Annotated in this window: 26 protein-coding genes and 1 riboswitch; of the genes, 17 read left to right on the plus strand and 9 right to left on the minus strand. The window is 45.3% G+C overall.

Going from position 1 to position 42121, the window contains the following annotated elements; all coding sequences use genetic code 11:
• Positions 1-802: 802 nt before the first annotated feature.
• A complete protein-coding gene (locus tag R7070_RS22265) occupies positions 803-2134 on the minus strand; it encodes a cation:proton antiporter (protein ID WP_031781147.1) in 1332 nt (443 codons plus the stop codon).
• A gap of 191 nt (positions 2135-2325) precedes the next feature.
• On the opposite strand from R7070_RS22265, the gene metH reads away from it, so the two are divergent.
• Entirely contained in the window at positions 2326-6006 is a 3681-nt protein-coding gene (gene metH, locus R7070_RS22270) for a methionine synthase (protein ID WP_053306798.1), read from the plus strand.
• Between the two features lie 86 nt (positions 6007-6092).
• Here the strand turns inward: metH and lysC are convergent, their stop codons facing one another.
• Entirely contained in the window at positions 6093-7445 is a 1353-nt protein-coding gene (gene lysC, locus R7070_RS22275; protein WP_065274909.1) for a lysine-sensitive aspartokinase 3, read from the minus strand.
• 101 nt (positions 7446-7546) lie between these two features.
• A riboswitch (Lysine riboswitch) is annotated at positions 7547-7725 on the minus strand.
• Between the two features lie 220 nt (positions 7726-7945).
• Between lysC and R7070_RS22280 the strand changes: the two genes are divergently transcribed.
• Entirely contained in the window at positions 7946-9067 is a 1122-nt protein-coding gene (locus R7070_RS22280) for a pyridoxal-phosphate-dependent aminotransferase family protein (RefSeq protein WP_054577146.1), read from the plus strand.
• 59 nt (positions 9068-9126) lie between these two features.
• On the opposite strand, the gene R7070_RS22285 is transcribed toward R7070_RS22280, so the two are convergent.
• The 4 genes from R7070_RS22285 to R7070_RS22300 all read right to left on the minus strand — a co-directional run bounded on the left by R7070_RS22285 (position 9127) and on the right by R7070_RS22300 (position 15624).
• A complete protein-coding gene (locus R7070_RS22285) occupies positions 9127-10908 on the minus strand; it encodes a PglL family O-oligosaccharyltransferase (protein WP_256900709.1) in 1782 nt (593 codons plus the stop codon).
• 67 nt (positions 10909-10975) lie between these two features.
• Positions 10976-13798: an excinuclease ABC subunit UvrA gene (gene uvrA / locus R7070_RS22290; RefSeq protein ID WP_005381241.1), complete on the minus strand. Its 2823-nt coding sequence runs from the start codon at positions 13796-13798 to the stop codon at positions 10976-10978.
• 149 nt (positions 13799-13947) lie between these two features.
• Complete coding sequence (gene galU, locus R7070_RS22295) at positions 13948-14820, minus strand: UTP--glucose-1-phosphate uridylyltransferase GalU (protein WP_005381239.1); 873 nt, start codon at positions 14818-14820, stop codon at positions 13948-13950.
• A gap of 159 nt (positions 14821-14979) precedes the next feature.
• Entirely contained in the window at positions 14980-15624 is a 645-nt protein-coding gene (locus tag R7070_RS22300) for a LuxR C-terminal-related transcriptional regulator (RefSeq protein ID WP_005381237.1), read from the minus strand.
• 277 nt (positions 15625-15901) lie between these two features.
• On the opposite strand from R7070_RS22300, the gene R7070_RS22305 reads away from it, so the two are divergent.
• From R7070_RS22305 to tldD, 11 genes are all read left to right on the plus strand, one after another.
• Positions 15902-16441: a single-stranded DNA-binding protein gene (locus tag R7070_RS22305; RefSeq protein ID WP_054577144.1), complete on the plus strand. Its 540-nt coding sequence runs from the start codon at positions 15902-15904 to the stop codon at positions 16439-16441.
• Positions 16442-16683: 242 nt separating this feature from the next.
• Positions 16684-18693: an RNase E specificity factor CsrD gene (gene csrD / locus R7070_RS22310; protein ID WP_005381201.1), complete on the plus strand. Its 2010-nt coding sequence runs from the start codon at positions 16684-16686 to the stop codon at positions 18691-18693.
• 11 nt (positions 18694-18704) lie between these two features.
• Positions 18705-20519: a DUF6701 domain-containing protein gene (locus R7070_RS22315; RefSeq protein WP_318141303.1), complete on the plus strand. Its 1815-nt coding sequence runs from the start codon at positions 18705-18707 to the stop codon at positions 20517-20519.
• A 151-nt stretch (positions 20520-20670) separates the two neighbouring features.
• A complete protein-coding gene (locus R7070_RS22320) occupies positions 20671-21714 on the plus strand; it encodes a rod shape-determining protein (RefSeq protein ID WP_005381144.1) in 1044 nt (347 codons plus the stop codon).
• A gap of 150 nt (positions 21715-21864) precedes the next feature.
• Entirely contained in the window at positions 21865-22761 is an 897-nt protein-coding gene (gene mreC, locus R7070_RS22325) for a rod shape-determining protein MreC (RefSeq protein WP_005381142.1), read from the plus strand.
• Complete coding sequence (gene mreD / locus R7070_RS22330) at positions 22751-23239, plus strand: rod shape-determining protein MreD (RefSeq protein WP_005381141.1); 489 nt, start codon at positions 22751-22753, stop codon at positions 23237-23239. The genes mreC and mreD overlap by 11 nt, the downstream gene beginning before the upstream one ends.
• Before the next feature lie 4 nt (positions 23240-23243).
• Positions 23244-23813 carry a Maf family protein gene (locus R7070_RS22335; protein WP_017821310.1) on the plus strand — a complete coding sequence of 190 codons (570 nt, stop codon included), beginning with the start codon at positions 23244-23246 and terminating at the stop codon, positions 23811-23813.
• Positions 23814-23831: 18 nt separating this feature from the next.
• Complete coding sequence (gene rng, locus R7070_RS22340; protein ID WP_005381138.1) at positions 23832-25301, plus strand: ribonuclease G; 1470 nt, start codon at positions 23832-23834, stop codon at positions 25299-25301.
• 12 nt (positions 25302-25313) lie between these two features.
• On the plus strand, positions 25314-29195 hold the full coding sequence (locus tag R7070_RS22345) for a YhdP family protein (protein WP_170897628.1): 3882 nt from the start codon (positions 25314-25316) through the stop codon (positions 29193-29195).
• A 33-nt stretch (positions 29196-29228) separates the two neighbouring features.
• The gene (locus R7070_RS22350) at positions 29229-30050 is read left to right on the plus strand and encodes a carbon-nitrogen hydrolase family protein (protein WP_005381136.1); all 822 of its coding nucleotides are present in this window, start codon (positions 29229-29231) and stop codon (positions 30048-30050) included.
• 11 nt (positions 30051-30061) lie between these two features.
• Entirely contained in the window at positions 30062-31507 is a 1446-nt protein-coding gene (tldD, locus tag R7070_RS22355) for a metalloprotease TldD (protein WP_005381134.1), read from the plus strand.
• Positions 31508-31573: 66 nt separating this feature from the next.
• Here the strand turns inward: tldD and R7070_RS22360 are convergent, their stop codons facing one another.
• Positions 31574-32950, minus strand: a complete 1377-nt coding sequence (locus R7070_RS22360; RefSeq protein WP_005381133.1) for a PhoH family protein — start codon at positions 32948-32950, stop codon at positions 31574-31576.
• A gap of 561 nt (positions 32951-33511) precedes the next feature.
• Between R7070_RS22360 and rapA the strand changes: the two genes are divergently transcribed.
• Positions 33512-36421: an RNA polymerase-associated protein RapA gene (gene rapA / locus R7070_RS22365; protein ID WP_005388434.1), complete on the plus strand. Its 2910-nt coding sequence runs from the start codon at positions 33512-33514 to the stop codon at positions 36419-36421.
• 109 nt (positions 36422-36530) lie between these two features.
• Here the strand turns inward: rapA and R7070_RS22370 are convergent, their stop codons facing one another.
• Entirely contained in the window at positions 36531-37796 is a 1266-nt protein-coding gene (locus R7070_RS22370; protein WP_054575321.1) for an NRAMP family divalent metal transporter, read from the minus strand.
• A gap of 342 nt (positions 37797-38138) precedes the next feature.
• Here R7070_RS22370 and rluA point away from each other — a divergent pair, with 342 nt between their 5' ends.
• Entirely contained in the window at positions 38139-38891 is a 753-nt protein-coding gene (gene rluA, locus R7070_RS22375; RefSeq protein WP_054575320.1) for a bifunctional tRNA pseudouridine(32) synthase/23S rRNA pseudouridine(746) synthase RluA, read from the plus strand.
• A gap of 103 nt (positions 38892-38994) precedes the next feature.
• On the plus strand, positions 38995-39957 hold the full coding sequence (locus tag R7070_RS22380) for a D-2-hydroxyacid dehydrogenase (protein ID WP_256900706.1): 963 nt from the start codon (positions 38995-38997) through the stop codon (positions 39955-39957).
• Positions 39958-40046: 89 nt separating this feature from the next.
• Here R7070_RS22380 and yjgA read toward each other — a convergent pair whose 3' ends face one another.
• On the minus strand, positions 40047-40574 hold the full coding sequence (gene yjgA / locus R7070_RS22385; protein WP_025767614.1) for a ribosome biogenesis factor YjgA: 528 nt from the start codon (positions 40572-40574) through the stop codon (positions 40047-40049).
• A 110-nt stretch (positions 40575-40684) separates the two neighbouring features.
• Between yjgA and pmbA the strand changes: the two genes are divergently transcribed.
• Positions 40685-42028, plus strand: coding sequence for a metalloprotease PmbA (pmbA, locus tag R7070_RS22390; protein ID WP_256900705.1), 1344 nt, complete (start codon positions 40685-40687; stop codon positions 42026-42028).
• Positions 42029-42121: the final 93 nt, after the last annotated feature.

Consider the following 42121-nt stretch of genomic DNA (forward strand, 5'->3'; position numbering starts at 1 on the left):
TTAGAATACCGGCCTGTCACGCCGGGGGTCGCGGGTTCGAGTCCCGTCCACTCCGCCACTTATATTAAGCCTCAGTCAAAAGACTGGGGCTTTTTTCGTTTTGGTTACCTGACTTACCTTAAACCCACTCTCATATTTAAATCTTGCATCTCGAGTTACACTACCCTCTTCACATGGTTTTAATACGTCGTGAACGAGCTAGCACGTAACTCTGTGCCTTAGTCTTAGTCTTATTCCGATACCAAGCTCTAACCAAAGCTCCTTTTATTCGATATTAGAAAATCTAGTTATGTGACAGAGTTTAATTGTTTGAAGTGTCGCTTGTTTCTAATTTGAAAATAGGATGACTTTGAATACAAGTTTAGTCTCACTGAGATCAAGAGGGAGGGGGCTAAATTTCTGTTAAGGCTTTGATCTACTGAATGCTAGCTCAGTTTTATCTTGGTGAGGTTGCTAACCTGTTTGGGTTCTGAACGCAATCACCCTAAATGTCTCTTTCTCATAAAAATACAAACTCGCTCATTGCTAAGTATTGTGGAAGTTTAGCTTTGATGTTTGCGAGGAGCCTATATTGCCAAGGGAAGAGAAGTGATACAGATGAAAATGGGTAAATTAAAAGGCTCGTCTATGAATACTATCTATCGGCAATAGTTAGTATCTATGAAAATGTAGCGTAGCGATTCTTAGTATATTTGAAGGTATATCAAAGAATAAGGAGCATTAGTCCTTGAAGGGGAGTCTGAAAATTAGTTATGAAAAAAGCAGCTAGGTAGCTGCTTTTTATTTATTAAGTTACGTGTCTTTAAGAGTCCAATGGCTCCGTATGTTCCGGAGTGGTTATTGCTTGGTTATTCTCTTCCATCTTCTTCTCTTCTGCTTTTGCTTTTTCAATCATTGGAGTGATTGTTGAGCCTTGAATGAGGATAGAGAAAACAACGACGGAGTAGGTCATTACAAGAATAATCTCTTTTACATCGATTAACTTATCTTGAATCACCCAAATACCAGATGGAATAGAAAGTGCCATCGCTAGTGCTAGGCCTCCGCGTAAACCGCCCCACGTCAAAATACGCACTGACCATGGATTATATTTTCTGTAACGTTTAAAGCCTATGTAAGAAAGAAATACACTTAGATAGCGAGCTGCTAGTACAAGAGGGACTGAAATAGCCATCATGATCCAGTCTTCTTTGTGGAATTCAAATAGCAGCATCGACATGCCGATCAGTAGGAATAACACGCCATTCAAGAACTCATCAACAAGCTCCCAAAAATGGTCAAGGTGATCTTCACTCTCTTTTGAAAAGCCAATAAAGCGTGTCCAGTTGCCAATCATAATACCGGATACAACCATCGCGAGTGGGCCTGATACATGGATGTATTCAGCAAATGCGTAACCTGCTGTTGGGACACCAATGGTAAGTAACAATTCCATTGAGTGATCATCGGTGGCACTGATCAAGTAGTGGAATAGCAAACCGAGGACGAAACCATATGTGATACCACCGATAGCTTCTTGGATGAAGAGTAAGGTGACACTACCTACAGTTGGTGCCTCAGTGCCAAATGCAATCGTAAATAGAGTGACGAAGATAACCAAACCGAAGCCATCATTGAAGAGCGATTCTCCTTCAATCTGAGTGGAGATACGTTTAGGAGCATCTAGTTTTTTCACAATAGCCAATACAGCGATTGGGTCAGTTGGCGATATTAGAGCACCAAATAGTAAGCAGTAGACCAAATCAAATTGGATGCCAATTAACTGACAAAACCCATACAGCGCAAATCCAATAAAGAACGTAGAAAACAGTGTAGCTCCAAGGGCTAAAACAGTGATCTCCCACTTTTGATCTTTAAGGTTCGGGAGTTTGATGCCTAGTCCACCAGCAAATAGTAAGAAGCCAAGAATGCCTTTGAGCAAGAAATCTTCGAAGTTAATCCTTGTGACCGTCTCCGTCGCAATTTCGGTGAGATGGAACCAGTTGTTTTGACCCGCAATTAAGATTAGAAGTGAAAGCACCATTGAACCTGCGGTAATCGCAATGGTGGTTTGCATCTTTCCTATCTTGCTGTTTACAAAAGCAATTAGCATCGCAGCTGCGGATAGAAAACATAAAGTATGATAGACCGACATAGAGCTCTCTATTTGTAACATTTTATGAATGGAATTCTCGGCTGATGCTGCTTAAATAGCAAACATTTTTTCGTGATTATTTTGTAAGTTAAGAAGGAGATAAAATAATCATTAATTCCACGTTTAGACGTCTAGACTCCTGAAGTTTGTGTGATAGGATGGAAAGATAACTAAAGGAATGAGGCTGTACTGTGGGAAGTAACGTAAGACAACAGATTGAAGCTCAATTGAAGCAACGTATTCTTTTGATTGATGGTGGTATGGGAACCATGATTCAAGGGTACAAACTTGAAGAGCAAGACTATCGAGGAACGCGCTTTGCGGATTGGCATTGTGATCTAAAAGGTAACAACGACCTGTTGGTTCTAAGTCAGCCTCAACTTATCAAGGAAATTCACGCTGCATATTTAGAAGCGGGTGCAGATATTCTTGAGACCAACACTTTTAACGCAACAACCATTGCGATGGCTGACTACGAGATGGAAAGCCTAAGTGAAGAAATTAACTTTGCAGCTGCCAAGCTTGCACGTGAAGTTGCAGACGAATGGACCGCAAAAACACCCGATAAACCACGTTATGTCGCAGGGGTTTTAGGGCCGACAAACCGAACTTGTTCTATTTCTCCTGATGTAAATGACCCCGGATATCGAAATGTTTCTTTCGACGAGTTAGTTGAGGCTTACTCTGAATCGACTCGAGCGCTTATTAAAGGTGGTTCAGACCTTATTCTTATCGAGACCATCTTCGATACGCTTAACGCTAAGGCTTGTTCATTTGCTGTTGAAAGTGTGTTTGAAGAGATGGGTATTGAGTTACCTGTGATGATCTCGGGGACTATTACTGATGCTTCCGGTAGAACATTATCCGGTCAAACCACAGAAGCGTTTTACAACTCATTACGTCATGTTAAACCGATTTCGTTTGGTTTGAACTGTGCACTTGGCCCGGATGAACTGCGTCCTTATGTTGAAGAGCTCTCGCGTATATCAGAATCTTTTGTTTCCGCTCACCCAAATGCTGGGCTTCCGAATGCATTCGGCGAATACGATTTGTCGCCAGAAGATATGGCTAAGCATGTTAAAGAGTGGGCTCAAAGTGGCTTTTTAAACTTGATTGGTGGGTGTTGTGGTACAACTCCTGAGCACATTCGCCAAATGGCACTCGCGGTTGAAAATATCGCCCCTCGTCAATTACCTGAACTTCCCGTTGCTTGTCGCTTGTCTGGCCTAGAGCCACTCGCTATTGATAAAGACTCTTTATTTATCAATGTCGGTGAGCGTACGAATGTAACCGGTTCTGCGCGTTTTAAGCGCTTGATTAAAGAAGAACTGTACGATGAAGCGCTCGATGTGGCTCGTCAACAAGTTGAAAATGGCGCTCAAATTATCGATATCAACATGGATGAAGGCATGTTGGATGCACAAGCTTGTATGGTTCGCTTTTTAAACCTTTGTGCGTCAGAACCTGAAATCTCAAAAGTACCAATCATGGTTGACTCTTCCAAGTGGGAGGTTATTGAAGCCGGTCTTAAGTGCATCCAAGGCAAAGGCATTGTTAACTCGATCTCTCTCAAAGAAGGCAAAGAGAAATTCGTTGAACAAGCTAAGTTGATCCGCCGTTACGGTGCGGCTGTGATTGTGATGGCGTTTGATGAGATTGGGCAAGCAGATACACGTGAGCGCAAAGTAGAAATTTGTACCAACGCTTACCGAATTCTTGTTGATGAAGTGGGCTTTCCACCAGAAGACATCATTTTTGACCCAAACATTTTTGCCATTGCTACGGGGATCGAGGAGCATAATAACTACGCGGTGGATTTCATTGAAGCCGTTGGCGATATCAAACGTGATTTACCACACGCGATGATCTCGGGTGGTGTTTCTAACGTCTCATTCTCTTTCCGTGGCAATAACTATGTACGTGAAGCGATTCACGCGGTGTTCCTCTACCACTGTTTTAAAAACGGTATGGATATGGGGATTGTGAATGCGGGTCAGTTAGAAATCTACGATAACGTGCCTGAAAAATTGCGTGAGGCTGTGGAAGATGTCGTTCTTAACCGTCATGATGACGCCACTGAGAGATTGTTAGATATCGCGGCGGAATATGCAGGCAAAGGGGTAGGTAAAGAGGAGGATGCCTCTGCACTTGAGTGGAGAACTTGGCCTGTTGAAAAGCGCTTAGAGCACGCGTTAGTGAAAGGAATAACTGAGTTCATCGTTGATGATACCGAAGAGGCTCGTGTCAACGCTTCAAAGCCATTAGAGGTGATTGAAGGCCCACTAATGGATGGGATGAACGTCGTCGGAGACTTGTTTGGTGAAGGTAAAATGTTCCTTCCTCAGGTCGTAAAATCTGCACGAGTGATGAAGCAAGCAGTCGCGCATCTGGAGCCCTACATCAATGCAGAAAAGCAGGTGGGACAAACAAACGGTAAGATTTTGCTAGCGACGGTCAAAGGTGATGTACATGATATCGGGAAAAATATCGTTGGCGTTGTATTGCAGTGCAATAACTACGAAATTATCGATCTTGGTGTCATGGTTCCTTGCGAAAAGATCTTAAAAGTAGCGCAAGAAGAGAACGTCGATATTATTGGTTTATCAGGGTTGATCACACCTTCATTAGACGAAATGGTGCATGTTGCAAAAGAGATGGAGCGTCTCGACTTTAGCTTACCTCTTCTCATCGGTGGCGCAACAACGTCAAAAGCCCATACCGCAGTTAAGATTGAGCAAAATTACAAGCATCCAGTGGTTTACGTGAACAACGCCTCACGTGCAGTGGGCGTATGTACTTCTCTTCTGTCTGATGAACGTCGCCCTGAATTTGTTGAAAAACTTGAAGCTGATTACGAACGAGTACGTGATCAACATAATCGAAAGAAACCGAGAACCAAACCAGTGACATTAGAAGCTGCTCGAGCGAATAAAGTTGCTATCGATTGGGAAGCTTATACTCCTCCAGTGCCTGTTAAGCCTGGCATTCATATCTTCGATGATTTTGATGTGGCTATATTACGTCAATACATCGATTGGACACCATTCTTTATGACTTGGTCACTTGTGGGTAAGTATCCAACAATTTTCCAACATGAAGAAGTTGGTGAAGAAGCAAAACGTTTATTCGAAGATGCCAACGAGATACTTGATCGAGTTGAGCGAGAAGGCCTGTTAAAAGCGCGTGGAATGTGTGGTTTATTCCCTGCTGCGAGCGTGGGGGACGACATTGAAGTTTATGCTGATGAAACTCGTACCGACGTTGTGAAAGTATTACGTAACTTGCGACAACAGACCGAGAAACCAAAAGGATTCAACTATTGTTTATCCGACTACATCGCACCTAAAGAGTCGGGTAAGCATGATTGGATAGGGGCATTTGCTGTCACTGGTGGTATTGGTGAACGAGAGCTTGCTGATGAATACAAAGCACAGGGAGATGATTACAACGCAATTATGATTCAAGCGGTGGCGGATCGCCTAGCCGAAGCGTTTGCTGAGTATTTGCATGAGCGTGTCCGTAAAGAAATTTGGGGTTATGCTGCGGATGAAGATTTATCTAACGATGATCTCATTCGTGAAAAATACCAAGGTATTCGCCCTGCACCAGGTTATCCAGCGTGCCCTGAGCATACTGAAAAAGGACCGCTTTGGGAGCTACTTAATGTGGAAGAGAATATTGGCATGACTCTAACCTCCAGCTATGCAATGTATCCGGGCGCGTCAGTCTCTGGTTGGTATTTCTCTCATCCTGACTCACGTTACTTTGCGATCGCACAGATTCAAGAAGATCAGCTAGAGAGTTACGCCGATCGTAAGGGGTGGGATAGGATCGAGGCTGAAAAATGGTTAGGGCCAAACATTAACGGTTAAATTGATGTTTACCTCGTCCAAATGTAACAACTATTGAAACAACAAAGGGCTGCAGATACGCAGCCCTTTGTTTTATTGAGTTGAACTTACTTCTCAAACAACTCCGTGTGGAGTTTTTGTATGGCTTGTTTCGATACCGATTCATGGAGCAAGAAGCATAAGTTGTGAGGGCTAGCGCCATAACAAATCATGCGTAGGTTAAAATCTTCTAGCGTGCCAAAAACCTGTTTCGCGTAGCCTTTACTCTCACTCATGTTGTTACCAATGAGAGCAACGAGGCATAGGTCATGTTCAACTTCTACCTTACATAACTCTTCTAACTCTTCTCGTGCAGCTTGCGGCAGCTGCGGCGCGCCACCAGATGTATCAGTTTGATCAAGTGTTAACGATACACTGATTTCAGATGTCGTGATCAAATCGACAGAGATCTTATGCTTTGCAAGGATCTCAAAGACCTTTGCTAAGAAACCGTATGCGTGGAACATATTGGCGCTGCGTAGCGTTACCATGGTTTGGTTACAACGCAAAGCTAGCGCACGGAATAACGGTGAGCTTTCGACTTGGTGGCGAATCCAAGTTCCCCCTTTTTCAGGCTCTTTCGATGACCCTACAAATACCGGAATGTCGTGGCGCAATGCAGGTACTAGCGTAGAAGGGTGAAGGATTTTAGCGCCAAAGTTAGCCATTTCTGAAGCTTCACTAAAGCTGATCTCAGGAATTGGTGAGGCTTTTGGTGCAATTCGCGGGTCTGTTGTGTAGATACCCGGAACATCAGTCCAGATTTCTAGACCTGCCGCTTTAACGCTCTCAGCAATTAAGGCGGCGCTGTAATCGCTGCCCCCTCGACCTAATGTTGTTGTATTACCGGCTTCGTCAGATCCTATGAAGCCTTGAGTAACAACAACGGATTGTTGGCAAAGTGGTACGAGTTTATCTTGCGCAAGCGTCGAAATTGCTTCAATGTTTGGCTCCGCGCGACCAAAGTTGTCATCAGTACGCAGCACATCGCGGATATCAAAGCGCACTGCTTGAATGCCTCGCTCACACATTAACTGAGTTAGAATGTGCGTCGACATGAGTTCACCACATGCGACTAAATGATCGGTTAACTTCGCACTAGCTTGGATAGATGCAGCCTCGGCCAGGCTGGTTACGGTATCTAATATGCCATACACCTCGGCAGCAGTTTTCGTGCTGTCTTCGAGCTGAGTTAAAATGGCGTCATGAATGTTGGCCAGATTTTGCAGTAGCTCAGTACGGTGCGTTTGATCCTGAACACCGTTGGCGAGTTCTACCAATAGGTTGGTGACGCCAGAGCAAGCGCTGCTCACGACTAGGCGAGTATTTGGATTGTTTTCGATAATGGTGGCGCAACGACTCATTGCCTCATAGTTGGCAACACTGGTTCCACCGAATTTAGCTACGTTAAATGCGCTCACTGCGTTCTCCCACGACTTCCTAAAAAATTGTACATCCAATGTTTAGTGAGAAAAGGAACAGAGCAAAAAGAGAGGCATTTAGAATGCTATTTGAAAAATTTACCCTCAGAAGCCCTTCATCAGACTGCGCTGATGACAGTTGATGGGATTCAGCCCAATTCAACCGACAAGTCAAATCCTGCAACTTTGACTTACCTCGGCACTACTCCCCCTCAATGATTGGTGTTGGAATTGCGGTTCCACAAATCATCTACCTGGGTAGCGCTCCTCTTCTACATAAAGCTCAAACATTGAACGGTTTTGAGGCCTTAATGTCAATCAATATTTCAACCTTTATGGTGTTTTTTATTAACGATTTTGTGACACTGGTTTGACCTCCATACTTACGGCTAATTGCTGATAGAGGAAAAATCTATTAGGGTGGAGAACCCTACACCTGAGCCATGTTATTGAATAGAACTTTTAGAATGCTCAGGATAAAAGATAATCAAGGAGCTGACATGTCGATCCAAAGCTTTATTCCACCTCACCGTATTTTAATGGGACCTGGTCCTTCTGATATTTATCCTCAAGTGTTACAAGCACTAAGTCGTCCTACGGTAGGTCACCTTGATCCTCTGTTTATCGGTATGATGGATGAGCTCAAGCAGCTATTGAAGTATGCCTTTCAAACTGACAATGAATTCACTATTGCGGTTTCAGCCCCTGGTAGTGCAGGGATGGAAACCTGCTTTGTAAACTTGATCGAGAAAGGCGATAAAGTGATCGTTTGCCGTAACGGTGTATTTGGTGAACGCATGCGCGAAAATGTCGTCCGTGCTGGTGGTGAAGTTGTTATCGTCGATGATGAATGGGGGACGCCTGTTTCCATTGATAAAGTCGAGCAAGCACTCGAACAGCACCCAGATACAAAAATTCTTGCTTTTGTGCATGCGGAAACCTCAACTGGTACAGTCAGTGATGCTCAAGCATTGGGTAAGCTGGCGAAACAGCATAATGCATTATCTATTGTTGATGCGGTGACGTCACTTGGTGGTGTGCCGTTAAAAGTGGATGAATGGCAACTGGATGCGGTTTACTCTGGTAGTCAAAAATGTTTGTCATGTGTACCTGGGCTCTCACCAGTGACGTTTTCTCCTGCCGCGATTGAAAAGATTCAAGCAAGAACAACACCAGTACAGAGTTGGTTCCTCGATCAGAGTTTAGTTTTGGGGTATTGGAGTGGAGAAGGCAAGCGTAGTTACCATCATACGGCGCCAGTTAATAGCTTGTATGCGCTTCATGAAGCTTTATTGATACTGAAAAATGAAGGATTAGAAAACGCTTGGGCTCGTCACCAACTGATGCATGAAAAACTCAAAAATGGCTTACAAAAGTTAGGCTTTGAATTTGTTGTGGACGAAGCCCATCGGTTGCCACAATTAAATGCGATTTACGTGCCTGAAGGAGTTGATGAAGCAAAAGTTCGTGCTCACTTGCTAGAAACCTATAACCTAGAAATTGGTGCAGGCCTTGGGGCATTAGCTGGTAAAGCGTGGCGTATTGGCTTAATGGGTTACGGCGCTCGATCTGAAAACGTTGCGCTGTGCTTAAAAGCGTTAGAAGAGTCACTCACTGAATAAAATCATACAGCAATGAGATAAAGAAAAGCGAAGGTCATCCCTTCGCTTTTTGGTATTTATTACTCAGCTCCTGAAGTGGGGGCTGGTGAGGCAGATATTGCTTGAGAAGGTGGCTGGTAATTGACGTCACTGAAATCAATCTTCGGGAACAAAAACTGCGCTTCAGCTCTAATTTGCTCCGCTTTACTTGAGTCATCTAAGCCATGGTAGGCCAAAATCAAATTATTATAAAATGCAGGGCGAGGCTTATCTTTGATGATTTTTAGCGACCAATCGATATAAGGCTGAATCAAGGTTGCGTCTTGTTGGTACAGCCCAAGGTTTAAAAACGTGCTATAGACATCCCAATCAAACCTGTCTTTCCAAACTACAGGGTTACTGACTTGATTCAGAATATCAGGGTTAGTTGGTCTAGTGGTCTCAAACTTCGTCAATACATAATTCGTATGTAATGCGCTTACCATGTAAAACGTAAACGCAACGGGAAGTACCAAACTAAAAACACGCAGCAAGCTTTTGGTTACATTACTAAAGCCGACTTGTCGATAACGAGAGACGCGCTGATCGACCCAGTACAGTAGGATAACGAAGATCAACCAATGCACGAGAGAGTGGTAGAAAGGGTATTCCAGTTGTGAGTGCAATACGATAGGTATAAACAAGGCCAGCAACGCAAGACGAGTTCCGCGTTTGGCTTGATAGATTCGATACAGTACCAGTGCCATCGCTAAGAAGATGCCGAGTATTGGCAGCAAGCCACCTTCTACTCCCCAGTAAAGCAGCTCGTTATGCGGATGATCCATGGCTGGCAAACCAGCTGGGTAATTCTCATTTAGGGCATGTTGACGAGCCGTATACAGCATGTACTCAGATTCAAACTTACCATATCCATAACCAGTAAAAGGCTTTTCAATCACCATGTCTAATGTTTGCGGAAAAGTATACGCTCGAGGAGACTCCATATTTACTTTTTCTGCGGCTAACCCACCTCCATCAGGAAAGGCAAGATGCATGACAACGACGGAGAATAAGAGCCCACTTACAAGTGACACAACCCAGCGGATAAAGCGCCCTTTGGTTGCAAAACGGTACATGTATGGAATGACCAACAACACGGCGATGACCGAGGCTAACCAACCAGTGCGTGAAGCCAACGCCACAATTAGTGGTAAAGTTAAAACTGGCACGGCATAGAGAAGGTAAACATCGCTTAACTTACGGTCGTATTTGTAGGGCTGACGTGCAAGTAAATAGCTGGCAATCACCAACCCTGTCGCAAGAAAGCTGGCCATTACATTGGGCTGTTGGAAAATACCATAAGGACGATTGGCCACCGTGTCGTAACCAAACGGATTACCTGGTTTGAGATACAGATATTGTGTCAGACCAAAAATGGCTTCGATAACAACCGCAAGGACAATGAACCATAATAGGCGTTGGCGATGTTTATTACTGAAATGAAATTGTTGTAAAACAATAAAGAACAGGACACCACACCACAGGCCAATGAGCTTATTGGCTGCCAAGCTGCTATTCGCATTTGGGTACTGAATGGGCACTGTCATGATAAGAGCACTAATGAACAAGCCGATGGTTAGTTTTGAGTAACGTAGCACTCGATTATTCGCTAGTTGGTAACACCCAATGCCTAATGCAAAGCTAAAAGCAATCCAAGTTGTCGCATTGAACGAAAGCGAAAGCCCCGAACCGCCGGGGTTGGGCATGAAAAAGTGCATTGCCAACACAAATAGTGTTGCCAAGGCAATGAGAAACTTGCGATTGAGGGGAACCTGTACTTTTTCGGGAGAAAGCTTTGTTCCACTTACATGTATAGTAGCCATAGTTATTGCGTTGTTTTGAATGAAAAAAGACCAGCACTTGCTGGTCTCGATACTTTACCTGTTTTTTCTACTTCAACATAGGCTTGAGGAAGTGAGCTGTGTGCGAACCCTCGATTTGCGACACATCTTCCGGAGTGCCTTGAGCGATTATCTCGCCGCCACCTTGACCCCCTTCAGGACCAAGATCGATAATCCAGTCCGCAGTCTTAATGACGTCCAGGTTATGCTCGATCACCACGACAGTGTTTCCGTGGTCGCGAAGTCTGTGCAGTACAGTGAGCAACTGCTGGATATCATGGAAGTGCAAGCCGGTTGTTGGTTCATCCAAAATGTACAAGGTTTTTCCTGTATCACGTTTGGATAGCTCTCGCGCCAGTTTCACACGCTGTGCTTCACCACCGGAGAGTGTTGTTGCCGCTTGACCCAATCGTATGTACGACAAACCCACATCCATCAGTGTTTGTAGTTTGCGAGCGATGGCAGGAACTGGATCGAAGAAGGTGCGTGCATCTTCGACCGTCATTTCTAGCACTTCATCAATAGTTTTACCTTTGTAACGTACTTCGAGCGTTTCACGGTTGTAGCGTTTACCTTTACACACATCACATGGCACATAAACATCTGGTAGGAAGTGCATTTCTACTTTGATAACACCGTCACCCTGACAGGCCTCACAACGACCACCGCGTACGTTAAAACTAAAACGGCCCGGTTTGTAACCGCGAGAACGCGACTCCTGTGTGCCTGCAAACAGTTCACGGATTGGTGTAAAGATCCCCGTATAGGTTGCAGGGTTAGAGCGAGGTGTACGGCCAATTGGGCTTTGATCGATATCGATGACTTTATCGAAGTGCTCTAGACCTTTAATCGATTTATAAGGTGAAGGCTGAGCCGTTGTCGCTCCGTTAAGTTGGGTATGCGCAATTTTAAAGAAAGTATCATTAATCAGCGTTGATTTACCTGAGCCAGATACCCCTGTAATACAGCTGAATAACCCAACAGGAATTGAAAGGTTAACGTTTTTAAGGTTATTACCTGTTGCGCCTAATAGCTCAACCGTTTTTTTCGGATCTCGCGGCGTGCGATCTTTCGGTACTGCGATTTCTTTAACACCACTTAAGTACTGACCTGTCAGAGAATTCGGATTCGCGACTATCTCTTCCATGGTGCCTTCCGCAACAACATTACCACCATGTACGCCAGCACCAGGACCAATATCTATGACATGATCTGCACAGCGAATCGCATCTTCATCGTGTTCTACCACAAGTACGGTATTACCTAAATCGCGCAAATGAGTCAGTGTTTTTAGGAGTCGTTCATTATCACGCTGGTGGAGGCCAATCGACGGTTCATCCAGAACATACATCACACCAACAAGACCTGCACCAATTTGGCTTGCTAAACGAATACGTTGAGCTTCACCGCCTGATAAGGTTTCAGCACTGCGTGATAAGTTTAGGTAGTTCAAACCGACGTTAACTAAGAATTGCAGGCGGTCGTTGATTTCCTTCATCACTTTTTCAGCGATTTGGGCTCGTTGACCTTCCAGTTTCAAGGAATGGAAGAACTCCAATGCATCAGCAATGCTGAGTTCAACAATCTCAGGTAGTGTCGTATCAGCAATAAACACGTTACGTGCTTCGAGGCGTAGACGAGTACCGCCACAGCTTGAACAAGATTTAGTGGAGATGTATTTTGCAAGCTCTTCACGGACAGAGTTGGATTCTGTATCACGATAGCGACGTTCTAGGGTATTCAGAATACCTTCGAATGGATGGCGTTTAACGCGAATATCGCCACGATCGTTGATGTATTTAAACTCAATCTCAGTACGACCTGAGCCCTTTAGAATGACATCTTGCGTTTTCTTTGGCAGAGAATTAAAAGGGGCATGGAGGTCAAAACCATAATGATCGGCCAATGAGGTGAGCATTTGGAAGTAGTAGTAGTTCTTTTGATCCCAACCGCGAATCGCACCTTGTGCCAAGCTTAATGAATCATCTTGAATGACTCGGCTTGGATCGAAGTATTGTTGAACACCCAAGCCATCACAAGTGCCACATGCACCAGCAGGATTGTTGAATGAGAAAAGTCGCGGCTCTAACTCTTGCATGCTGTAACCACATTGTGGACAAGCGAAGTTGGCGGAGAAAATAATCTCTTCACCGTCGCCATCCATTGGCGCGACAACTGCAATTCCGCCTGATAATTCGAGTGTTGTCTCGAAAGATTCGGCCAAGCGCTGTTGTAAGTCTGGACGAACTTTAAAGCGGTCTACCACAACTTCAATGGTGTGCTTTTTATGTAGTTCAAGGGTTGGAGGATCGGAAAGATCGCAAGTTTCTCCATCAATACGCGCACGAATAAAGCCTTGAGCCGCTAAGTTCTCAAGCGTTTTAACATGCTCCCCTTTACGTTCTTTGACAATAGGCGCCAATAGCATCATTTTGCTGCCTTCCGGCATCTCTAGGACTTTGTCCACCATTTGGCTGATGGTTTGCGCAGCAAGAGGGGCATGGTGCGTTGGACAGCGGGGTTCGCCCACACGAGCATACAATAGACGTAAGTAGTCGTAGACTTCGGTAATTGTACCGACGGTTGAACGCGGGTTATGAGAAGTAGATTTCTGTTCAATAGAAATCGCAGGTGATAACCCTTCAATGTGGTCGACATCGGGTTTTTCCATCAGAGACAAAAACTGACGAGCGTAGGCAGAGAGAGACTCTACGTAGCGTCGTTGGCCTTCTGCATACAATGTATCGAAAGCGAGAGAGGATTTACCGGAGCCACTTAGTCCAGTAATGACAATCAGTTTATCGCGAGGGATTGTAAGATTAATGTCTTTAAGGTTATGGGTTCGGGCACCGCGAACTTCTATTTTATCCATCGTTTTTGCTCTATGTATAACCAAGTGGGGCAAGTATTACATAGTGTGAGAAATGTGCAAAGAAAATTACTGGATAAAAAAACAGTAAAGTAAAAAGCCCAGCGTTGTGCTGGGCTTTCGATACAGTAATTTCGTACTAAGACGATGCTTTATACAGCTTTTTGTGTTGCGTGCTTACCTAGCTCAGAGGTTTTTTCATCTTTTAGATACAGGTTTTCAAAACAATAGTTAGTTGCTTCGATGTAACCTTCAACGCTACCACAGTCAAAGCGTTTGCCCTTGAATTTGTAAGCCAATACACAGCCCGCTTTTGCTTGTTTTAGCAGCGCGTCAGTGATTTGAATTTCACCACCTTTACCAGGTTCAGTGTTTTCAATCAGTTCAAAAATATCGGGAGTCAGGATGTAGCGGCCAATGATAGCAAGGTTGCTAGGCGCCGTGCCTTTCTCTGGTTTTTCTACCATGTCGTCTACGCGATAGATGTCGTCTTTGATCATTTCACCAGAGATAACGCCGTATTTGTGTGTTTCTTCGGCTGGTACTTCTTGCACTGCAACGATAGAACAGCGGAACTGCTTAAATAGTGCCACCATCTGAGCCAGTACGCCCTCTTGCTCGTTCACACAAAGGTCATCAGCAAGAACAACAGCAAATGGCTCATCACCTACCAATTCTCGTCCAGTTAGAATCGCGTGGCCCAAGCCTTTCATTTCGCGTTGACGTATATAAGTGAAGTTTGCAGATTCAATGATTTCACGGATATCTACCAACAGCTCTTCTTTGTTGGTACCGCTAATCTGATGTTCCAGTTCGTAGTTCTTATCAAAGTGGTCCATGATCGAGTGCTTGCCACGACCTGTCACAATACACATGCCGTTCATACCAGCTTGGATTGCTTCTTCGACACCGTATTCAATAAGCGGTTTGTTCACAACTGGCATCATCTCTTTTGGCATAGATTTCGTTGCCGGTAGGAAGCGTGTGCCATAGCCTGCAGCAGGGAACAGACATTTTTTTATCATTGGGGGAATATCCTATCTCGTTTTTATCAAGAATCTGCGCATAACTTTAACACGAGAGGTATCAATGAATCATGAATAAAGTAGGAAAAAATGTGAGACTCGGTGCGGAAAAAAGATGAGCGACTCGTCATTTCAGTTATCAGAGCCGCTCACATTGCATCATGACATTAAGTTTTGGTCTGCCCAGGCGATTGCCTGTACTCTGTTCTTTACGGATAGCTTTTTGAATATCTGATATAAGTGCGATTTGATGGTGAATTCACTGACGAATAACTCCTCGGCCATCTGACTGTTCGAGGCGCCAGCTTGTAGGCAACGCAGTACTTGTAGCTCACGAATGGTTAGGTCTACCGTAGCTGGTGCAGTATGAGTATTAATGACATTGCGGTAATAGTGTAAAAGTTGACTGGTTACATTACGCGGCAGCCAGTTTTGACCGTTAACAATGCCTTTTAACCCTTCTCCAATTTGCTCTAGCGTATCTTCGGAATAAAACACACCTTTTAATTGACCAAATGAAAGAAGTTCGTCCGTGGTTAGTCTTTTAGGCACGTTGAAGACAACGGTTTCAAAGTTTTTCCATACAAGAGGCAAGTTTTTGATCGATTGAACAAGTGATTTATGTTCACTGAAGTCGATCAGTAGAATTTTATTACGGTGTTGTGGCTTGGCTTCCATGAGTGCTGCGGTTGAAATCACCGGGATGCTCATATCAACGTACTTTTCGAGTGCCGCCACTTTTTTTTGCGCATTATCTTCCATACTGATCAGAAATAGCTTTCTTGCGTAAGCCGACTTTCTCACGTGTTCCAATCTCCCTGGGTTCAATAGAAGCCATAAACTGGCATTAAAGAGAGGCCATAACCATCGCTTTACTGAATAAATGCGTTCGAATTCAAAGCTTCACGAAACGATGTCTGCAACGCGAATCAAAAATGCTACACACGTAAGTTGAAATACGATTTGGGTTCTAGAGGGTGACTCAATAGATCACAATGGTATTAGACTTTAATCAAAACATTAAAGCGTGCTATTCTAATACGCTAAAATTTTATATATCCAGAGTGAAACGGAGCACATCATGGCCAGCCGTGGAATTAACAAAGTTATTTTGGTGGGGAATCTAGGTAACGACCCTGAAATTCGTTACATGCCGAATGGCGGTGCAGTAGCAAACATTACTATTGCGACTTCTGATTCATGGCGTGATAAAGCGACTGGCGAACAGCGCGAAAAAACGGAATGGCACCGTGTTGTGTTGTTCGGCAAACTTGCGGAAGTAGCAGGTGAGTACTTGCGTAAAGGCTCTCAAGTTTACATTGAAGGGCAACTGCAAACTCGCAAATGGCAAGATCAAAGTGGCCAAGATCGCTACTCAACTGAAGTCGTTGTTCAAGGCTTCAATGGTGTGATGCAAATGCTTGGCGGTCGTGCTCAAGGTAGCGGCGCACCAATGGGCGGTCAACAGCAGCAACAAGGTGGATGGGGTCAGCCTCAACAGCCAGCTCAGCAGCAGTACAATGCGCCTCAGCAACAGCAACCACAACAACAGGCTCCGCAGCAACCACAGCAGCAGTACAATGAGCCACCAATGGATTTTGACGACGATATCCCGTTCTAAATTCTGCTTATGCTTGAATCGAAAAGGCCGCGAATATCGCGGCCTTTTTTATTGTCGCAATCTAATGATTTCACAGGCTTCTCTTGGCAAGGTTAGGCGTAACAATAAAACTTATCAATGAGTGTGATTTTCTTTATGCTCCAGCCTCTCACTATCAGACTAATCCGATTGTTTGATGAACTCTTATCAAGTATAAATATTTCAATAAGGTATATGATGAATAAAAAAGGAATTTGGTATTCATGAGGTATACCCCAACTCTTAAGTTAAGCACACGGCTGGTGGCCTTTGTCACCATGATCGTTATCTGCGCCATGTTTATCTTGTTTGTCGGTGGCACCCTCTCTTTTAAACGTCTTGGGCAGGAATATCTCACCCATTATTTAGAAGGGATCGTAGAGGTGGTCGACAAGGAGATGGAAGATCCTGACGCCGCTTATTCTATGCAGCGCTGGATGCCGAAAATGCTGCAGGCTTCCAATATTGTCGAAATGACGTTGTCGACCAACAACGCCGTTGTTTATCGCTTCAAAGATACTTCTCATCAAATGGAAGCGTCAGTCTTGTTTGAGGCAGAGTATCAGCTGACTCACAATCAAGATTACACGATTCACTTTAAAGCAATTCCCCCTTACTTAGGTTACAGCTACTCAATGCAGGCGCTTTGGTCGATCACGCTTGCCGTTATATTGATCATCTTCTGCTTAATGCGCGGCGTGGCATGGCTTAAGGAGCAATTAGAAGGCTCCGAAATGCTCGAAGAGCGAGGCAGAATGATCCTGGCTGGTAGGGTGGAGCAGTATGCCAAAGGTGACAAAAAAGAATGGCCTTACACCGCCAGTGAAGCGCTCGATGTATTAATCGAAGAGTTACAAGATGCGCGTCAAGAGCGAAGCCGATTTGATACCTTTATTCGAACTCAAACCTTCCTTGATAAGCTAACCGGTACCGCTAACCGAGTGTTATTTGATAGCAAGTTGGAATCGGCGTTACTAGAAAGCGGGGCTCGCGGCGCCGTGTTGCTAGTTCGTATTCAAGACTGGAAACTGGTTGAAGAAGAGCAAGATAAGCAAATTACGGATGAGTTTATTGTTGAAGTTGGGAGTTTATTGTCCAATTTAGTTCAACGATACCCAGATGTTGTATTTTCCCGTTATTACGATGCTGATTTTGCGCTTTTTCTACCGCACCAAAGTGCGAAAGATGTGGCTAACCTTGCCTCGCAATGCATTCGCCAGTTAGAAAAGTTAATGCCGCCAGAGCCACTTGATCCAGACAACTGGTGCCATATTGGCATCACCACTTATAAAGAAGGTGAGCGACACAGCCAAATCATTGATGAAGCCGAGACTGCTTTGCGTAGTGCGCAACTACAAAATAACAATAATTGGAGTCGCTTCAAAAAATGGAACCACGATGAAGAAGCTCGCGGAAGTGTGAGGTGGAGAACGTTATTTGACACAGCACTTACACCTGAAAGTGTGATACTCTACGCACAATCTGTGCACCCAATAAGTGACGCGACGCATAAAAAATCATTATATGAAGAGTTAACATGTCGGATTCGCGATCCTGAGAATGGGATTGTTAAAGCGTCTCGGTTCATTTCTGCGATCAGACAGGTTGGTTATGAAGCGCAAATGGATAAGTCGGTTATTAATAAATTCTTAAGAGAGTTTAAGGATAATTTTGATAACTCAAGATCGTATGCGCTCAATTTGAATGTAACGCCATTTTCTAACCGAGAGTACTTTAAATGGTTTCGTGATGAACTCTTACAGTTGTCACGTGAGCAGAGAAAGTGTCTCAGTTTTGAGTTTGTTGAAGCACAATTTGTAAGACACTTAGACTTTATGCGACCAGTCGCTAAAATGCTGGCCGGTTTAGGGTGCCACTTAATGGTTGGGCAGGCTGGGCGTACCATCGTCAGCACTCACTATTTAAAAGAAGTGGACATTCGTTACCTTAAACTTCATCGCAGTTTAGTAGCAAAAATCGACCAACGACATGAAAACCAGCTATTTGTCCGCAGTATGCTAGGTGCGGCGGCAAACAGTAAAACTAAAATTATAGCAGTGGGAATTGAGAATCAGAACGAGCTCAACACATTAATTGAGCTCGGGGTTTATGGTGGGCAAGGGCGTTACTTTTCTGCGGAGCAGCAGTTTCTTCCTCGTCCCCAAGCGTTGCCGAATTCTCAATCAGAATCCCAAGTTAAATTGGGAAGACGAAATCGCTGGCGGAAAAAATAAAGATAATAATCATGGATTTCAAAGCACTATTCGACAAGCTTAAGCGATCATCTAGTGGTGATCGCTCCTGCTTTTTGGTTATTCAGCCAGACGCCGTTTATTTATCATCTTCAATCAAAAGTAGTCGTCCATACCAATTTGATATTTCTGAGTCCAATTGGGAAAAAGCCGTTGAGCAAGCATTGAGCGTTGCAGCGAGTGCGTATGATTCATTAACGGTTATTCTTTCTCATAACTATTACCAGATGTACCAAATCGACAAACCAGTCATGCCGCGTCAAGAATGGCCAGCCGCATTACCGTTTTTGTTGAAAGAACTGATCTCTGAGCGTGCTATCGACATTATTGCCGATGCGGTCGAGTTACCGAATTCAACCAAAGTGCAAGCATACGTCTTATCGCGAAAAATATTGGATAAGATTGTGTTACTGGCCAGTCGAGCCCAGTTACCATTAGAGGCCATTCTTCCTGAAGACGATATTTGGGGAGAGACTGCGGGTGAACTAGGAAACTTCCTATTATTACAACGCAGTGTGCGTGGTCATTTCCGTATAAGCGCTTTTGTCGAAAATACTATTGCGTTCCACCGTTCTATTCGCAGTGTGACGCCACCGTTAACGGGGGTTCCGTCTAGCGATTTACAGATGGACAGTCTGTCGTTAGAACTGCAACGTTCGATTGATTATCTTTCATCTCAGTTACGCCACGTGCAATTACATCAATTGAAAGTGTGCTGTGATGAAGAGGATGAGAGCGAGCTTGTTCAGGCTCTGAATTACCGTTTAAGTACTAAGGTTTCACTGTTATTACCACCAGAACATGAACTATCTGGACATGTTTTGGCTGACACTGCGGCTACTTCAAATACTCGACGCGTCAACTTATATCCCGATTACTTAAAGCCGAAAAAAGAGCTCCTGACGCTAAAAAATATCGCGTTATCTTGGGGCGTTTCGGCGGCTGCAATTCTATTTTCTTACGGCTATGTGACTTGGCAGAGTAGCGGTTTGGAAGATGAGATTGCTATTGTAAAAAGTAAAGGCGATATCATGAAGTCAGAGCTTGAACGTTATCAAGTCAAGCTACGTAAGCATCAACCTGACAATAATAAGCTGGCAGCTAAAGCCCGCTTAGAGCGTGAAGTCAAGGCGAAGCGAGACTCGCTTAAAGCTGTCGGGAAATATAGCGCGAGTGGACTGGTGTGGAATAAAGTAGTCACTAAACCTGACGGCCCATTAAATTACTTAGAGAATTCTTCAGATACGTCTATTTCTATTGATCTTTCCTCATCATCAGTAGATAAGGTTGGTGTGACTATTGGTACCAAGGAGCTATTTGTCCAGCCGGATTTACGCTTTGGCCGAGTTAATTTGGCTGATGTCGGCGGTAAGCAAGGTGATAACAACAAACCCGATTCACTTAAATTGCAGGTACCTCTAACAGTGGAATATTGGAAAGATGGTCGATTCGTGACAAACATTTCTGATAGTCAAACTACTATTTATGGTGTGAGAGAGAAATTCGAGCATAAATGGAAAGGTAATGAGCCTGACTCTAAGTATGTAGATGTGAGCTTGAACGGTGGAGGTGTCGTTACCAAAGGTACTTCAAGAAGCATTGTCGCGGTCGAAAGCGAATCAAACCGTCAGCAAACGGAATTGTGGCTAGATCTTACCGCGGGATCTAATCATCTCCCATGGCTCAAGTACAACTGGGACAATAAGAAAGCTGGTGAAGAAAACCCATCCTCCGTCGTCACCTTCGGTATTCACCGTGGTAATGACCGTGTGATTTACCGTGGTGAGCCAGGGTTAACCGGACAGTAACAACTTAGGTTTTTGCCCTTAAGTTAGGAAACTGCAAGAAATTGAGGCTTTCTGCTCATGTTTGTGTACCAATACCTTGCTGTGACAGCGAGGCATTGGTACATTTAGAGCAATTTTTGTCTTCTATATTTTTGCAGGATGAGCGAAGAGTATGTTTAAGAAACTTCGTGGCATGTTTTCTAACGATCTATCTATCGATTTAGGTACAGCCAACACTCTAATTTACGTAAAAGGGCAAGGAATTGTCCTTGATGAACCTTCTGTAGTTGCTATTCGTCAAGATCGTGTAGGTTCTGCAAAAAGCGTTGCTGCAGTCGGTCACGCAGCAAAACAGATGCTTGGTCGTACACCTGGCAACATTTCCGCTATTCGCCCAATGAAAGACGGCGTAATCGCTGACTTCTACGTAACCGAAAAAATGCTTCAGCACTTTATCAAGCAAGTGCACGATAACAGCATCCTAAAGCCAAGCCCACGTGTTCTTGTTTGTGTTCCTTGTGGTTCTACCCAAGTTGAGCGTCGCGCAATTCGTGAATCAGCACTTGGTGCTGGTGCGCGTGAAGTTTACCTAATCGACGAGCCAATGGCGGCGGCAATTGGTGCTGGCCTTCGTGTATCTGAGCCGACAGGTTCAATGGTGGTCGATATCGGTGGTGGTACAACTGAAGTTGCCGTTATCTCTCTAAACGGTGTGGTTTACTCATCGTCTGTACGTATCGGTGGTGACCGCTTTGATGAAGCTGTGATCAACTACGTACGTCGTAACTACGGCAGCTTGATTGGTGAAGCAACGGCTGAAAAGATCAAACACGAAATCGGTTCTGCTTACCCAGGTGATGAAGTTCAAGAGATTGAAGTTCGCGGTCGTAACCTTGCAGAGGGTGTGCCACGAAGCTTTAGCTTGAACTCAAACGAGATCCTAGAAGCGCTTCAAGAGCCGCTATCTGGCATCGTATCAGCAGTCATGGTTGCACTAGAACAGTGTCCACCAGAGCTTGCTTCAGACATTTCTGAAAACGGTATGGTACTAACAGGTGGTGGTGCACTACTTAAAGACCTAGACCGTCTACTGATGGAAGAAACTGGTATTCCTGTTGTTATCGCGGAAGATCCACTAACGTGTGTTGCGCGTGGTGGCGGTAAAGCTCTAGAAATGATCGACATGCACGGTGGCGATCTGTTCTCTGAAGAATAAAGGTTTAGGTGAAGCTCATGTCGGGCTTCACCTTCATTTCTGCTCTCTCTGTAATTCAAACATGCTCCATACCTAAAAGTATTTAGTTAAGTATTTTTAGGTTGCCAAGTAAGGCTCAATAATCATGGAAGCAATCAGGTCAAAAACAAGATGAAACCGATTTTCGGCAGAGGTCCGTCTCTGCAATTACGTCTGTTTTTTGCTGTCATCGTGTCGGCGAGCTTAATGCTGGCCGATAGTCGTCTAGATACGTTTTCCAACGTTCGATACCTACTAAACAGTATGGTTGCACCGATTCAGTACGCAGCGAATTTGCCTCGTAGTATGTTCGATGGCGTATTTGAACGTTTTAATTCTCATCAGGCATTGGTTGAAGGCAATCGCAGCTTAAAGCGAGAAGTGCTACGCCTGAAAAGCGAGCTTATCTTGCTCGACCAATATAAAGAAGAAAACCAACGCTTACGTAAGTTGTTAGGATCTTCATTTGTCCGTGATGAAAAGAAAGTCGTGACAGAAGTAATGGCGGTGGATACTTCACCTTATCGTCATCAAGTGGTGATCGATAAAGGCCGTATTGATGGTGTTTACGTTGGTCAGCCTGTTATCAACGAGAAAGGCATCGTCGGTCAGGTTACGTTTGTCGCAGCGCACAACGCACGTGTTCTGCTGCTAACGGACGCGAAAAATGCAATTCCTGTCCAGGTGATCCGCAATGATATCCGAGTGATCGCATCGGGCAATGGTGAAATGGATGAAATCCAACTGGAGCACATTCCAACCAGCACAGATATTCAGGTTGGTGATTTATTGGTGACATCCGGTTTAGGTGGCATTTACCCTGAGGGATATCCAGTCGCGACGGTTACCAATGTGGATCACGATACGCGTCAAGAGTTCGCCTCAATCAAGGCTGAGCCGGTTGTGGAGTTTGATCGCTTACGCTACCTACTGCTGATTTGGCCGAATGAAGACCGTCAACACAAAGTACTGCGGTCCAATGTAGATGAAGGGTTAGAGCAAGAACAAGAGGTAACCGATGGCCAATAATGTATTGAGTAGCCGAATGGTGATTGGCGTCAGTTTCTTCGTTGCGCTGGTACTGCAAACCATTCCATGGCCAGGTGTGTTAGATGTGTTACGCCCTTCATGGTTGTTCCTTGTTACGTGTTATTGGGTGTTGGCACTACCGCACCGAGTGAACGTCGGAACTGCGCTAGTGTTGGGCTTATTATGGGACATTTTGATCGGCTCAACGCTTGGAATTCGTGGCATGATGATGTCGATCGTTATCTACCTCGTGGCGCTGAATTTCCTGTTGATTCGCAACATGGCTTTGTGGCAACAGTCGATTTTAATTGCCTTTTTTACTGCGTTATTGGAAGTTCTGATATTCTGTGGGGAATATTTGAACCAAGACGTAGTATTTAATCCATTATCTCTGTGGACGGCGGCAATAAACTGTATACTTTGGCCATGGATGTTTTTATTAATGCGACGAGTTCGTCGTGCATGGCACGTAAGGTAAAGCGGTGAAGAAAAGCTTATCTCTCGTTCTCGCATCGGGTTCTCCGAGAAGAAAAGAGCTGCTTGCTCAACTGGGTTATGATTTTGAGATCGTATTGCCTGATGTTGAGGAAGCCAAACAGGCTCATGAGCAAGCACGAGATTACGTGTTGCGTCTTTCTTTGGAAAAAGCTCAGGCAGGCTTAGCGTTGGCTAAGCCTGATTCCGTTGTATTGGGCTCTGATACGGTCGTAGTATGCGATGACCGTGTGCTAGAAAAACCAAAAAGTTTTGAAGATTCAAAGCGTATGCTTACTGACTTATCGGGTCGTCGTCATCAAGTGATGACTGCGGTGAGCGTTGTATCATCGGAACAACAACATTCAGTGGTCGTTACCACTGACGTGTGGTTCAAACCACTGACTCACGAAGAAATCGAACAATATTGGCAGTCAGGAGAGCCATGCGATAAAGCTGGAAGTTATGGTATTCAGGGACTCGGAGGGCGATTTGTCACCCGAATCGAAGGCAGTTATCACGCTGTAGTAGGCTTACCTTTGTTCGAAACCGATCAGCTAATTCAAGAATTTTTATAATTGTTTTGAGGTGTGCACATGAGTGCAGAATTGCTGCTTAACGTGACCCCGAGTGAAACTCGTGTGGCCATGATTGAAGGTGGAGTACTACAAGAAATACATATCGAGCGCGAATCGCGTCGCGGTATTGTGGGCAATATATACAAAGGCAAAGTAAGCCGAGTGTTACCAGGTATGCAGGCGGCTTTCGTCGACATTGGTTTAGATAAAGCGGCATTTTTACATGCGTCAGATATTGTTCCTCATACCGAATGTGTGGCAGAAAACGAAAAACAGCAGTTTCAAGTCCGTGATATCTCTGAGCTGGTACGCCAGGGACAAGACATTGTTGTGCAAGTGGTCAAAGATCCGCTCGGCACAAAAGGTGCGCGTTTAACGACGGATATCACCTTACCTTCGCGTTATCTTGTTTTTATGCCGGGGGCCAGCCATGTCGGTGTTTCGCAGCGTATTGAAAGTGAAAAAGAGCGCGAGCGTTTGAAAAAGGTGGTGAACCATTACTGCGATGAGCACGGTGGTTTTATCATTCGTACCGCGGCAGAAGGCGCTGATGAAAAAGAGCTATCTCAAGATGCGGCATTTCTAAAGCGTTTGTGGCTAAAAGTCATGGAGCGTCGCTCAAAATACAAAACGCGTTCAACACTTTACGGTGAACTCGGCTTAGCTCAACGCATTCTGCGTGACTTTGTTGGCACAGAGCTCGATAAGATCATGGTCGACTCCCGCCTTGAATACGAGAACCTGAAAGAATTCACTTCTGAGTATGTACCGGAGTTAACAGATAAGCTTGAGCTTTACGAAGGTGACAAGCCAATCTTTGACATGTACGACACCGAAAACGAAATTCAGCGTTCTTTAGAGCGCAAGGTCGAGCTAAAATCGGGCGGCTATTTGATCATCGATCAAACCGAAGCCATGACCACCATCGACATCAACACGGGTGCATTTGTTGGTCGTCGTAATCTCGAAGAGACTATCTTCAATACCAATATAGAGGCAACGCAAGCTATTGCGCGTCAGCTACGTTTACGTAACCTCGGCGGTATCATCATTATTGATTTTATCGATATGGCATCCGAAGAGCATCGTCAGCGAGTACTTACCTCACTGGAAACGGCGCTGGCGAAAGACCGAGTAAAAACCAACATCAACGGCTTTACCCAGCTTGGCTTAGTTGAAATGACGCGCAAGCGCACACGAGAAAGTATTGAACATATCTTGTGTTCTGGCTGTCCTACTTGTGAAGGCCGTGGCAGCGTGAAAACGGTCGAAACTGTATGCTTTGAGATATTACGCGAGATTACTCGTGTGAACCGTGCTTACGACGCCGATAATTTTGTCGTGTACGCATCGCCGTTTGTTGCTGAAGCGCTATTGGGCGATGAGTCTCATGCGCTGGCTGAGCTCGAAGTATTTATTGGCAAGCAAGTGCGAGTTCAGGCTGAACCCCTGTACATTCAGGAACAGTTTGACGTCGTAATGATGTAATTTGGAACATTTGTGAATTCTGGTGTTAACCGTTTTGGGCGTTTTTGTGCGTGGAGTTTAGTTACTGTATTGGTGTTATTAGCCATATTAGTAACCACGCTTCGCGTCACACTGCCGCAACTTAACCATTTCCAAGATGAGATCAAAACCTGGGTCAAACAAGGCACAGGTTTTGACGTTTCTATTGCCAATGTCGCAGGGACGTGGCGCAATAATCATCCCTCAATTGCGTTACTGGGTTTAGAGGCAAATCTACCAAACGTGCAAGATGCACGCTTCGCTGTTGAAGAAGTCCAAATTGAGTTCGACCTTATTCAATCTCTTTTTCAACTTAAACCTGTAGTTGCAGACCTTACCATTCATAACCTCGCTTTAGACATTCACACGGTAGACATTCTGCCGACTTCTCATCGTCAAGAATCGAAGCCTGAAGTGGATAAGAGCGAAGTGAAACTCATTGACCAACTCGACTCACTTCTTTTACGTCAGTTCGAAGACTTCACTATTAGCGATTCACGGATTTGGTATAAGTCGGTGTCTGGTGAAACTCGCCGTTTAGATATTGAGCACCTTCGTTGGAGCAATCAAGGGAAACGTCACGTAGCCGAAGGCACGGTTAGCATTGCCGATGTTCGCCTGAACTCGTTGTTAGTAAGCGCTAACTTTAAAGATCATGGCTCGTTGCGCGATGTATCTGGTGAGTTTTACGTGAGTGCTCAAGATGTCTCGGTCACACCTTGGCTGACCACTTACATGCAAGAAGAGTCAGGAGCAGAGTCGGGTAAAGTCAGCTTAAATACTTGGCTAACGCTCAAACATAGCCAACCGCATGATGCTTATGTTGAATTGCTGCCTTCCGAGTTGGTGTGGAATGAAGATGGACATCATGAGCTGTTTATTGAGTCTGGAATTTTCAATCTTCGACCAGATAAACAAGGCTGGAAAGTAAATGGCCACTCACTTCAGATCAGAACCGATAATACCCCTTGGCCAGAGCTAGACGTCGCGTTTGATTGGCAACCAAACGGCTGGATGCTTAATCTCTCTCAACTCGACATTGAAGCACTCATTCCGCTCATTAAGCTGGCTCCAGAGTCAGAGTCGACCAGTGACCTTATTAACAAACTAGCACCGAAAGGTCGGGTCGAAGATGTCCGATTGTCAATGAACGGTGGTTTAGACACCTTACGCTACTCGGCTGAACTGGATGAACTCGCGATGACACAATGGGAGCTCCTACCCGGGTTTCATCACGTACAGGGCAGCGTATCGGGGGATGTGAATCAAGCTAAAGCAAAAGTCACCGTCATTGATGATGTCTTTCCGTACGGCGATGTATTCCAAGCTCCGCTGAATATCAAACAAGGTGAAGTCGATATTATCTGGCAGCAAGATGATGCGGGTTGGCGCTTGTGGTCGGATAAAGTGACGGCAGCAACGCCTGATCTTCAAGTCCTGGGGGCATTTCGTCTTGATTTTCCAAAAGAACAAAGCCCATTTTTATCGTTCTATGCCGAAGCGGATCTCTACAACGCGGGTGAAACATGGCGCTATCTACCGACTCTGGCACTTGGACAAGACTTGACCGACTATCTTTCGACCGCGATTCAGGGCGGAAAAGTGAACACAGCGAAATTGTTGTGGTATGGCGAGTTAGGTGATTTTCCTTACAAAGAACATAATGGCATGTTCCAAGCTTGGGTTGGATTAAAAGACGCGAAATTTAGCTTTGATACGGCATGGCCAACCATCACGGATTTGCAGCTAGACTTGCTGTTTGAAAATGATGCCATGTATTTGGATTCAAAATCAGCCACACTAAATGGCGTTCATGCCAAGCGTATCACTGGGCGAATCCCTGAGTTGGCAGAAGGTGGGCACATTGAGATTGAAGCGAAAGCAAGCGCGCCGGGTAATGAAGTCCGTGACTACATGATGGCGACGCCATTAGTGGATTCAGTCGGTGCCGCATTGACAGCGCTGCAAGTGAGTGGTCCCGTTTACTCTGAGTTTCAACTCAATATACCGTTTGATTTTGAGAAAGAGTCTCGCGCTTGGGGTTATGCCGATTTAACAGAAAATCGTGTTGATATTGAAGCGCCGCCAATGACGCTTGAAAACGCCACAGGACGTATCACCTTCGACAATGATGTGGTTACCACATCGGGTTTGTCGGCCGAATTATTACAACAGCCTATCTCTCTTGATTTCCATGGGGAGAGTGCGGAGCAAGGCTACAACGTGACAATTAATACACTAGGAGATTGGGATGTCGAGCCTCTCAAACCCTATGTCGGTGAGCGTTGGTTAAACCTTGTTTCTGGCCATGCGCCGTGGCAAATGGACATTGACTTGCAACTCAATGATGTTGGTTTCACTTATCAGCTTGAAGTGCTGGCGCAGCTAAATCGTCTGGCTAGTCAATATCCTTATCCTTTAGCGAAAAAAATTGGTGAGTCTGGGCAAGCGAAACTGCAAGCATCCGGTAACCAAGAGAGTATTTCAGCAAGACTACAGATCCCAAATGTGAAGTATCAAACTGAGATAGATATCGCTGGCGATGTCCCGGTTCTGACTGCGACTCATTTAATGGTTGGCAAAGGTGGCTTCCGGATTAGTCCTATTGTCGGGCACGATGCTTCGGTGCGTGTCGAAGAACTGAATTTAGACCAATGGGCGGAGCTTGCGCAGGTCTCTGAGAGCAAGCCGTCATCGTCTGTTTTGGCAAGCATGAAAACGCCGACCATTCCATTGCCGACACGCATTGAAGTTGAAACGCCAAACTTACAGCTCGGTGGGATTGAGTTTCATGATGTGGATTTTTCAGCAAGCAAGAAAAATTTGAGTTGGCAACTCGATGTGGACAGTCAAGAGGTTAAAGGGAAAGCTAACTATCTGAAACCCTATGATCTATCGGTCTCTTTAGAGCACTTGCATCTGTACATTCCAGGGTTTGAAGAGATGACCAAAGAGCGCAGCTCAATCTTTGCGAGTGAAGATCAAAACGCACCTTTGATTACCAATTTTGACCGCAAGTTTCACGCAGAGATGCCAAACTTAACTTTGAACATTGATGATTTTTGGCTGCAAGGCTACAAAGTGGGCAAAGTGAATGTTGATTTGCAGCGTCGCCAGAACCGTTTGGAGTGGAAAAATATCACCTTTAGTAGCGGCAAAAACCGCATTGATATGAGTGGTTGGTGGGACCTGACGAAAGAGAGTAGCCATTCCAACTTAACCATGAAAATGAAAGGTGATAACAACACCGATCTTATGGAGCGCTTTGGTATTACATCAGGCATTCAACAAGCACCATTTGAGATCAATGCCAATATGGAATGGGACGGCGCACCTTGGTCAATGAAGACACAAACCTTGCAAGGAAACGTCTCAACGGAATTTGGTAAAGGCGTGATCAGTGAAGTTAGTGGTGCGGCACGCTTGTTAGGCTTGTTTAGCTTGGATTCTATCATCCGTAAGATGCAGCTCGACTTTACCGACGTATTCGATAAAGGCATGGCATTCAACTCGATCACGGGAACGGGCAAAATCCAAGACGGTGTGTTTATCACCAATGATATCGTAATGGATGCGTTAGCAGGGGAAATGCAAATCCGCGGCATCGCTAATATGAACAGCAGAATGGTTGATGCGGAAGTGAAATTCACACCAGACATCACATCAGGCCTACCAATGCTGACCGCGTTTGCCGTTGCGCCTCAAACTGCTTTGTATGTCTTGGCCATCTCTACGGTGATATCTCCGGTGGTTGAGGTCTTCACTCAAGTCAATTATGAAGTGAAAGGCCCACTAGATTCACCAACGGTGAAAGAAATTTCGCGAAGTAAAGGTGAATACAAGCTGCCAGAAAAACTGCGTGAACAGGCCAAATAACTCACCGAATATAATGGAATAGGGAGGAAACACATGGAGCGTGTTGGCATTATTCAAATGACTTCGGGTCCGGATATTAACGCGAATTTGGACTTCATTGAAAAACAGTGTGCTTTAGCGAGCAAGCAAGGTGCCAAACTTGTTCTTACTCCTGAAAATACAGTGCTATTTTCCAGTCGCGAAGCTTATCATCAACATGCAGAGCCACTTGGCAGTGGCATGATTCAACAGCGGCTCTGTGAAATCGCTAGAAAGAACCAGTTAACGCTAATTGTCGGAAGCATGCCCATTCAAACCGCAAAAGGTGTCACCACCACAACACTTGTATTTCCGCCGCACGGTAAATGCATTGCTCACTATGACAAACTGCATATGTTTGATGTCGACGTAGCCGATGGTTATGGTAGTTATCGTGAGTCGGATACGTTTATGGCGGGTAATCAAATAGTCGTTGCGGAAACTGATATCGGCAGTGTTGGATTGAGTATTTGTTATGATTTACGTTTCCCAGAACTTTATAAAGTATTGCGTCAAGAAGGGGCGGATATCATTGTGGTGCCCGCTGCGTTTACCGCTGTGACGGGGCAAGCTCACTGGGAAGTATTATTGCGAGCTAGAGCGATTGAGACACAATGTTGGATTTTGGCAAGCGGACAAACTGGAACGCATCCATGTGGACGAAAAACATGGGGACACTCAATGGTCGTTGACCCTTGGGGACGTATCCATAAACAGCTTCAGGATGAAGTAGGTTTATTGGTGACTGAGATAGATTTGTCACAAAGCCAACAAGTAAGGCAGAATATGCCGCTGACTCAACACAGTCGCTTTCAAAATGAATTGAGACGGAAATAAAAGAGCTAACTATGAGCACAAACCAAATAGAACAGGCACTCCTTGCCCCAAATGGTCTGACAGAACAAGACATTGCTGACACGCTTGCCAGCATTGCGACGCGCCAGATCGATTATGCGGACATTTACTTTCAGTCCAGCTGGCATGAGTCTCTGGTTCTAGAAGACAGCATCATCAAAGATGGCTCTTTTAACATTGATTGTGGTGTTGGTGTCCGTGCAGTAACTGGCGAGAAAACCGGCTTTGCCTACTCTGATCAAATCCAGCCTGAAGGCCTGAAGCAGAGTGCAATGGCGGCGCGCGGTATTGCTCAGCAAGGGCAGAATGGTAAAGTCCAAGCGTTTAAACGCACCGAAAACCAAGCGTACTACGCCGCTGTGAATCCACTAGCTGAATGGGAAAAGCAGCAAAAAACAGAATTGCTCAAATCTCTAGATGCTTACATCCGCACTAAAGAACCATTGATTAAAGAGGTCTCGATCAGCATCAGCGGTGTGCATGAGCAGATGCTTGTTGCGGCAACAGACGGTACTTATGCTGGCGATATTCGTCCTTTGGTGCGTTTGTCTATTAGCGTGCTCGCACAAAAAGGTGAACGACGTGAACGCGGTAGCGCTGGTGGCGGCGGCCGTTTCGGTTACGATTTCTTTTTAACGGAAAGCAATGGTGTGAAACAAGCTTTTCATTACGCAGACGAAGCGATTCGCATGGCGTTAATCAACCTTGAAGCAGAAGCAGCACCAGCTGGCATGATGCCAGTGGTATTGGGTTCTGGCTGGCCTGGCGTGTTGCTACACGAAGCGGTAGGTCATGGCCTAGAAGGTGATTTTAACCGGAAGGAATCTTCGGTTTTCTCTGGCAAAATGGGTCAACAAGTGACGTCTTCGCTGTGTACCATCGTCGATGATGGCACGTTAAAAGACCTTCGTGGTTCACTGAATGTGGATGATGAAGGGGTAAACGGCCAGTACAACACGCTTATCGAAAATGGTGTGCTGAAAGGTTACATGCAAGACAAGCTAAACGCGCGGTTAATGGGTGTGAACCCAACAGGTAACGGTCGTCGTGAGTCTTATGCACATTTACCAATGCCGCGTATGACCAACACCTACATGCTACCAGGTGAACATACGCCAGAAGAAATAATCTCGACGGTCGAGAAAGGGTTGTATGCGCCAAACTTTGGTGGCGGTCAGGTGGACATTACTTCGGGTAAGTTTGTGTTCTCTGCATCCGAAGCATACTTGATTGAAAACGGTAAAATTACGCGCCCTGTTAAAGGTGCGACGTTGATTGGATCAGGTATCGAAGCAATGCAGCAAGTCTCTATGGTCGGTAACGACCTAAGTATCGACAAGGGCGTTGGCGTATGTGGTAAAGCAGGTCAAAGTGTGCCAGTTGGGGTTGGTCAGCCGACCTTGAAACTGGACTCACTGACAGTAGGTGGCACTGAGTAACTCAGTTGAATCGTTATAAAAAGAGCGCTCATTAGAGCGCTCTTTTGCTTTGCGAGTCGGTGTCAATTACAGGTTTTCTTCAGCAAATTCCGCCAAGCGGCTACGAACCACGCCGTTGAGGTGAATATTCGCACTGCCTTCAAAGTTCTTGAAGCGTTCAACCATGTAGGTCAAACCAGAGGTCACTGGGGTGAGGTAATGGGAGTCAATCTGCGCCAAGTTACCGGAGCAGACGATTTTGGTTCCTTCACCACAGCGGGTAATGATGGTTTTGATTTGTGATGCAGTGAGGTTTTGACACTCATCAAGCAGTACAAACGCATTTTGAATTGAACGGCCACGCATAAAGTTGATCGATTTAAATTGAATGTTGGCTTTATCGCAGATGTACTTCAATGAGCCTTCAGTGCAGTGATCGTGTTTATGTAGCGCTTCCAAGGTATCGGTCACCGCCGCTAACCACGGCATCATTTTCTCCTCTTCGGAGCCGGGTAAGAAGCCGATGGATTCACCGATATCTGGCGTGTTACGTGTTACGATAATTTTATCGAACATGCTTTTTTCAATGGTTTGCTCCAATGCTGCTGCCATTGCCAGTAATGTCTTACCACTACCCGCCGCACCCGTTAGAATCACCAAGTCAATTTCTGGATCGAGTAAGGCATCTAACGCCATTCCCTGGTAGATATTTTTAGGTGTGATGTCCCAAGCCTTACGATGCATTAGACGTTCGCGGCTCAGGTCGAGAAGCGTTAGCTTGTCTTCATTGATGGTTTCTACGCGACCAGCAAAGTCACTGTCTTCATCAATAACGTATTGGTTGATAAAGGTTGGGTCGAAGGGTTCGCGACTGAGTTTGTGGTAAGTTTTTCCGCCCAGTGCATAGCTTTCTACTTCCTCAATACCGCTCCAGAAATCACCTTCACGCAATTGAAAGCCTTTGGTTAGGTATTGAATGTCGTCAATCAGTTGGTCGGTTCTATAGTCCTCAACAAAGCGTACACCAGCCCCTTTGGCTCGCAGACGCATGTTGATGTCTTTCGTGATCAGTACCACTTCACGTGGTGCACGTTTATTTTGCAGATAAAGCACCGCGTTGAGAATACGGTTGTCACCGGCTTTGTCGGCGAAGGCTTTGACGGTTTCCTGCAGTTCAAAATCCGCCAAAATGGAAATGGTACCCTGGTCGGGGTTGTCTTTAGAAACAGGAATGCCTTCAGAGATTTCATCTGGCGTTGCTTCTTTAAACAAATCTTCCAAGGTGCGAATAGCCACGCGCGCATCTCTTGCAACGTCGCGCTTACTGTCTTTGATTCGGTCGAGTTCTTCCAACACGGTCATGGGGATAACGACATCGTGTTCTTGGAAAGAGAAGATGGCAAAGGGTTCATGAAGAAGAATGTTGGTATCGAGTACAAACAGTTTCCGATCGGTATCGCCCATAGCGTCTCCTTGCCGTAGTACGGCTCTGCATGCGAGTTGTTAGGTCGTTTCCAAATAAGTGTGAAGTGACCTAACTCTGATTGCTTGCAATAGAGGTTGTCGGGCTGATGTCGGCTAGTGTGCAACCGAGTAGCAAGACAACTTACTGCAAACCCGTGTTGATCCTAATCGTGTACTAACGCGCTTAAATCATATGCAATGGTTTTAAACGCCCCTCATTAGAAGTATACGTAATATTTACGTTCTACAACTTAATAATTGGCATGAGTATTTTACAATTTGATTGCATTTAGAGTTTGGGAAAAAAAGTTTCTGCTTGGTGCGGTTTCGGCGTGACCTAAATCACAGCTTCAAGTAAGATTAGCGACCTTTTTCTGCGTATAGGCTACGTCCGATTTATCATGTTGAGCTGGCTTAAAAAATACTCAGTTCATACTGAAATGACGAATGCTATCGGCATAGCAGAAGCCAGAATCAGATCTAAACTATTATCCATGCCCACGGGCATGAGTAGACCAACAAGAAATACGAATCAAGAACTAATAACGAGGTAGTCAATTCATGACATTTGCTTTGGGGCAGCGCTGGATTAGCGATACGGAAAGCGATTTAGGTTTAGGTACCGTTGTAGCAATGGATGCTCGTACTGTGACATTGATGTTTGCAGCGTCAGAGGAAAACCGAGTTTACGCACGTAACGATGCACCTGTTACCCGAGTCACCTTTAATGTTGGGGATGTCATCGATTGCCAAGAAGGTTGGTCTCTAAAAGTAGAAGAAGTACTGGAAGATGAAGGTCTTTACACCTATTTCGGTACTCGTGAAGACACGCAAGAAACCGCTGTTGTTCTGCGTGAGATTTTCCTTAGCAACCAAATTCGTTTTAACAAACCTCAAGATAAGTTGTACGCCGGTCAAATCGACCGTATGGACAACTTTGTTCTGCGTTACCGTGCGCTAACCAACCAGTTTGAGCAGCATAAGAGCCCAATGCGTGGCCTATGTGGTATGCGTGCAGGTTTGATCCCTCATCAGCTTTACATCGCGCACGAAGTTGGCCGTCGTCACGCGCCACGCGTCTTGTTGGCGGATGAGGTAGGTTTGGGTAAAACCATCGAAGCGGGCATGATCATCCACCAACAAGTTCTGTCTGGTCGTGCCGAACGCATTTTGATTGTGGTGCCTGAAACACTGCAGCATCAATGGCTGGTTGAGATGATGCGTCGTTTCAATCTGCATTTCTCTATCTTTGACGAAGAGCGCTGTATCGAAGCGTTTGCGGATGCAGAAAACCCATTTGATACTCAGCAATATGTGCTGTGTTCTTTGGATTTCCTACGCAAGAGCCGCAAGCGTTTTGAACAAGCACTGGAAGGTGAATGGGACCTACTGGTTGTCGATGAAGCGCATCACCTTGAATGGAGCCAAGATAAACCGAGCCGTGAATACCAAGTGGTAGAAGGCTTGGCTGAACGTACTCCAGGTGTGTTGCTACTGACTGCAACGCCAGAGCAGCTTGGTCGTGAGAGTCACTTTGCTCGTCTGCGTTTGTTGGATCCAGACCGCTTCTATGATTACGAAGCATTCGTTGAGGAGGAAGAGCAATACGCGCCCGTAGCAGATGCGATTACTTCACTCTTTTCCGGTGAAAAGCTACCTAATGAAGCAAAAAACCAGATCACTGAGTTGTTGTCTGAACAAGACGTAGAACCACTTTTCCGTATTATTGAAAGTGAAGCGGACGAAGAAGCTAAAGCGTCGGCACGCCAAGAGCTGATCGATAACTTGATGGATCGTCATGGTACAGGGCGTGTTTTGTTCCGTAACACGCGCGCGGCCATCAAAGGCTTCCCTACGCGTAACGTGCATCTGATGCCAATGGATATTCCACCGCAATACACTACATCAATGCGTGTTGCTGGAATGATTGGCGGTAAGATGAGTTCTGAAGCACGTGCGATGAAGAACCTTTACCCGGAAGAAATTTTCCAAGAATTTGAAGGCGATGACGCGAGCTGGTGGCAGTTTGACTCGCGTGTGAATTGGTTGCTTGAAAAAGTAAAAGAGAAGCGCAGCGAGAAAATCCTCGTGATTGCTTCTCGTGCGAGTACCGCACTGCAATTGGAGCAAGCACTGCGTGAGCGTGAAGGTATCCGCGCCACCGTTTTCCACGAAGGTATGTCGATTCTTGAACGTGACAAAGCGGCGGCTTACTTTGCGCAAGAAGAAGGTGGAGCACAAGTTCTTATCTGTAGCGAAATCGGCTCTGAAGGTCGTAACTTCCAGTTTGCCAACCAACTTGTCATGTTCGACTTGCCATTTAACCCAGACTTGCTTGAGCAACGTATTGGTCGTTTGGACCGTATCGGTCAAAATCGCGATATCGACATTCATGTTCCTTACCTGAAAGGCACATCGCAAGCGATCCTAGCACGTTGGTTCGATGAAGGCCTGAACGCTTTTGCGGAAACCTGCCCAACAGGCCGTGCTGTTTACGATAAGTACTCCGATGATCTGATTGAAATTCTTGCCTCTGGTGATACCAGCACGCTAGATGAGATCATTGAAGCGTCAGCAAAAATGAATAAAGAGCTGAAATCCCAATTGGAGCAAGGCCGTGATCGCCTATTAGAAATGCATTCAAATGGCGGGGAAAAAGCACAACAAATCGTTGAGAAAATTGAATCAACTGACGGCGATACCAATCTGGTCACCTTCGCACTTTCTCTTTTTGACACGATTGGCTTGAATCAAGACGATAAAGGTGAAAACGCCCTGATTGTGACCCCATCTGAGCACATGATGGTGCCAAGCTACCCAGGTCTGCCATACGAAGGAGCGACGATCACGTTTGATCGTGATACGGCTTTATCTCGTGAAGATATGCACTTTATCAGTTGGGAACACCCAATGATCCAGGGTGGTATCGATCTTCTTATGAGTGAAGGGGTGGGGACGTCTGCGGTATCTCTATTGAAAAACAAAGCGTTACCAGTCGGGACTATTCTTCTTGAGTTGATTTACGCGGTAGATGCACAAGCGCCAAAACGCAGTGGTATCGCGCGCTTCTTACCGAAAACGCCAATCCGTTTAATGATGGACTCGCGTGGTAATGATTTGTCTGCTCAAGTGGAGTTTGAAAGCTTTAACCGCCAGCTCAGCCCAGTAAACCGTCACTTAGGTAGCAAGTTGGTTACGTCGGTACAGAAAGACGTACACCGCTTAATTGAAGCCGGTGATGTTCTTATTGAAGAGAAGGTCGAAGAAGTACGCAAACAAGCTCATCAAGATATGCAGCACAGTTTGAATGCAGAGCTTGAGCGTTTGCAAGCACTGAAAGCGGTGAACCCAAATATTCGTGACGAAGAAATTGAAGCTATCGACGCACAAATTAAAGAGCTCACTGGTTACATCAACCAAGCTCAGGTTCAGCTCGACTCGCTGCGTTTGATTGTGGTGAGCCACAACTAAGTAAGTATTTATTGCTCATTAAAAAAAGGTCTTCAGTTGAAGACCTTTTTCTTTATTTACGGTTTAGTTTCTTTATGCGGAATGCATTAATCACTGATAGCTATCTCATTTACATCAACCACTTCCACCAGATAAATACAGCCAAGAAGCCAAACAAGTAAATCAGGCCTGCAATCGACAACCACTTTAGTTTAGGTCCAACAGCCAAAGGCTCAGGTAACTCAGTTTTGCTCACTAAGGTGTAATTTAGCAGAGCAAAGAATGGCGTGGTCATAAAGGCGAGGATCATCGCAAAGTTCAGCATAGGCAATAACGCAGAAGCCCAGAAAACCACAATACCCAATGCAAGTAAGGAGACTACCAGCATGATCGCTGAAGTGGTTTTAGGGTTAGTGTCTGGTTGCGAGCGCAGTAGGCGTTGAGAATCCGAAATAACGCGCGAATAGCCATCAATAACGGTAATCGTGCTGCCAAAGATACAGAAAAACGCAATTACCGCGATCAAGTAACGAGACCATTCGCCAATCGTTGCCGCATATAAGCCAACCAATTGGTGGGAGAAGCCAACACCAGAACTTTCAAGCGCAACGCCAGATCCATAAAGCATCAAAGAGCCTAGCGATACAAAGATAATGGCAAGAAACGCCGTGCCAATATAACCGACATTAAAGTCAAATAGAGCAGAGCGGTATGTTACTTCTTGCTGGCTTGATTGGCGTTTTAGCCACGCTGAGGTTAAACAGGAGATCTCAATCGGTGCAGGCATCCACCCCATTGTCACGACGATAAAACCAATAGCCGCAATAGACCAAGGTGATGGCGGCTCGAAGTTGGCTACTTGCTCAACAGGGTTACCAACGGCGATAGAAACAGCGAGTAAAGTCGCGATGGTTAACACCGACATGATCACCTTAGATAGCGTATCGAGCGCTTTGTAATGGCCAGCAAATAATATAATCAGGCAGGTGACAATCACAATGATACTGAGTGATGCCATTGATAGTGAAAACGGAATGAAGTAGCCCAGCAAGCTAGCGCTAAACATCAACAAAGCGGCGGTATTGATGACGGCCGATACCACGCTCAGAAATAGAAATAGCCATAGATAAGGCCGACCTAATTTCGCGTAGCCCTCAACCAAGGTCAGCCCTGTCCCCATGGTGTACTGTACGCCCGCTCGGAAAAAAGGGTATTTAAACAGGTTTACGAGCAGAATCAGTGCAGCCAATTGCCAACCATAAATCGCACCAGCCTTGGTTGATGCCACGAGGTGAGAGCCACCGACCGCAGCAGATGCCATTAATATGCCGGGGCCTAGCGAACGAAAAAATAAGGAAAGTTTGGATTGGGGTTTATCTATAACGGCGGAGTCCATTGCTTATTGTCCTTTTTATCTTATGTATCTTTCTAAAGAGATACATACCGCAGTACATGACAAGCTGAGCGATCGCCCTATACTGCGCAACGGTAATGTCTTTTAAATGCTGTGTTTTGGTGTATTTATTTTAAGTATTCTTTGCGAATACCATGCTGTGTGCATCTAGCACTCTATTCAGTTATGCGTCTTGTTGTCAAACTAAATTTACAACGTGCTATTTTTAGTTTTTATGCTAAAGGATTGACTTTGTTTTATTGGGTTGAACTTTTCTTCAGAATCCTGCATCTGGGTGCTATTTGGGTATATAATCGCGGCGTTTTTATTTTGTAGAGATCTCCCATGGCAATGCTTGAATATACCCCTCCCACCGACCCTTGGGTTGATATCGTTTTTGAGGATGACGACATTCTGGCAGTGAATAAGCCATCAGGGCTGCTGTCTGTCCCTGGTCGCCTTGCAGAGCATTACGACAGCATGTGGAGCCGCCTCAAAGAGTTGCATCCAGAAATTCAAGTTGTGCATCGCTTGGATATGTCGACATCAGGGTTGATGTTGCTGGCGAAAAACAAACCCGCGGAGCGAGCATTAAAAAAGCAGTTCCAATATCGCCTCACTCACAAGGTGTATTACGCACGTGTGTGGGGGCATGTTGAGCCGCAAGAAGGGAATATTGATCTTCCATTAATTTGTGATTGGCCAAATCGTCCACGACAAAAAGTATGTTTTGACGACGGCAAACCATCTCAAACTTTATTCCAAGTAGTGAAGCGTGAAGTGCACCCTGATGGCACCCATACGACCGTTGTGCGACTACTGCCCATTACTGGTCGATCGCATCAGTTACGCGTGCATTTGATGGCGATTGGTCATGCGATTGTGGGTGATGAGTTTTATGCAAGCGAAGAGGCGTATCAGTTTTCAGAACGTTTAGAGTTGCACGCTGCGGAGCTAAGTTTTTATCATCCAGCTACGGGTCAGCTGAGCAGTATTTTTGTACCCTGTGACTTTTATTCTGAAGCCGAGGCGATGATCTTTAACTATTTTTCGCCAGAGCGTACATTGCCTGATTATAAAACGTTGCCACACCCTTAATGCCAATTGCACTCAACAACGGTTCTTTCTAGTTCGCTATTTTTGGCTATTTCGTTACTGTGGTTGATGTATCCTGTCTTTCAGCCGTGAACAAGGAGTTGTTATGTCTTTGCCAAGCATCGTATTTTTAGACCGAGCGACCATCCCAGAACATATTGAGATCCCACGACCTGGCTTTCCGCACCACTGGCGTGAGTACGACCTAACTGCGCCTGGGCAGGTAATAGAAAGGTTAGCAGATGCCGATATCGTGATTAGCAATAAAGTCGTGCTTGACCAACATGTATTAGAGCAACTACCAAAATTACGGATGATCGCGGTTGCCGCAACTGGTTTTAACAACGTCGATGTGAACTACTGTGCTAATAATGGTATTGCGGTTGCTAATGTACGTGGTTACGCGACGCGTTCGGTGCCCGAGCACGTGATGGCAATGTTATTCGCTTTAAGACGAAATTTATTTGGGTACCACCAAGATATTGCCGCAGGTGAGTGGCAGCGTAACCAGCAGTTTTGTTTTTTTACTCACCCAATCGGGGATATTGGTGGTAGCACGTTAGGTGTTGTTGGTAGTGGGGCACTAGGGCAAGCGACGGCGAATCTGGCTCAAGCGTTAGGAATGACCGTGTTGTTTTCTGAGCGTAAAGGGGCGGCAGAATGTAGACCAGGTTATGTGTCGTTTGAGGAAGTATTAAAACGCTCCGATGCGCTGACTTTGCATTGCCCGCTCAACGATCATACTCAGAATTTAATTGGTCAAGCAGAGTTGAAACAAATGAAGTCCAACGCCATTTTGATTAATACAGGGCGTGGAGGTTTGGTGGATGAGAGCGCACTGGTGGATGCCTTAAAACAGCAAGAAATTGCAGCGGCTGGTTTTGATGTTTTTACACAAGAACCGGCTGACGAGAGCAATCCGCTGATTGCCAATATGAGTTTACCTAATTTGTTACTGACACCGCATGTTGCATGGGGCAGCGACTCATCTATCCAACGTTTAGCGGAAATCTTGATTGAGAACATTAACGCTTTCGATCGCGGAGACCGCGTTAATCGCTTAGTGTAACGCTGACTGTAAAACCAAAGATAAAAAAAGCAGACATTGACGTCTGCTTTTTGCGTTTAAATCGAATGCTCATTGCGTGAGCCCTCGAATTAAAACTCTTCTTCGTTTAGACCTTTAAGGATCTGAAAGATTTCGCGGTACGCTTTTGCTGGTTTCCCAGCTTTTCTCTCTTTCGCTGCTTGGCGAGCAAGTTGGCGTAGACGCTGACGATCCGCTTCTGGGTACATTTCCATTACGTCATCAATGGCTTTGTCACCTTCTTCCACTACGCGATCACGCAACGCTTCAAGTTTGTGGAATACCGCCGTTAATTGAGAGTGCTTATTACGAATTTTATCCAGTGCGGCTTGGATTGGCTCTGGATCTTCGTAACGCATCAATTTACCAATACGTTGTAATTGGCGACGACGCGCTTCATTTTTAAAGCGTTGCGCATCAGCAATTGCTTCTCGCAAATCTTCGCTCAATGGAAACTTTTCTAGAACTGAAGGTTTGAGGCCGACAAGCTCCTCACCTAGCTTTTGCAGTTCTTCCATGTCTCGCTTCATCTCGGATTTACTTACCCAGATGATCTCTTCTTCTGGTTCCCATGGCGCTTTTTGATTCTTACGTGCCATTTCAGTTGCCTGTGTTTTGATTAATATTATGACTATTTTAACAAGAATCATGGGGAGAAAGCGAAATTCTTGTTATCCTATTGTTCATCAAAGACAAGATGTGAAAGACAATGGATATTAAACAGCAGGTTGCTGAGCAACGTACCGAGCTAGAGCAAGCCGTCGCAAGAGCCTTAAAGCTTGCATCGGCAAAATCTGACGCCGCCGAAGTCGCAATTACTAAAAGCACTGGTTTAAGTGTTTCAACTCGTATGGGTGAAGTAGAGAATGTCGAGTTCAACAGCGATGGTGCGCTGGGCATTACCGTTTACCGAGGTCAACGCAAAGGCAGTGCTTCCACGTCTGATTTAAGTGAAGCGGCAATCGAGCAAACCGTTATTGCGGCGCTAGATATTGCACATTACACATCTGAAGACCCATTTGCAGGCCCTGCAGCAAAAGAATGCATGGTGCAAGATATCCCTGAGCTTGATCTTTTCCACCCTGACGCACCCGATCCAGACTATGCTGCCAATGTGGCGATTGCAGCAGAAAAAGAGGCGCTAAGTTATAACAGTGCAATCAAACAAAGTGATGGCGCGAGTTATGATAGTCATTACGGCGTGAAAGTGTATGGCAATAGCCATGGCTTATTAGCTAGTTATGCGTCTAGCCGCCATAGTACTAGCTGTTGTGTAATTGGCGTTGGTCAAAACGGCGAGATGGAACGTGATTACAGCTACACCGTGGCACGTCATCGTGATGACTTATGGACCCCAGAAACGGTGGGTCGTAAGGCGGCAGAGAATACGGTTAACCGCTTAGATGCGCAGCGTCTAAAAACAGGTCAATACCCAATCATGTTTGCGGCTGATGTTGCGACAGGCTTGATTGGCCATCTCGTTATGGCGATCAGCGGTGGTAACCTGTACCGAAAATCTTCTTTCTTACTTGACCATCTAGGCAAACAAGTGCTTCCTGAATGGTTCAATATCTCAGAACGTCCGCATGTATTGCGTGGTTTGGCATCAAGTCCATTCGATAGTGAAGGTGTGTACACTCAAGACCGTGAGATCATTACCGACGGTGTGCTAGCAACTTATCTGTTAACCAGTTATGCCGCACGTAAAATGAAGATGACGCCGACAGGTCACGCTGGTGGGATTCATAACTGGTACGTGAAGTCGACAGGCCAAAACTTCGAACAAATGCTTAAAGAGCTCGGTACTGGTCTTCTAGTGACAGAAGTCATGGGACAAGGTGTGAACGTGGTAACGGGGGATTACTCTCGCGGTGCCGCAGGCTTCTGGGTTGAGAATGGCGAAATCCAATACCCAGTATCAGAAATTACCATCGCAGGTAATCTAAAAGACATGTTCACCAAGATTGTGGCGGTTGGTAGTGATATTGAAACGCGCTCACAAATCCAAACGGGCTCTATCCTACTGGATACCATGAAAGTGGCGGGTGAATAAGCTTTTCTAGCAATTCTGACCCGTCCTGATATGGGTTGACACTTTTTAACTAAAACGCTCGATGTACTTCATCGGGCGTTTTGTATTTTAAAG

Source organism: Vibrio sp. 1557 (assembly GCF_033340175.1).
Classification (GTDB): domain Bacteria; phylum Pseudomonadota; class Gammaproteobacteria; order Enterobacterales; family Vibrionaceae; genus Vibrio; species Vibrio alginolyticus.

Coding starts and splice junctions, on each gene's coding strand:
- R7070_RS22370 (WP_054575321.1), bottom strand. CDS start 37,796: ATGGACTCCGCCGTTATAGATAAACCCCAATCCAAACTTTCCTTATTT.
- R7070_RS22350 (WP_005381136.1), top strand. CDS start 29,229: ATGGAGCGTGTTGGCATTATTCAAATGACTTCGGGTCCGGATATTAAC.
- mreC (WP_005381142.1), top strand. CDS start 21,865: ATGAAACCGATTTTCGGCAGAGGTCCGTCTCTGCAATTACGTCTGTTT.
- R7070_RS22315 (WP_318141303.1), top strand. CDS start 18,705: ATGGATTTCAAAGCACTATTCGACAAGCTTAAGCGATCATCTAGTGGT.
- R7070_RS22380 (WP_256900706.1), top strand. CDS start 38,995: ATGTCTTTGCCAAGCATCGTATTTTTAGACCGAGCGACCATCCCAGAA.
- mreD (WP_005381141.1), top strand. CDS start 22,751: ATGGCCAATAATGTATTGAGTAGCCGAATGGTGATTGGCGTCAGTTTC.
- pmbA (WP_256900705.1), top strand. CDS start 40,685: ATGGATATTAAACAGCAGGTTGCTGAGCAACGTACCGAGCTAGAGCAA.
- R7070_RS22280 (WP_054577146.1), top strand. CDS start 7,946: ATGTCGATCCAAAGCTTTATTCCACCTCACCGTATTTTAATGGGACCT.
- csrD (WP_005381201.1), top strand. CDS start 16,684: ATGAGGTATACCCCAACTCTTAAGTTAAGCACACGGCTGGTGGCCTTT.
- galU (WP_005381239.1), bottom strand. CDS start 14,820: ATGATAAAAAAATGTCTGTTCCCTGCTGCAGGCTATGGCACACGCTTC.
- R7070_RS22360 (WP_005381133.1), bottom strand. CDS start 32,950: ATGGGCGATACCGATCGGAAACTGTTTGTACTCGATACCAACATTCTT.
- yjgA (WP_025767614.1), bottom strand. CDS start 40,574: ATGGCACGTAAGAATCAAAAAGCGCCATGGGAACCAGAAGAAGAGATC.
- rluA (WP_054575320.1), top strand. CDS start 38,139: ATGGCAATGCTTGAATATACCCCTCCCACCGACCCTTGGGTTGATATC.
- R7070_RS22265 (WP_031781147.1), bottom strand. CDS start 2,134: ATGTCGGTCTATCATACTTTATGTTTTCTATCCGCAGCTGCGATGCTA.
- R7070_RS22320 (WP_005381144.1), top strand. CDS start 20,671: ATGTTTAAGAAACTTCGTGGCATGTTTTCTAACGATCTATCTATCGAT.
- uvrA (WP_005381241.1), bottom strand. CDS start 13,798: ATGGATAAAATAGAAGTTCGCGGTGCCCGAACCCATAACCTTAAAGAC.
- rng (WP_005381138.1), top strand. CDS start 23,832: ATGAGTGCAGAATTGCTGCTTAACGTGACCCCGAGTGAAACTCGTGTG.
- R7070_RS22305 (WP_054577144.1), top strand. CDS start 15,902: ATGGCCAGCCGTGGAATTAACAAAGTTATTTTGGTGGGGAATCTAGGT.
- tldD (WP_005381134.1), top strand. CDS start 30,062: ATGAGCACAAACCAAATAGAACAGGCACTCCTTGCCCCAAATGGTCTG.
- rapA (WP_005388434.1), top strand. CDS start 33,512: ATGACATTTGCTTTGGGGCAGCGCTGGATTAGCGATACGGAAAGCGAT.
- R7070_RS22285 (WP_256900709.1), bottom strand. CDS start 10,908: ATGGCTACTATACATGTAAGTGGAACAAAGCTTTCTCCCGAAAAAGTA.